General features: G+C 43.9%; 73 protein-coding genes and 1 tRNA gene (1 of these 74 cut by a window edge). 58 read left to right on the forward strand and 16 right to left on the reverse strand.

From position 1 onward, the window contains the following. Positions 1 to 127: 127 nt before the first annotated feature. From J2Z28_RS18235 to J2Z28_RS18430, 40 genes are all read left to right on the forward strand, one after another. Positions 128 to 201 (forward strand) — tRNA-Ile (locus tag J2Z28_RS18235). Positions 202 to 229: 28 nt separating this feature from the next. Then, positions 230 to 631: a hypothetical protein gene (locus tag J2Z28_RS18240; RefSeq protein ID WP_076328349.1), complete on the forward strand. Its 402-nt coding sequence runs from the start codon at positions 230 to 232 to the stop codon at positions 629 to 631. Then, a complete protein-coding gene (locus J2Z28_RS18245; protein ID WP_211083553.1) occupies positions 632 to 1,627 on the forward strand; it encodes a glycoside hydrolase family protein in 996 nt (331 codons plus the stop codon). It abuts the gene before it with no gap. 3 nt (positions 1,628 to 1,630) lie between these two features. Next, positions 1,631 to 2,365, forward strand: a complete 735-nt coding sequence (locus J2Z28_RS18250) for a hypothetical protein (RefSeq protein ID WP_211083554.1) — start codon at positions 1,631 to 1,633, stop codon at positions 2,363 to 2,365. 90 nt (positions 2,366 to 2,455) lie between these two features. Further along, on the forward strand, positions 2,456 to 2,737 hold the full coding sequence (locus tag J2Z28_RS18255) for a BC1881 family protein (protein WP_211083555.1): 282 nt from the start codon (positions 2,456 to 2,458) through the stop codon (positions 2,735 to 2,737). A 14-nt stretch (positions 2,738 to 2,751) separates the two neighbouring features. Further along, positions 2,752 to 3,051 (forward strand): hypothetical protein, encoded by a 300-nt coding sequence (locus tag J2Z28_RS18260; RefSeq protein ID WP_211083556.1) that lies wholly within the window; start codon positions 2,752 to 2,754, stop codon positions 3,049 to 3,051. Positions 3,052 to 3,093: 42 nt separating this feature from the next. Next, positions 3,094 to 3,831, forward strand: a complete 738-nt coding sequence (gene terS, locus J2Z28_RS18265; RefSeq protein ID WP_211083557.1) for a phage terminase small subunit — start codon at positions 3,094 to 3,096, stop codon at positions 3,829 to 3,831. Next, positions 3,824 to 5,065: a PBSX family phage terminase large subunit gene (locus J2Z28_RS18270; protein WP_211083558.1), complete on the forward strand. Its 1,242-nt coding sequence runs from the start codon at positions 3,824 to 3,826 to the stop codon at positions 5,063 to 5,065. The genes terS and J2Z28_RS18270 overlap by 8 nt, the downstream gene beginning before the upstream one ends. 173 nt (positions 5,066 to 5,238) lie before the next feature. Further along, positions 5,239 to 6,705, forward strand: coding sequence for a phage portal protein (locus J2Z28_RS18275; protein WP_211083559.1), 1,467 nt, complete (start codon positions 5,239 to 5,241; stop codon positions 6,703 to 6,705). After that, positions 6,702 to 7,823: a minor capsid protein gene (locus J2Z28_RS18280; protein ID WP_211083560.1), complete on the forward strand. Its 1,122-nt coding sequence runs from the start codon at positions 6,702 to 6,704 to the stop codon at positions 7,821 to 7,823. Before J2Z28_RS18275 ends, J2Z28_RS18280 begins: the two co-directional genes overlap by 4 nt. A 12-nt stretch (positions 7,824 to 7,835) precedes the next feature. Next, positions 7,836 to 8,117 carry a hypothetical protein gene (locus tag J2Z28_RS18285; RefSeq protein ID WP_211083561.1) on the forward strand — a complete coding sequence of 94 codons (282 nt, stop codon included), beginning with the start codon at positions 7,836 to 7,838 and terminating at the stop codon, positions 8,115 to 8,117. Positions 8,118 to 8,242: 125 nt separating this feature from the next. After that, positions 8,243 to 8,866, forward strand: coding sequence for a phage scaffolding protein (locus J2Z28_RS18290; protein WP_342357516.1), 624 nt, complete (start codon positions 8,243 to 8,245; stop codon positions 8,864 to 8,866). Between the two features lie 15 nt (positions 8,867 to 8,881). Further along, positions 8,882 to 9,238: a hypothetical protein gene (locus J2Z28_RS18295; RefSeq protein ID WP_211083562.1), complete on the forward strand. Its 357-nt coding sequence runs from the start codon at positions 8,882 to 8,884 to the stop codon at positions 9,236 to 9,238. Between the two features lie 16 nt (positions 9,239 to 9,254). Next, complete coding sequence (locus J2Z28_RS18300; RefSeq protein WP_211083563.1) at positions 9,255 to 10,298, forward strand: major capsid protein; 1,044 nt, start codon at positions 9,255 to 9,257, stop codon at positions 10,296 to 10,298. Between the two features lie 38 nt (positions 10,299 to 10,336). Beyond that, the gene (locus J2Z28_RS18305; RefSeq protein ID WP_211083564.1) at positions 10,337 to 10,576 is read left to right on the forward strand and encodes a DUF7210 family protein; all 240 of its coding nucleotides are present in this window, start codon (positions 10,337 to 10,339) and stop codon (positions 10,574 to 10,576) included. After that, positions 10,533 to 10,955 carry a hypothetical protein gene (locus J2Z28_RS18310; protein ID WP_211083565.1) on the forward strand — a complete coding sequence of 141 codons (423 nt, stop codon included), beginning with the start codon at positions 10,533 to 10,535 and terminating at the stop codon, positions 10,953 to 10,955. Before J2Z28_RS18305 ends, J2Z28_RS18310 begins: the two co-directional genes overlap by 44 nt. Position 10,956: 1 nt before the next feature. Then, the gene (locus tag J2Z28_RS18315; RefSeq protein WP_342357517.1) at positions 10,957 to 11,322 is read left to right on the forward strand and encodes an ABC transporter ATP-binding protein; all 366 of its coding nucleotides are present in this window, start codon (positions 10,957 to 10,959) and stop codon (positions 11,320 to 11,322) included. Then, positions 11,322 to 11,741, forward strand: coding sequence for an HK97 gp10 family phage protein (locus J2Z28_RS18320; RefSeq protein WP_211083566.1), 420 nt, complete (start codon positions 11,322 to 11,324; stop codon positions 11,739 to 11,741). Before J2Z28_RS18315 ends, J2Z28_RS18320 begins: the two co-directional genes overlap by 1 nt. 4 nt (positions 11,742 to 11,745) lie before the next feature. Next, the gene (locus J2Z28_RS18325) at positions 11,746 to 12,177 is read left to right on the forward strand and encodes a phage tail terminator family protein (RefSeq protein WP_211083567.1); all 432 of its coding nucleotides are present in this window, start codon (positions 11,746 to 11,748) and stop codon (positions 12,175 to 12,177) included. Further along, positions 12,174 to 12,377, forward strand: coding sequence for a hypothetical protein (locus J2Z28_RS18330; protein WP_211083568.1), 204 nt, complete (start codon positions 12,174 to 12,176; stop codon positions 12,375 to 12,377). The genes J2Z28_RS18325 and J2Z28_RS18330 overlap by 4 nt, the downstream gene beginning before the upstream one ends. Then, entirely contained in the window at positions 12,378 to 13,703 is a 1,326-nt protein-coding gene (locus tag J2Z28_RS18335) for a phage tail sheath C-terminal domain-containing protein (protein ID WP_211083569.1), read from the forward strand. It abuts the gene before it with no gap. Positions 13,704 to 13,715: 12 nt separating this feature from the next. Further along, positions 13,716 to 14,177, forward strand: a complete 462-nt coding sequence (locus J2Z28_RS18340; protein WP_211083570.1) for a phage tail tube protein — start codon at positions 13,716 to 13,718, stop codon at positions 14,175 to 14,177. A gap of 23 nt (positions 14,178 to 14,200) precedes the next feature. Continuing rightward, entirely contained in the window at positions 14,201 to 14,608 is a 408-nt protein-coding gene (locus J2Z28_RS18345) for a phage tail assembly chaperone (protein ID WP_076328370.1), read from the forward strand. A 231-nt stretch (positions 14,609 to 14,839) separates the two neighbouring features. Next, the gene (locus tag J2Z28_RS18350) at positions 14,840 to 15,196 is read left to right on the forward strand and encodes a hypothetical protein (RefSeq protein WP_211083571.1); all 357 of its coding nucleotides are present in this window, start codon (positions 14,840 to 14,842) and stop codon (positions 15,194 to 15,196) included. A gap of 92 nt (positions 15,197 to 15,288) precedes the next feature. Then, positions 15,289 to 17,592, forward strand: a complete 2,304-nt coding sequence (locus J2Z28_RS18355; RefSeq protein ID WP_211083572.1) for a phage tail tape measure protein — start codon at positions 15,289 to 15,291, stop codon at positions 17,590 to 17,592. Next, positions 17,585 to 18,256: a LysM peptidoglycan-binding domain-containing protein gene (locus tag J2Z28_RS18360; protein WP_211083573.1), complete on the forward strand. Its 672-nt coding sequence runs from the start codon at positions 17,585 to 17,587 to the stop codon at positions 18,254 to 18,256. The genes J2Z28_RS18355 and J2Z28_RS18360 overlap by 8 nt, the downstream gene beginning before the upstream one ends. An 11-nt stretch (positions 18,257 to 18,267) precedes the next feature. Next, positions 18,268 to 19,233: an XkdQ/YqbQ family protein gene (locus J2Z28_RS18365; protein ID WP_211083574.1), complete on the forward strand. Its 966-nt coding sequence runs from the start codon at positions 18,268 to 18,270 to the stop codon at positions 19,231 to 19,233. Between the two features lie 5 nt (positions 19,234 to 19,238). Further along, positions 19,239 to 19,493 carry a DUF2577 domain-containing protein gene (locus J2Z28_RS18370; protein WP_211083575.1) on the forward strand — a complete coding sequence of 85 codons (255 nt, stop codon included), beginning with the start codon at positions 19,239 to 19,241 and terminating at the stop codon, positions 19,491 to 19,493. Further along, positions 19,490 to 19,891: a DUF2634 domain-containing protein gene (locus J2Z28_RS18375; RefSeq protein WP_211083576.1), complete on the forward strand. Its 402-nt coding sequence runs from the start codon at positions 19,490 to 19,492 to the stop codon at positions 19,889 to 19,891. Before J2Z28_RS18370 ends, J2Z28_RS18375 begins: the two co-directional genes overlap by 4 nt. Beyond that, positions 19,884 to 20,963: a baseplate J/gp47 family protein gene (locus tag J2Z28_RS18380; protein ID WP_211083577.1), complete on the forward strand. Its 1,080-nt coding sequence runs from the start codon at positions 19,884 to 19,886 to the stop codon at positions 20,961 to 20,963. Before J2Z28_RS18375 ends, J2Z28_RS18380 begins: the two co-directional genes overlap by 8 nt. Further along, positions 20,956 to 21,537: a putative phage tail protein gene (locus tag J2Z28_RS18385; RefSeq protein ID WP_211083578.1), complete on the forward strand. Its 582-nt coding sequence runs from the start codon at positions 20,956 to 20,958 to the stop codon at positions 21,535 to 21,537. The genes J2Z28_RS18380 and J2Z28_RS18385 overlap by 8 nt, the downstream gene beginning before the upstream one ends. Beyond that, positions 21,534 to 21,818: a ketopantoate hydroxymethyltransferase gene (locus tag J2Z28_RS18390; protein ID WP_211083579.1), complete on the forward strand. Its 285-nt coding sequence runs from the start codon at positions 21,534 to 21,536 to the stop codon at positions 21,816 to 21,818. Before J2Z28_RS18385 ends, J2Z28_RS18390 begins: the two co-directional genes overlap by 4 nt. Beyond that, a complete protein-coding gene (locus tag J2Z28_RS18395; protein ID WP_211083580.1) occupies positions 21,818 to 22,081 on the forward strand; it encodes a phage tail protein in 264 nt (87 codons plus the stop codon). Before J2Z28_RS18390 ends, J2Z28_RS18395 begins: the two co-directional genes overlap by 1 nt. After that, a complete protein-coding gene (locus J2Z28_RS18400; RefSeq protein WP_211083581.1) occupies positions 22,082 to 22,390 on the forward strand; it encodes a hypothetical protein in 309 nt (102 codons plus the stop codon). It abuts the gene before it with no gap. After that, a complete protein-coding gene (locus tag J2Z28_RS18405; protein WP_211083582.1) occupies positions 22,390 to 22,860 on the forward strand; it encodes a hypothetical protein in 471 nt (156 codons plus the stop codon). The genes J2Z28_RS18400 and J2Z28_RS18405 overlap by 1 nt, the downstream gene beginning before the upstream one ends. Before the next feature lie 28 nt (positions 22,861 to 22,888). After that, positions 22,889 to 23,155, forward strand: a complete 267-nt coding sequence (locus J2Z28_RS18410) for a hypothetical protein (protein WP_211083583.1) — start codon at positions 22,889 to 22,891, stop codon at positions 23,153 to 23,155. Between the two features lie 4 nt (positions 23,156 to 23,159). Continuing rightward, positions 23,160 to 23,372, forward strand: a complete 213-nt coding sequence (locus J2Z28_RS18415; protein ID WP_211083584.1) for a hypothetical protein — start codon at positions 23,160 to 23,162, stop codon at positions 23,370 to 23,372. Further along, a complete protein-coding gene (locus tag J2Z28_RS18420) occupies positions 23,359 to 23,757 on the forward strand; it encodes a hypothetical protein (RefSeq protein ID WP_211083585.1) in 399 nt (132 codons plus the stop codon). The genes J2Z28_RS18415 and J2Z28_RS18420 overlap by 14 nt, the downstream gene beginning before the upstream one ends. After that, positions 23,729 to 24,523: a M15 family metallopeptidase gene (locus tag J2Z28_RS18425; RefSeq protein WP_211083586.1), complete on the forward strand. Its 795-nt coding sequence runs from the start codon at positions 23,729 to 23,731 to the stop codon at positions 24,521 to 24,523. Before J2Z28_RS18420 ends, J2Z28_RS18425 begins: the two co-directional genes overlap by 29 nt. A 3-nt stretch (positions 24,524 to 24,526) precedes the next feature. Then, positions 24,527 to 24,970, forward strand: coding sequence for a phage holin, LLH family (locus J2Z28_RS18430; RefSeq protein WP_211083587.1), 444 nt, complete (start codon positions 24,527 to 24,529; stop codon positions 24,968 to 24,970). A 15-nt stretch (positions 24,971 to 24,985) separates the two neighbouring features. Here J2Z28_RS18430 and J2Z28_RS18435 read toward each other — a convergent pair whose 3' ends face one another. From J2Z28_RS18435 to J2Z28_RS18480, 10 genes are all read right to left on the reverse strand, one after another. Next, positions 24,986 to 25,189 (reverse strand): DUF1653 domain-containing protein, encoded by a 204-nt coding sequence (locus J2Z28_RS18435; RefSeq protein ID WP_211083588.1) that lies wholly within the window; start codon positions 25,187 to 25,189, stop codon positions 24,986 to 24,988. 12 nt (positions 25,190 to 25,201) lie between these two features. After that, positions 25,202 to 25,558: a hypothetical protein gene (locus J2Z28_RS18440; RefSeq protein ID WP_211083589.1), complete on the reverse strand. Its 357-nt coding sequence runs from the start codon at positions 25,556 to 25,558 to the stop codon at positions 25,202 to 25,204. Continuing rightward, positions 25,555 to 26,256, reverse strand: coding sequence for a dCTP deaminase (locus J2Z28_RS18445; protein WP_415841494.1), 702 nt, complete (start codon positions 26,254 to 26,256; stop codon positions 25,555 to 25,557). The genes J2Z28_RS18440 and J2Z28_RS18445 overlap by 4 nt, the downstream gene beginning before the upstream one ends. 142 nt (positions 26,257 to 26,398) lie before the next feature. After that, entirely contained in the window at positions 26,399 to 27,070 is a 672-nt protein-coding gene (locus J2Z28_RS18450) for an SOS response-associated peptidase (RefSeq protein ID WP_211083591.1), read from the reverse strand. 36 nt (positions 27,071 to 27,106) lie between these two features. Beyond that, entirely contained in the window at positions 27,107 to 27,964 is an 858-nt protein-coding gene (locus J2Z28_RS18455) for an ATP-dependent DNA ligase (RefSeq protein ID WP_211083592.1), read from the reverse strand. An 81-nt stretch (positions 27,965 to 28,045) separates the two neighbouring features. Continuing rightward, positions 28,046 to 28,249 carry a hypothetical protein gene (locus tag J2Z28_RS18460; protein ID WP_076328388.1) on the reverse strand — a complete coding sequence of 68 codons (204 nt, stop codon included), beginning with the start codon at positions 28,247 to 28,249 and terminating at the stop codon, positions 28,046 to 28,048. 15 nt (positions 28,250 to 28,264) lie between these two features. Then, on the reverse strand, positions 28,265 to 28,711 hold the full coding sequence (locus tag J2Z28_RS18465) for a NucA/NucB deoxyribonuclease domain-containing protein (RefSeq protein ID WP_211083593.1): 447 nt from the start codon (positions 28,709 to 28,711) through the stop codon (positions 28,265 to 28,267). Next, positions 28,712 to 28,984, reverse strand: a complete 273-nt coding sequence (locus J2Z28_RS18470) for a hypothetical protein (protein WP_211083594.1) — start codon at positions 28,982 to 28,984, stop codon at positions 28,712 to 28,714. It abuts the gene before it with no gap. Between the two features lie 19 nt (positions 28,985 to 29,003). Beyond that, positions 29,004 to 29,291 (reverse strand): hypothetical protein, encoded by a 288-nt coding sequence (locus J2Z28_RS18475; protein ID WP_211083595.1) that lies wholly within the window; start codon positions 29,289 to 29,291, stop codon positions 29,004 to 29,006. Beyond that, entirely contained in the window at positions 29,288 to 29,539 is a 252-nt protein-coding gene (locus J2Z28_RS18480; RefSeq protein WP_211083596.1) for a DUF7667 family protein, read from the reverse strand. Before J2Z28_RS18480 ends, J2Z28_RS18475 begins: the two co-directional genes overlap by 4 nt. 124 nt (positions 29,540 to 29,663) lie before the next feature. On the opposite strand from J2Z28_RS18480, the gene J2Z28_RS18485 reads away from it, so the two are divergent. After that, the gene (locus J2Z28_RS18485; protein ID WP_211083597.1) at positions 29,664 to 29,876 is read left to right on the forward strand and encodes a helix-turn-helix domain-containing protein; all 213 of its coding nucleotides are present in this window, start codon (positions 29,664 to 29,666) and stop codon (positions 29,874 to 29,876) included. A 164-nt stretch (positions 29,877 to 30,040) separates the two neighbouring features. On the opposite strand, the gene J2Z28_RS18490 is transcribed toward J2Z28_RS18485, so the two are convergent. Beyond that, the gene (locus J2Z28_RS18490; protein WP_211083598.1) at positions 30,041 to 30,655 is read right to left on the reverse strand and encodes a bZIP transcription factor; all 615 of its coding nucleotides are present in this window, start codon (positions 30,653 to 30,655) and stop codon (positions 30,041 to 30,043) included. 264 nt (positions 30,656 to 30,919) lie between these two features. Here J2Z28_RS18490 and J2Z28_RS18495 point away from each other — a divergent pair, with 264 nt between their 5' ends. The 6 genes from J2Z28_RS18495 to J2Z28_RS18515 all read left to right on the forward strand — a co-directional run bounded on the left by J2Z28_RS18495 (position 30,920) and on the right by J2Z28_RS18515 (position 33,139). Continuing rightward, positions 30,920 to 31,084: a hypothetical protein gene (locus J2Z28_RS18495; protein ID WP_211083599.1), complete on the forward strand. Its 165-nt coding sequence runs from the start codon at positions 30,920 to 30,922 to the stop codon at positions 31,082 to 31,084. Between the two features lie 12 nt (positions 31,085 to 31,096). After that, positions 31,097 to 31,429, forward strand: a complete 333-nt coding sequence (locus tag J2Z28_RS18500) for a YolD-like family protein (RefSeq protein WP_211083600.1) — start codon at positions 31,097 to 31,099, stop codon at positions 31,427 to 31,429. A gap of 65 nt (positions 31,430 to 31,494) precedes the next feature. Then, entirely contained in the window at positions 31,495 to 32,157 is a 663-nt protein-coding gene (locus J2Z28_RS18505) for a hypothetical protein (RefSeq protein WP_211083601.1), read from the forward strand. Next, positions 32,150 to 32,620, forward strand: coding sequence for an accessory gene regulator B family protein (locus J2Z28_RS18510; protein ID WP_211083602.1), 471 nt, complete (start codon positions 32,150 to 32,152; stop codon positions 32,618 to 32,620). The genes J2Z28_RS18505 and J2Z28_RS18510 overlap by 8 nt, the downstream gene beginning before the upstream one ends. Positions 32,621 to 32,635: 15 nt before the next feature. Then, on the forward strand, positions 32,636 to 32,764 hold the full coding sequence (locus tag J2Z28_RS31505) for a hypothetical protein (protein WP_280530838.1): 129 nt from the start codon (positions 32,636 to 32,638) through the stop codon (positions 32,762 to 32,764). Between the two features lie 9 nt (positions 32,765 to 32,773). Continuing rightward, positions 32,774 to 33,139 carry a hypothetical protein gene (locus J2Z28_RS18515; protein WP_211083603.1) on the forward strand — a complete coding sequence of 122 codons (366 nt, stop codon included), beginning with the start codon at positions 32,774 to 32,776 and terminating at the stop codon, positions 33,137 to 33,139. A 256-nt stretch (positions 33,140 to 33,395) separates the two neighbouring features. On the opposite strand, the gene J2Z28_RS18520 is transcribed toward J2Z28_RS18515, so the two are convergent. Continuing rightward, entirely contained in the window at positions 33,396 to 33,611 is a 216-nt protein-coding gene (locus tag J2Z28_RS18520) for a helix-turn-helix domain-containing protein (protein ID WP_211083604.1), read from the reverse strand. Positions 33,612 to 33,725: 114 nt separating this feature from the next. Between J2Z28_RS18520 and J2Z28_RS18525 the strand changes: the two genes are divergently transcribed. The 10 genes from J2Z28_RS18525 (at position 33,726) to J2Z28_RS18570 (ending at position 49,880) form a co-directional block, all read left to right on the forward strand. Next, the gene (locus J2Z28_RS18525; RefSeq protein ID WP_211083605.1) at positions 33,726 to 33,971 is read left to right on the forward strand and encodes an oxidoreductase; all 246 of its coding nucleotides are present in this window, start codon (positions 33,726 to 33,728) and stop codon (positions 33,969 to 33,971) included. A 592-nt stretch (positions 33,972 to 34,563) separates the two neighbouring features. Further along, on the forward strand, positions 34,564 to 35,664 hold the full coding sequence (locus J2Z28_RS18530) for an ATP-binding protein (RefSeq protein ID WP_211083606.1): 1,101 nt from the start codon (positions 34,564 to 34,566) through the stop codon (positions 35,662 to 35,664). Continuing rightward, the gene (locus J2Z28_RS18535) at positions 35,652 to 38,120 is read left to right on the forward strand and encodes a DUF5682 family protein (protein WP_211083607.1); all 2,469 of its coding nucleotides are present in this window, start codon (positions 35,652 to 35,654) and stop codon (positions 38,118 to 38,120) included. The genes J2Z28_RS18530 and J2Z28_RS18535 overlap by 13 nt, the downstream gene beginning before the upstream one ends. Next, positions 38,105 to 39,328 (forward strand): VWA domain-containing protein, encoded by a 1,224-nt coding sequence (locus J2Z28_RS18540; RefSeq protein ID WP_244988385.1) that lies wholly within the window; start codon positions 38,105 to 38,107, stop codon positions 39,326 to 39,328. Before J2Z28_RS18535 ends, J2Z28_RS18540 begins: the two co-directional genes overlap by 16 nt. 19 nt (positions 39,329 to 39,347) lie before the next feature. Continuing rightward, a complete protein-coding gene (locus J2Z28_RS18545) occupies positions 39,348 to 42,905 on the forward strand; it encodes a DUF4132 domain-containing protein (protein ID WP_211083608.1) in 3,558 nt (1,185 codons plus the stop codon). A 4-nt stretch (positions 42,906 to 42,909) separates the two neighbouring features. Then, a complete protein-coding gene (locus tag J2Z28_RS18550) occupies positions 42,910 to 44,742 on the forward strand; it encodes a hypothetical protein (RefSeq protein WP_211083609.1) in 1,833 nt (610 codons plus the stop codon). Continuing rightward, on the forward strand, positions 44,729 to 45,007 hold the full coding sequence (locus J2Z28_RS18555; protein ID WP_211083610.1) for a hypothetical protein: 279 nt from the start codon (positions 44,729 to 44,731) through the stop codon (positions 45,005 to 45,007). The genes J2Z28_RS18550 and J2Z28_RS18555 overlap by 14 nt, the downstream gene beginning before the upstream one ends. Before the next feature lie 222 nt (positions 45,008 to 45,229). Further along, complete coding sequence (locus tag J2Z28_RS18560; RefSeq protein ID WP_211083611.1) at positions 45,230 to 45,772, forward strand: sigma-70 family RNA polymerase sigma factor; 543 nt, start codon at positions 45,230 to 45,232, stop codon at positions 45,770 to 45,772. Between the two features lie 13 nt (positions 45,773 to 45,785). Beyond that, positions 45,786 to 47,201: a DUF4179 domain-containing protein gene (locus J2Z28_RS18565; protein ID WP_211083612.1), complete on the forward strand. Its 1,416-nt coding sequence runs from the start codon at positions 45,786 to 45,788 to the stop codon at positions 47,199 to 47,201. Between the two features lie 171 nt (positions 47,202 to 47,372). Further along, positions 47,373 to 49,880, forward strand: a complete 2,508-nt coding sequence (locus tag J2Z28_RS18570; RefSeq protein WP_211083613.1) for a WG repeat-containing protein — start codon at positions 47,373 to 47,375, stop codon at positions 49,878 to 49,880. 153 nt (positions 49,881 to 50,033) lie between these two features. On the opposite strand, the gene J2Z28_RS18575 is transcribed toward J2Z28_RS18570, so the two are convergent. Further along, positions 50,034 to 50,465 (reverse strand): YbaK/EbsC family protein, encoded by a 432-nt coding sequence (locus tag J2Z28_RS18575; protein ID WP_211083614.1) that lies wholly within the window; start codon positions 50,463 to 50,465, stop codon positions 50,034 to 50,036. 39 nt (positions 50,466 to 50,504) lie between these two features. Next, entirely contained in the window at positions 50,505 to 51,062 is a 558-nt protein-coding gene (locus tag J2Z28_RS18580) for a helix-turn-helix domain-containing protein (RefSeq protein WP_211083615.1), read from the reverse strand. Positions 51,063 to 52,701: 1,639 nt separating this feature from the next. On the opposite strand from J2Z28_RS18580, the gene J2Z28_RS18585 reads away from it, so the two are divergent. Continuing rightward, a complete protein-coding gene (locus J2Z28_RS18585) occupies positions 52,702 to 52,959 on the forward strand; it encodes an RDD family protein (RefSeq protein ID WP_244988386.1) in 258 nt (85 codons plus the stop codon). A gap of 380 nt (positions 52,960 to 53,339) precedes the next feature. Here the strand turns inward: J2Z28_RS18585 and ilvD are convergent, their stop codons facing one another. Beyond that, positions 53,340 to 55,031, reverse strand: coding sequence for a dihydroxy-acid dehydratase (gene ilvD / locus J2Z28_RS18590; RefSeq protein ID WP_211083616.1), 1,692 nt, complete (start codon positions 55,029 to 55,031; stop codon positions 53,340 to 53,342). 15 nt (positions 55,032 to 55,046) lie between these two features. Then, positions 55,047 to 55,174: the end of a GntR family transcriptional regulator gene (locus J2Z28_RS18595; RefSeq protein WP_211083617.1), read on the reverse strand. Its footprint extends 538 nt past the window's final position; the window shows 128 of its 666 coding nt (coding positions 539-666); its start codon lies off the right edge, out of view — the gene reads right to left on this strand; its stop codon occupies positions 55,047 to 55,049.

Raw genomic sequence — 55,174 nt, forward strand, 5'->3', positions numbered from 1 at the left:
CGCTGGCATAGCAAAAATCCCCTCCGGTTTTCAGTGTTGAGTTCATTTTAACATGATCTCTTTTTTTCACTGTCTACCTTGAGGGGATAATACCAAGTCGCCAAGATTAGGCGGCTTTTTTATTTGAGCTCACTTAACTCAGATGGTAAGAGTACGGTTCTTATACAGCCGTGGTCGCTGGTTCGAGTCCAGCAGTGAGTATTAAACCGAATTGAAAGGTGGCAGTAATATGTTGTCAAGGTTTTGGAATTCAAAAACTAACCGTGACGTTACTGTCTCAGACGAGAAAAGGCTACCAGTTGCGACAACAACGCCTGAAGGCATAGTGTTAGCGGATAAAGTATCAACCGCAGGATCTGCAGAGTACATTGCTAAGACAAGTAAGACGTTGACACTGGAATTTTCAGGTTCAACAGATGCGGTGACATCGACGTTGTCTTTTCAATTAAAAGGTCCGAGCGGAAAGGGCGTTACAAAAGAAGGTATAAGACTAACGGCACCAACTGACATCATTACATCGGGAAAACTCGGTGAAGTGGTGTCTTTTTCTGTTCCAGCTGGATTCACACTTGTCATTAACTACACCAAACCAAGTACAGGGACATTGTCCATTAAAGGGATGGTGGAGTAGATGCCTGATGATTTATCAGTAGTTGCTCTATCGAGAGCGAACAAGGCTAGGGAAGGTGTAGCGCCTTATGGATTTTCAGACACCAAAGGTAGAGAACAATACATCCCTCAGTTCAAAAAGCTTGAAGGCGATCCGATCTACACAGCGGCAAAGGCGCAGACTGGGAGTATGTATTGGTTTAGACCTATTGAGGTGGGTCACTTAATTCCGAACGCTAAAGGCCGTTTTTATGCAACGTACTCCACGAACCATAATGCCCGTGGCGGCATTGGATTGGCTTATGCCAACGACCCTAAAGGCCCATGGATCCGACATGGTGAGGTATATGTTGATACGGTTGAAGGTAATTCAACAGAAACACCTTTTGTTATGTGGAACGAGACGGAAAAACTGTTCTTCATGTACTATCAACAAAGTGGACTCGGCATAAACCAATCTACAGCACTTGCGACATCTACGGACATGCTTACATGGACAAGAGTCGGACTTTTGCTTGATAAGCCGCCTAACTTCCCTGGAGATGGACACACAGGGTATTTCGCAGTGTTCCGCACAGCAGAAAAATGGTACGGGTTTTCTGTAATGGGTGGCGGAGACTTTGGGCGTAAAGCGATGTGGATATCTCACAACGGTAGACAGTGGTTGTGTGATCCGCGTCCGATGCTTGGCGGCAATGACGCAACCCTTAATAGTACCGAAAACTTCTCGCGATCCAATGCGGGGTTATTTGTCTACCGTGGTCAAACCTGGTGGTTAGGCATGCTTTCCGCATATGCTTCTGGTGGAGTCGCGACCGTAGCACGTCCAGCCATCGCGCTAATATCGGATGACTGGCGAACGCTCAAGGACAAGCCGAAACTTATCATGGACATTCCGACACTGCCTTGGGAAACAACCAACATGCAGTCTATGACCGTTGCGGTGTTCGATGGGACAATCTATGTGTATTACAATACGGACAACAATGTGGGCCTTGCCTACTCAGTGGAGGTGTAGGGCATGCACATTACCGGACCTGATGGTAAGTTGATCCCATACGGCAAGGTGTACAAGTCTTTGGTAGCTGATTTCACAGATGGAACGATTCCGGCCTGGCTTGAAACTGCAACTAAACTCGCGGCAGATGCTACAGAGGTTGTAGGAGCTGGTACGACATTTGAGCCACTACCAGGCAGAGGTGAAATAACTGTAACAGCACCAAGGACGAATAATTCATACGCCGATATCCGCACCAAGGTTAAATTCGACCCAACCAAGTTCACAGCTATCAAATTCACCCTTGAATCATTGCAATTCACCGGAAATACATGGCAGACCGCGCAAATAGGCATAAAGACATCCGATAGCACCGCAGGCGTTACGATGTTGCAATCCAACACATCGGGAGCTGGTGCGGTGATCAGGGTTTATCGTTCGGCAGGAGCAGGTGGAAACGTTGACAGACCTATCAAGATGGCCCTGCATACGGTCGGACTTGCGGGTGACGAAGGCCAGAACAGGAAGAATATTTCCTTGGTTTTGCTCACTGGTAAGCAGTACAACGCGGCACAAGAAAGGCAATTCGTGCTTGTTATGAATGACGACCAAGTGGGAGCATATGAAGAAATCACTGGGTTGCTTACACCTGGAGAATACATTTGCACAGGTCGCCTGAGTCCATTAGGACTGCCAGCAGAACAACCAGAACGATACATCAAGACATCTAAAGTAAAAGTTGAATTATGGAGTAACTAACCCGTAATCTAAACCCCAAAAGCTGCAGAGGTGACGGCGAACTAAGGTGCACGGGTATGTTCGTGAGCCAACATAAGGGAGGTAATTACTTTGAAACTCAGACCAGATGGAACAATCGAAGGTACACCGCAGGAAATATCGGATTATAAGAATATAAACATGCCTAAGGTTAAATGCTCAGTTCCTTCTGATTCAAACAATGGATCTTCATTGGTAGGTTATAGCACTAGAGAGCTCCAAGATGAACTGTCACGAAGAGAAGGGATAAACACATTCCTTGTTCCTCCTGATGAAAGAGCTGTCATTAGTTGGCCAAATGGAAGCAAAACTGAAATTGATGGACATGCACTCATCTCAGTCAATCGCGATTAAGGGAGGTACAAGCCATGGATGCTGTAACTAACTTTAATGCACACGTTAAGGTTAAACTAACTCAGACCGGTTGGGATGTAATAAATAAGCAATACGCCTTAATGAATGAACGTCTCAGGGCACGTGGAGTTGAAGAAGAGTTCACGTTTGATAATGTTGACGAAGAGGGGTATTCTCGTTTTCAGATATGGGATCTGATGGGTAGATTCGGTGAATACATGAACCTAGGTATAAACCCACCCTTCCATAATGAAATGATCTTTATAGATTGCGAGGTTCAAGAGCCAGTTGGCAAACCTCCAGATAAAATATAGCAAAACCAACATAAACAGCGCCGGAGGTGGTGATATGCAGTCATGGATTGGACGGCAATAAGAGAAGAATACGAATCTACCGATATCTCACTACAAGATTTAGCGAATAAATACGATGTGAAGTATCCGACAATCAAAAGCCGCAAACAGAGGCAAAGTTGGAGCAAGGATGCATCCGATGCAACCAAAGACGCATCCGCAAAGACGCAGGGTGCATTGAGCAAGGCTATGAAGGGTAATCGTAATGCTGCTGGACACGGAGCGCCCAAGGGTAATAAGAACGCCAAAGGAAACAAAGGCGGCAATGGTGGTCCTTATGGTAACGAGAAGGCAGTAACACACGGATTCTTCCGCAAATACTTTCCTGCTGACACGATTGAAATAATGGAGCAGATTGAGAAACGATCACCGCTGGATATGTTGTGGGATCAAATCATGATTCAGTATACGGCTATTATCCGGGCGCAACAGATTATGTATGTTGAGGATAAGGATGATCTAACTAAGGTTCTGAAGAAAGAGAAGCCAGGTATGTTTGGTGATGAGAAGGAGTGGGAGTTCCAGTTTGCTTGGGATAGGCAAGCAACATTCCTTAACGCACAGAGCCGGGCTATGTCCACGTTACAGAGCCTTATCAAGCAATATGAGGATATGTGTCGTCAGGGAACGGCAGATGAAGAACAACAGCTACGCATCAGCAAGTTGAAGGCAGAGGTTAGCGCCTTGGACAAAGAAAGAATGGCTGAAACAGTAGTGTTTAAGGATGATTTACATGAGTAAAGAGGTAAGTCTGCAGCAGTTGATTGGTAAAGGGTACGCTGATTTTTGGAGATTCAAAGGTCGTTACAGAGTAGTTAAAGGTGGGCGTGGTTCCAAAAAGAGTGTCACATCTGCTTACTGGATTCCATACAACATGATGAAAATGCCATTAGCCAATACTCTTGTACTCCGGAAGACGTTTAATACGCATAAGGATTCAACCTGGGCACAGCTTAAATGGGCTGTGAATCGTATGGGTGTTGCCCACTTATGGCAATTCAAGAAAAGCCCGTTGGAAGCCATCTATAAACCCACAGGGCAAAAGATACTTTTCCGTGGTCTTGATGATCCGATGTCCATTACATCTATAACAGTGGATACGGGTTATTTGTGCTGGGCTTGGTTTGAAGAAGCCTACCAGATTATGAATGAAGATGATTTCGATAAAGTGGATATGTCCATTCGTGGTGAGTTGCCAGAAGGATACTTCAAACAATTAACGCTATCGTTTAACCCGTGGAATGAGAAGCACTGGTTGAAGAGGCGTTTTTTTGATGTGCCAGATCCGAATGTATTGGCGATCACAACCAATTACCGATGCAATGAGTTTCTTGGTGATGATGACCGGGCATTGTTTGCCTGGATGAAGGAGCATAAGCCTAAACGACATCGTGTTGAAGGTGATGGTGACTGGGGCATTGCCGAAGGTGCTGTATACGAGGATTGGCGTGAAGAGGACTTCAACTATCATGACATAGCTAAACTAAAAGGATACAAAGCTGTATTCGGTCTGGACTTTGGTTATACGAATGACCCAAGTGCCTTGGTTTGTGCATTGGTCAACAAGGATGAGAAGAAGATATACATCTTTGATGAGCATTATGAACACGGGATGCTGAACAATGACATAGCCAGAGTCATCAAGGAGAAGGGTTATTCGAAAGAACGCATTATAGCGGACTCTTCAGAGCCTAAATCTATTGATGAGATCAGAGGATATGGTATAGGCAGGATTAAAGGTGCTGATAAAGGACGGGACAGCGTAGATGTCGGCATCCAATTTATTAAACAGTTTGAAATCATCGTTCACAAATTTAAATGTCCAAACGTTAGCATTGAGCTATCCAGTTATGTATGGGATCAGAACAAATCAGGCAAGTTTCTGAATCGTCCAGTTGATGATTTTAACCACACAATGGATGCTTTGAGGTATGCGATGGAACAGATTCGCAAGCCTTCAACATTCGAATTCTAGCTGTTTTTGTGTAGGATAATGCAAACATGCTAGTCTCTTAAATTACCTCTTTAACGAAAACCCTTGATACATAAGGGTTTGTTTGTGGTGTAAAGGTCTAGTAGATGACTACAAAATGCTGATTTTGTGAACATGTTGATACTGTGCAGTGATAAAGTTGAAAGGAGGTACATATGAGTACACTGAGTGAGATACTACGCAACTTGGATGAAAACTCGCCTATGACCAATCGAGAGATTGCAGTACAAGAGGTTAGCGAATTCAAATCTTCCGAAAAACGAAAGTGGATGATATTAGGGCAGCTATATTACCGCAACAAAACAAGAATCCTTGATCATAAGCGATGGATCATAGGCGAAGGCGGCGCAAAGGTAGAAGCACAGAACCTTGCTAACAATAAATTGGTACATGGACACCTTAGAAAACTTACTGACCAGAAGACTGGTTATCTGCTATCCAAGCCGTTTAGCATTCAAACTGATGGGCCTGATGAGTATCTTGATTTGCTGAATGATTATTTCGGCAAGGAATATAAGCGGCAATTGAAAGATATCGGAGAGAATGCAATCACTAACGGGATTGGCTGGAAGCAGGTTTACTACGATGAAAACGGAAAGTTGTGCACCAAGATCATTCCCCCTCATGAGTGCGTTCCGCTTTGGAAGGACAATGCTCATACTGAGTTGGATGCGTTTATTCGTTTCTATGATCAAATTGTATATGAAGCCAAAACCAAGAAGACTATTTCTATCATAGAATTTTGGGATCTGAACGGGATGCTTTCATTCTCACAAGACAAGCTTAGTTCTGATGGATATGTAACTGCAGGTGAGCTTCGAGGCCATTTTGTGATTGAAGACGCAAATGGAGTAGAGCAACAAATGAACTGGGAGAAAGTTCCCTTCATTCCCTACAAGTACAATAAAGAAGAAATGCCGCTTGTGGAGATATTGGATACGTTAGTTGATGACTACGACCAAAAGGTTTCTTCTAACTCTAACAACCTGGATGACTTACCTAATAGCATCATGGTATTGAAAAACTATGATGGCGCTGATTTGGGTGAAGCGAGACACAACCTCGCTCAGTACAGAATGGTTAAGGTGTCAGGAGAAGGTGGACTTGATACGGTCTCACTGGATATAGATACTGAGGCTTACGCTGACCATGTGGAGAGGTTAAGGAAATCTATCTACGAGTTCGGACGTGGTGTTGATACTCAATCAAAAGAGTTTGGTAACAGCCCTACTGGTGTTGCTCTCAGGTTCATGTATTCCGACTTGGATATGGACGCAAATACGATCGATACCGAATTCCAAGCTAGCCTTGAGCGTGAGTTATGGTTTGTGGATCAGGACATCTACAACAAATTGGAAAAAGACTTCTCTGAATATGATGTGACATTCTTGTTCAACCGGGATATCCCGATCAACGAGACTGAGGCCATAAATAATGTTAAGAATAGCGTTGGTATTCTGTCTGATGAGACCAGCATTTCTAATCATCCTTGGACAACCGATCCTAAGGAAGAAATGGAACGCAAAAAGAATGAGGATAAATCAGCCATGGAGGAAGACGCTTCAAGGCAATTCGCGTTTGATCAAAAACCAACAGCACCAGGCGGTGGTGAGGATGAATGAAGCCACAGAAGTATTGGCAGAAACGATCTGAACAGGCTGCACAGCACCAATACGATAAAACAGACGGTTACATCAATGCTGTAAGCCGTGAATATGAACTGGCTATACGTTCTATGACCAAGGATCTGAACGAATGGTACTATCGGTTCGCCAAGAACAACGAATTATCGTTTGCCGATGGTAAGTTGCTTCTTACGAAGGGTGAGCTGAAAGAATTCAGGATGACGCTTGAAGAGTTCACAGCTATGGCAAAGGGTAACCTTGATGGCGCTTGGACAAAGGAACTGAACAACGTTTACTTTAAGACCCGTATAGACCGCCTGAGCGCCTTGCTGATCCAGTTACAACAGCAGATTGAGGTATTAGCAGCCAATCAACAAACAGGCGCTAGTGTCTTGATGCAGGGTGTGTACACAGACACCTATTATCGGACGATTTACGAGGTACACAAGGGTTTGGGTATCGGCGTATCGTTCGCTGCTGTGGATACGGTTGCTGTGGCGAAGGTGGTGGCTCAACCGTGGCTTGGGAAGAACTACAGCACTCGAATATGGGATGACCGGGATAAGCTTGCCAGAGAAGTGCGCAACACAGTATCACAAGGTTTGATTCGCGGTGATGGCATTGAGCAAATGACCCGCGCTCTATCAGCACGCATGGAAGTAGCCAAGCATAGCGCCGAAAGGGTGATACGCACAGAGAGTGCCCATATCATCCAAGAAGCAACGTTCGATGGGTACAAGTCTAGCGGGTTGGTTGGGCAGTATCAGGTGTTAGCCACATTGGATAAGCGTACATCGAAGATATGCCAGGGAATGGATCTGAAGATATTCAAACTAAGCGAGAAGGAAACAGGCGTTACAGCTCCACCTTTCCATCCAAACTGTCGGACAACCACTACTGTATATTTCGAGGATGACGATGATCCAGGTATACGGATTGCTCGGGATGCCAGCGGCAAAAACATCGAGGTACCGGGCAGCATGACTTATGCCGAATGGAAGAAGGAATATGGCGTAGAGATACCGGAGATTAAAGCCGTTGCCAAGCAGAGCAAAGGTAAAGCATCACAGTCGGGCCGTCAATTGGAGTTTACCGAATATGACATCATAGATTAAGGAGTGGTTTGAATGGCAGCAGAACTTTATGAAAAACGTGTGCAAGTAAGAGCACTTAAGTTCCAAGGGTATCCACCATCAGATCCGAATCACATGAACGACGTCATGGCTTTTGTACAGGTTCCCATTTCTTTGGATTTTAGGCCGGTTGGGATTATACTGCGCGTAATTATTAATTCATTACTTGTTTTAGAGGTGCCTGTTGGTGATTATGTTGTTAAGGACGTAGCTGGTAAGCTTACGCATATGACTAAAGAGGCGTTTGAAGCGGAGTACACTAAAGTAATCGAATAACCGGGCTGTGACTAAACGTCATGGCCTTTTATTATGCCGTCCTTTTGGTATTGCGGACGTTAAAGAACAAGACATCACCGGACGCGACCGGGTTAACAAGCGAAGATGAAATGGAGGATAACAACGTGAATAAAGAACAATTTATTGCACTCGGATTGAGTGAGGAACTGGCAGATAAAGCCGCTACAGCTTCAGCAGATGAATTGAAGGGATTTGTGCCTAAGGCTCGGTTCGATGAGGTGAACGAGGCAAAGAAACAGGCTGAGGGTGGTATTGCAGAGAGAGATAAGCAGATTGCAGATCTTGGTAAAACAGCAGGATTGAGTGAAGAGTTTAAAAAGCAGATCGAAACGCTTCAAGGTGAGAACAAAACCGCTAAGGAGCAATACGAGGCTGATATGAAGGCCTTAAGGTTGGATACGGCGCTTAAGCTTGCTATTGGTTCGCAAGTCCATGATGCGGATTACGCTATCAACCAGTTGGACAAGACGAAAATTGAATTGAACGAAGATGGATCTATCAAGGGTGGACTTGACGACCAAGTAACGAGCCTGCGTGAAAGCAAGGCTTTTTTGTTTGTCCCAAAAGAGGAAGGTAAGCCAGCTTTCAAAGGTGCAAAGCCAGCTGAGGGGACGCCACCAGGTCAAGGCGAAGATAAAACGCCAAGCTACGGTAAACAAGCAGCTCAGGCAAAAACGGTTGATACGAAATCGCTCAGCGAAGCAAGGGATTCTTATTTCAAACAATAATGGAGGTTGGGTTAAATGAAATACACACAAACGGATTACGGCAACACAAAGCAAATCACGAAGTTCCTGGATCACTATGTCAATCTCGCTATCACAGTTGATGACACAGGGGTTGTAGCAAACGCAGAGGGTAAGAAGATTGTTCCTGCAGGTACGATCATGGGTGGCGGAGTGCTGACAAGTGAAACTGTTAAGGCTACCGCAGTAAATGGAGCAGGATCAGAAGGTGTCCTATTTTACGATGTTGATGTTACTTATGGGCCAGCTCCTGGAACTCTGTTGATTCATGGTTTTGTTGACTTGGAAAAACTGCCTGTTGCACCAGCGGCGGCGGCAATTACAGCACTCAAACAAATCACATTTTTGAAATAAGAGAGGATGAACATAAATGCCAACTATTTTTGATCTTGTCACATCGAAGGAAATCGCAACATACTACTCGGAAGTTAACTCTAACCGCATCCCTTACCTGGGCGAAACGCTTTTCCCAGCACGTAAGCAACAAGGATTGGACCTGAGCTGGATTAAAGGCGCGGGCGGTTTGCCTGTATCCCTGATGCCATCGGCGTTTGATGCGAAAGCTACGTTGCGTGATCGCATCGGATTCAGCAAAGTGGAAACTGAAATGCCGTTCTTCCGTGAAGGTATGAGCATTGGAGAGAAAGAGCGTCAAGAACTGCTGAAGGTATTGAGTTCTGCTAACGCTTCTTATTACCAACCGCTGATTGATCGCATTTATGATGACCGTGCAACATTGGTGAGCGGTGCACAGGTTGTTCCGGAGCGTATGCGTATGCAACTGTTGTCTACTGGTACGATCTCCATTGTGGCCAACCGTCAGAACTATGTTTATGACTACAAATTCAATCCGAACCACAAGGAAACATTGCTTACAGATGATCGTTGGAGTCAACCGGATTCAACACCTGTTCAAGATATTCAACGTTGGTTGGACTTGATCGAGGACGAAACTGGTACACGCCCAACAAGTGCAATTATGACGCGTAAGACATTCAACTATCTATTGGGTAACGCAAGCATCCGTTTGGACCTGAACCCAATCGGTGGGTCGAACATCATTATGACGGATTCCATGTTACGTCAGTATCTGCAAGCCAAACTGGGCGTGAACGTTGCTGTTTACAACAAGCAGTACAAGGATGAAACTGGTGCTTCTCGTCTGTTCTTCCCAGATGACGTTGTTACCTTCATTCCAGAAGGAAACTTGGGTAACACATGGTACGGTACGACTCCAGAGGAAGCGGATCTGATGAACGGTGGTACCGATGCACAAGTGAGTATCGTTGAAACTGGTGTAGCCATCACAACGGTTAAAGAGCCGCATCCGGTCAATGTTCAAACGATCGTATCTGAAATCGTGCTGCCGTCCTTCGAAAACATGGACAACATTTTCATCGCAACAGTTAACTAAGCGGAGGGGTTGGCCTCTCCCTCTAAGGAGGAACATACATGGAAGTAACATTGCTGAAAGGTATCAAGTACAAGAAAAAGCCATATAAAGTCGGTGAATCCATCGAAGTAAACTCGAAAGATATCGCTGAGATGATCGCTAAAGGTGTAATTGCAGCAGATGTTGATGTTGAGGACTTCGAAGTGCATGAGGTTAGTGGTAATGACGTCCCAACACGAAGAGGACGTAAAAAAGATGCGGAGGCTGAGGGCGATGCAGATCCAACGCCTGAAGGCTGAGCGTGAACTGATCATCACTGAAGTTAAACGCCGCTTGAAATTGGATGTGAACGATACCGAACATGACGACCTCATTGGAACCTACGTTGATGAGGTCGGTTTGCGTATCATGAACTACTGCAACATCCCGGTTATCCCGGACGAACTCTCTTATGTATGGGTGGCTATGGTAGCCAGTGCATTAAGCACGGAGCAAATAAACGTCCTGCGCCCTCCAGTTGAGCCAATAGAGGCTTTCGAACTTAAGATAGGTGATACGTCAATCAAGCCAACAAAGGCTACTACAGCCGCACCGGCAACGCCTACCGTTACTGTTATTGATGAGGTGCTGAGAGATTACCAAGGTGAACTTAATGCCTTCCGTAGATTGAGGTGGTAACGTGGCGATTGATTACGCCAAGTATCGGCAACAGTTGGAAACGATGTATGAGGACTTGGTGACGGTTCGGCGTTATGGTGACATTGAGATACCGGAATCAGGCGAAACTGTCCCGGGTGAATATCCGGTCCATACGGCGGTCCCTTGTCGGATATCCCAAAAGGCGCTCGGTACCAATGGTCAGACTGAATCAGTGAACAACATAGCATACGAAACCAAAATGTTTATTTCTCCACTTGTGGAGATTAGGCAGGGTGACAAATGCGTCGTTACTCGTGATGGCTTAACTCGTGAATACACAGCAGGTGAACCATTCCTTTATCCCACCCATCAGGAGATAAGCCTACAACGCGAGGATAAAGCGTAATGGCCCGGCTAGGTAGGTTTGATTACTCAGAACTGGAACAACTGTCACAGAGCGTTCAAACGGCTCTGAACAGTAATGTGATTGATCAGTTCATACGTGACTTCTTGTTGGAGATGGCTTACCGCGCTGATCGTAAGATTAAAATGCGGACTCCGGTGGATACAGGCGATCTTAGGCGTCGGTGGGTAGTTGGTGAAGTCAAGAAGGTAGGCGATACCTACATGATTGAGATATCCAACAATCTGGACTATGCCAGTTACGTGGAGAATGGTCACCGGACAGGCAAGGATCTAACCGGCTGGGTGGAAGGTAGATTCATGGCTAAGATCTCGATGAAGGAAATCGAACGTCAATTACCTGCATACCTGCAACGCAAACAAGCCGAACTAATCGAAAAAATATTTAGCGGATGGAGCTGAGGCCGTGAAGGTAGTCACAATCAACATTATCCGGGACGGCGTTATCTCAGCGCTATCCCAAAAGTTTCCCAATATCAAGCGATATGGCGAAGATATCAAGCAGGGCTTCACGGAGCCTTGTTTTTTTGTGAAGTTATTGCCTGTGGAGCATACAAGGGAGTTAGGACGGAGGTTCAGACGTTATCACACGTTTGATATCCACTACTTCCCTGATGGTGATCGCAAAGTTAACGCGGCACATGACATGGCTGAGAAGCTGTACGACTTGTTCCGGTTTATCACAATCAACCAGGACCAGTACATGATTACTGGCACGAACCATGAAGTTACAGATGGTGTGCTTCATTTCTTTTTTGATATCAACTTCATGGTATGGGAAGAAGCGCCAGACGATCCGAAAATGAGAACTTTAGCACAGGAGGGATGGCTCAAATGAGCAAAGCGGAAGAAACGAAACCTATTACAAAAACGGAAGCTACCATTTCGCGGTATTCAAAGCAACAGTTGATTACAGCTAATCGATTCGTGGCAGCTGATAAGGATATCCTTGCGGTGACACTTGATAACGATTTGACATACACGCTAGACGAAGCAGAGCGGGCCGTACAGGCTTTTAAAGCGAAGGAGGTTAAATAGATGGCTGGAGGAACATGGACGACACAGAACAAAGTCAGACCGGGTGTATACACCAATACAGTAAGTCAGTCCCGGCCCATCGGTTCTATCGGTGAGCGCGGTATCGTAGCATTCCCAGCGGCTCTCCCATGGGGTCCAACAGGGATCATCAAAATCACATCGGATGAATTCCAAGGCAAGGCGCTACCATTGCTTGGTTACCGGGCTACGGACGCAAGTATTCGTCATATTGCGGCGGCAATGGCGCATGCAAACACATTACTGTTGTATGGGTTGGGCCGACAGGGTGCAGTTAAAGCTACGGCGACCGTGGGTGATCTTACGGCAACGGCTAAATACGGCGGCTTGCGTGGTAACGATTTGAAGGTTGTTATCCAACAAAGCTTGGATGTGTCCGGGTCATTTGATGTATACACCCTTTTGGAAAATGAAGAGTTGGACCGTCAGACGGTTGCGGGCATCGCGAATCTGGTAGCCAATGACTACATCGATTGGAGCGGTACTGGCACATTGACTGCCACAGCGGGGGCTAACCTCACTGGCGGTACTGCTGGAACATCCACAGGTAATGAATATTCGGATGCGCTCACAGCGTTTGAGGCAGAGGACTTTAATGTGCTTGGTATCCCAACCGAGGAACAAAGCATTAAACAGCTTGCAGTGGCGTATACGGAGCGGTTGCGTAATGACGGCAAGAAGTTCACAACAATGGTAATTGGCTACCCGCAAGCGGATACAGAAGGTGTAACAAGCCTTAAGAACGGTATCATCACAGACGATGGCCTGACAGTACCAGCAACGTCTCTGATTTGGGAAGTAGCAGCTATGGCAGCAGCGGCCCGTGTCAATCAGTCTCTGACCAATACGGATATCCCGAATGCAATTGACGCATATCCGAAATACACCAATGCAGAAATCATCCAAGCGCTGAAAGATGGCGAGTTGGTGATCTCTTTGAACAAAGGCCGCGTAGTGGTGGAACAGGATATAAACACCTTGACCTCGTTCACGTTGGAGAAGCGTAATGAGTTCCGTAAGAACCGGGTACTTCGGGTTCTTGATGGCATCGATAACGATCTGCAACGGATCTTCGGTGAGTTCTACCTTGGCAAAGTGAGCAACAACGCCAATGGACGTAACCTCTTCAAGAAAGAGGCTATCAACTACCTTACTAACTTGCAGAATATCGAAGCCATTCAAAACTTCGATTCCCAAACGGATATTATCGTCGCTCCAGGCATTGACTCAGATGCAATCACCATTGACCTGTACATTCAGCCGGTGGACAGCATCGAAAAAATCTATATGACGGTTACCGTCCGATAAGGAGGATTATATATGGCATTTTTTAAAGCAGAAGATGCGATCTCAGGCAAGATGGCTGTTGCCTATGCAACAATAAATGGTCGTGTTGAAGAGTTGTTTTATGCTAAGGCGATTGAAGCAACCATTGAAAAAAACAAAGTGGATGTACCAATTCTAGGTAAAACAAACGTGCCTCAACGTTCGGCAGGGTGGAGTGGTACAGGTACATTGACTGTGTATTATGTAACATCTATGTTCCGTCAGATGATGCGGGATTATGTTAAAACGGGCAAGGATACATTCTTTGATCTTCAAATCACAAATGAGCAGCCCGGATCATCCACAGGCAAACAAACTGCTGCGCTGATTGATTGCAATATTGATAGCGTCATTGCGGCAAGCTTCGATGCAAACAGTGACGACATGCTTGAGGAAGAAATTCCATTCACGTTCGGTGATTACGATCTGCTTGACGAATTCAATCAATTAACTTAATTATCCTGAGGAGGAACATATAAATGAGCTTACAAGACTTTCTGAATAATAACTTTGTAGACGGACTTACTGAAGAGGTGGCAGTTTCAAACCGATTTAAAGACAAAGACGGGCAACTGATGCTGTTTAAAATCAAAGCGATGGACCAGGCTGGATACAATAACCTACAGGAAAAATGCACAACGGTAAAATCCCGTGGTAAAACACACTTCGACAACCGTAAGTTCTCCACATCAATGGTAATTGAAAACACGGTGTATCCTGACTTTAAAGATGCTGCATCCTTGAAAGCCGCTAGTGTACAAACGCCAGAACAGTATCTTGCCAAGGTTATGCTTCCTGGTGAAGTTACTAAACTGGTTGAGGAAATCACCAAACTGTCTGGTTTCGATGTGGGCATGGACGACCTGGTTGAAGAGGCAAAAAACTAATTGAGGAGGGCGATACTGACGCGAATATAGCGTACTATGCCCTCCACGAATTAAAAATCCTACCGGGGCAATATATAAATCTGCCTCGGGAGGAAAAAGCCTATATTATTGCAGCAATTCAAATCAGAGTCGAAAAAGAGAAAAAATCAATGGCTAAAGCGAAACGCTAGTACCATAATCTCCGTACGATATGGTAAGATAGGGAAAATTACCTAGACGGAGGTTTTTTTATTGAAAAAAATGTTGATTATTAGTCTGATACTTACACTTTCAATTGTCTTTGTGGGTTGCTCTTCAGGATCATCTCCTGATGATAGTTTAACGATGGAAAATATCACGAAAGCTTATACTGATGCAGGTGCTGAATTAAAGGAAGACAAACCGATATTCAGTATGATTGAGGCTAAGGACGGCGTTATGGTTTACTTGAATAATTCACCAGTAAAATTATACGAGTATGCATCAGCATCAGAAATAGAGAGCGCTAAGAAAGAGAACGAACTAATTAAAGACTGGCCATCCAGAGGTAAGTTCCTTTTGGAAACATCAAAACAAGAGGCTATTGACATATTCAATAAAGTTGAATAGTTCGGAATGACACCCTTCATAATGAGGGTGTTTTTTTATTTGAACGGAAAGGAGGATTTTATCTGGCTACAGTAAGCACAGGCATTCAGTTGATGGATCGGTTCACACAACCACTCAATACGGTTAATACAGCTTTGCAGAACACCGTTCGAAACAGTCAACGATTGCAGGCTGCATTATCCCATAGCATGAGTATAAATATAGATGCAACTACGGCTTTGCAGAGAATCGAACAGATTCGTACACGCATAAGAAATATGGGTCCCGGTGCAGTGGTTAATATCCTTATTAACTCAGCTGACGTTATGAATAAGATACGGGCAATTCAGCAGCAAGTTCGTCACATGTTCACATCATCCGTGGTTAACATCTCGTTTAACGCCACTAGTGTATTGTCTCAGGCTAGATACCTACGTCGAGAAATAGATAGGCAGTTGCGTAACATAAGAGCGAACATAACCCTTGAACTGCCCGTGCATCTAACGGCCATGTTCGGAAATTTACAAATGCTAGTGCTGCGTCTAATTCGAGTCGTAAGGCAGTTAAGGATAACCAGCGGAGAGAACGGCGCACAACTGCAGAATGCTTTGCAGCGTATAGCGGCACTAGAGGCCCGAATACTACAACTACAAAACCAAGTCAATAGCAGTATGCGGAATGGTGGTAATGCGTCTAGTGGACTTCTAGGTAATCTCCAAGGGGTACTTGCGACTCTGCTCTCGATAGCCGGTTTGCATAAGTTGTTTTCTGCGACTGTTGGTGGAGCGATGGAACAAAAGAAAATGGAAGATATGTTCATTGCTCGGACGGGTGATGCGGAAGTCGGTACAGCGATGTTCGAAAAGTTCAAAGCAGATGCCTTGGCTGCTGGTCAAGATGTTAATAAATCGTTGCAGAGTTCTTTGTCTTTCTTCTCCACGACTCAAAACGTGGACCAGCTCACAAAACTGAACAACCTGGCACAACGTCTAAACGCATTCGATAGCGCTGGCAACGGAATTGAAGGTGCAGCTTTCGCCTTGAAAGAGGCTATGTCCGGCGATATCGTTTCTCTGGCTGAACGTTTTAATATGTCCAAAACAGACATTCGGGCATTTGGAATAGATGAGATGGGGAAGGCCGGGGATATGGATGGGTTTATCAAAGCCTTTGACCTACTCCTCGAAAAACAAAAGATGGGCCAGAAAGCATTCGAAACTATGATGGCAAGCCCGGCGAAGCAATTGGAGATCCTAGGCAACAACACGAAATCCATGTTTGCTGACGCTGGTGTTGCTGCAATGGAATCACTGCTCCCGCTCATCACAATGCTTAACACGGCATTCCAGGCCGGGACATTCGATCAATTCTTTGCGATGCTGAGTGCGGGCCTGAATTGGGTAGTGCAGAACGCTATGTACTTGCTCAGTGTAATAACGAACATATACAACTTCTTCGCTGAAAACTGGGGTTGGATAGGGCCAATGCTCATTTCCCTTGGTGAGGCTATACTCATGGTATGGGGAGCTATCAAGCTCGTAGCCATCGCACAGGCGGTGTGGAATGCGGTCATGGCTGCGAACCCGGTCGTATTGTTCATTACTGTAATCGTTGCCCTTATCATGTGGTTTTACAACCTATGGCGCACAAACGATGCCTTTGCTGCTGGTTTCCTTCGCACATGGAATGCAATCCTTGGCTTCTTTGACAAGATTCCGATTTTCTTCATGAAGGTTGGTTACGGCATTGCCAATGCATTTGATTGGGCCAAGGTTACGTCACTACAAATTCTGCAAGATCTGGCAAATGGGGCAATCGATATAATCAACTCGTTGATTGACAAACTAAATAAAATACCAGGCGTGAGTATAGACGGCATCAACCAGGTTACATTTGCAGCAGCAGCGGCGGCAGAAGCTGAGGCGAACAGACAATCCAGAGACGCAAACATTGCCGGAATGGAATCTGAAGCGGCTGCGAAGGCAGTAGAACGAGAGAACAAAGTCCTCGAAATGCTGGACAACCGCGAAGCAGCTCGCCAAGCTGAAGCAGCTAAAAAGGCACAGACTGCAGCAGGAGCCGGGAAACCTTACGACTTTACCGAGTGGAACAAAGCAGCAGATGCGGCCCGTACTCCTGCGGCGGCTGATGATGGTAAAAAGAAAAACATCGGTAAGGTGGATAAGGTCGGCAAGATCGAGAAGGAAGTCGATATCTCCAGTGAGGATCTGAAAACAATGCGTGAGTTGGCGGAAATGAAGAATATCCAAAACTACGTGACGCTCACACCGACCATCCAAGTTAAAACGGGTGACATCAACAACGGTATGGACATCGATACGATTGTAAGTCGAATCGAAGATGTAATGACCGGAGAGATATCAACCCACGCATCGGGGGTGTATGGTAATGGCTGATAAATACGGCATATACCTTTCGTACAACAACCAACAGGAAGGATTCGAGATACCGATCCTTCCTGGTGAGATTGAGATATCAAATGGAGGGAATAGCAGTAAATACGATGTGTCGGCGCTGGGAGAGATTAATGTAATCAAAAGCCCGCAACTTGCGGAGTATAGTTTCTCAAGTATCTTTCCAGCCTTTGATTATCCATTTGCTGCAGATATCGTATTTGATCCAGGTTACTACAAAGACCTCATACTGAAATGGATGGAGACCAAGCGTCCCATCCGTTTTGTTTTTACAGGGTCCACATTCGATATTAATGTTGCGGCTAGTATTGAGTCGTTTGATTGGAAAGAGGTTGCGGGATCTCCCGGCACAATTGAGTACACGTTGTCTCTTAAAGAGTACGTGTTTTACAGACCACAGAAGATCGTGGTCAAGAAGAAGACCACAACGAAGAAGAAAACAACAACCAGCAAGAAGAAAACCCGGGCGAATGACAAACAAAAGCCTAAAACGTACAAACTGGTATCCGGTGATACTCTGGCTAAAGTGGCCAAGAAGACACTGGGTGATAGTGGACGTTGGAAAGAAATCCAGAAGCTGAACGGTATCAAGGATTCGGATCTTAAAAGTTTAAAAATCGGTCGGGTGCTTAAAATACCGTCGTAAAGGAGGCACCGATGGAAATCACGTTGGACAATAAAAACGGCAAGCTCTGGGATATATCGCCTGTGGCCGCAGGGATAAGTTGGAAGACGGTCAGGATCGGTGCCGGAGCGACATTCGAATTTACATTGGTCGCAGGTGGGATATATCAGGACAAAGGGTTTGTTATAAACAATGGCGATATTATTCGGGTGACTGAGGGTAAGGAGCAAGTGTTTTATGGCTACGTATTTGAGATCAGCGAAGGTATGGACGAAGCGGTCAAGGTGAAGGCCTATGACCAGATACGATACTTACAGGCAAATGACACATACGTTTTCAAGAACACCACAGCCGATCAGGTCATCAAGAAGATTGCGAATGACTTCAAACTCAAGGTAGGCACTCTTCCGGCTGCCGGTTATACGATACCTTCAATGGTTGAGGATAATAAGAAGCTGCTTGATACCATATACAAGGCTTTGGATCTGACGCTCATTCACTCCGGGCGGAACTTTGTATTTTATGATGACTTTGGCAAACTGACAATCAGGAACGTGGTGGACTGGAAACTTGATTTTGTAGTGGGTGATGACAGCCTAATGACGGACTACGACTACAAACGGAGCATAGACGGTGAGACTTACAACAAAGTGAAGATTGTTCAAAACAATAAGAAAAAAGGTAATCGGAAAGTCTTCATTGCTCAGGATAGTGCCAATATAGCCAAATGGGGATTGCTTCAGTTGTACCAAGTTGCTGACGAGAAGCTGAATGAAGCACAGATCAATCAGAGCCTTACGCAGCTTGCTAAACTCCATAACCGGGAGATGCGTAGCCTGTCAGTTGAGGCTATTGGTGATATCCGGGTGAGGGCTGGTTGTTCCATCCCGATATTCATTGAACGCTTGAAGCTGAACGTTTATTTCCTTGTGGATGAGGTTTCACACAGTTGGAACGGTTCTGATCACAAAATGAAGTTGAAGTTGGTGGTGTTTTAATGGCAATGATAGACGTAATTAAACGTGTGTCAATAGCGGCTGTAGATTCTACTAATCCAGTTACCATTGCATACGGAACTGTCACATCAACTAGCCCATTTGAAGTACTTGTGGACCAAAGATTCACATTGCCTGAAGAGGTACTTGTCATACCGGAATATGCATCTAAATTGAATCTAGCTAACGGAGATAAAATACTGATGCTCCGGGTACAAGGTGGGCAAAATTTTGTAGTGATGGATAGGTTGGTGAATCCATGATACCAGTTACCGAAATAGTGGCTGATGAGGAGATTGAAGAGGTACAGGAACCAGGTCTAACTTATTACATTGATCCGGTGAAGAAAAGAATAGTGGGTACAGCAGACGGTCTGGAAGCAGTAAAGCAGGCCGTTTTTTTGATCCTACAATCGGAGCGATTCGAGTTCTTAATATACAGTACTGACTATGGTACAGAGTCGGTAAGGTTGGTTGGTGCATCGGCATCGATCATCAAATCCGAACTATCACGTAGTATTCGTGATGCACTGACGCAAGATGACCGGATATCTGATGTGATCAACTTTCAAATCGATTTTCGAGGTGACACAGCAGATATCAGATTCACAGTAGTGACGATATACGGGAATTTTGAACAGGAGGTAACCCGGGATGTATGAGGATCAAACGTTTGAAAATATTCTGGAACGCATGCTGGACCGGGTGCCGGATTACCTGGATAAGCGAGAGGGCAGTGTTATTTATAACGCATTAGCTCCGGCAGCGTGGGAATTCGCGGAGTTGTATATTCAAATCGATATAAATAATCGTTTAGTTGATGCTGAGACTTCAACTGGAGAGCGATTGACACAAATTGCATCCGGTTTTGGAGTGAATCGGTATCCGGCGACAGCGGCGCAAAGGAAGGGCTTCTTCTATGGACCAAATGATGTTCTGATTGATATTCCGATAGGCAGTAGATATTCATTGAACGATACCACATATACAGCTACATCAAGGATTGGTCTTGGAGAATACGTATTAACTGCTGAAACTTTGGGATCAATCGGTAACCAAGACTTTGGCAATCTGCTTCCTGTTGATTTCGTAGATGGATTGGTTTTGGGAGTATTGGGTGGGATCTTAGTCCCAGGTGATGACGAAGAGTTGGATGAAGAGCTAAGAACGCGGTTTTTCGAAGAAGTAAATGAACAAGCATTCGGCGGTAATGTGGCTGATTATAGGCAAATGATAAAGGAATTAGACGGTGTCTCTTCTGTTAAAATCCAACCTGTATGGCAAGGTGGCGGCACTGTGAAGGCAACCATTATGGCTTCTGGGTATGCACCGCCTTCATCTACATTGATTGCCCAGATACAAGAAATCGTTGATCCTGTTCCTTTTGCAGGTCAAGGTATCGGTCTAGCGCCTATAGGTCATACGGTTACAATTGTAGGTGTGAATTGGATGGCGATTAACATCAGCACTACGTTAACATTGACTGCTGAAACGACGATTGGTCAAGTGCAACAGGACATTGAAGATGTTATCAAATCATATTTTATGGTACTGCGTCAAACTTGGGAAAACGAAGCTCCTTTAACAATCAGGGTAGCGCAAATAGAGTCTCGTATTTTAAGTGTATCTGGTGTAGTTGATGTAATGAATACACTGCTAAACGGTTCGGCAAACAATTTGTCCCTGACCATAGATCAAGTGCCACAATTAGGGACGGTGACGCTAGATGAATAGACTTCTTGAGTATCTGCCGGAAGTGTTGCGTGAGATAGACGATTTCAAGGCACTGACAGATGCCGAAATACCTGAGATGGACAATTTATCTGCTGCGATCCAAAAATATATTGATGATCAGTTTGTGATGACGGCATCCGTAGACGGGATTAGGCGGCGTGAAAAGATGCTACGTATCCAGGCGGACCCTGCAAATGAACCATTGGACTTTCGGCGTAAACGGATCATCAACCGGCAGTCAACCAAACCGCCGTTTACTATTCGATGGCTCCAAGAACAACTTGATAGATTGATTGGCCCGGGTATGGCTGTTGTATCTCAAGATGTGGATCAATTTATCCTATATGTGACCACGAACATCGAAAACGCAAACCTATTTAAAGAGGTACAGCATACGGTTAAAACGGTGAAACCTGCTAACATGGTCTATCAACAAAATACATCTCTCAATCATAGAATCGGCATAAAACATACAACAAAACGCAGAACAGTAGCTTGGAATTACAAATTGAATGACTCATGGAAACTTGGAGAGAAGCCATTTGCCACGCTTGGACCGGAGGTGACGCTGTGATTGATCAAGAAGCACTGAACGATGTGGCTATACACCTTAATTCCAGAATCACGAAGGTTGTTCTTAATGGAGTGTACGAGATTACCGACTTCATAGTAAAAGAAGTCACCGATTCAACGGTTGCACTCAATTTCCTTATTCCTGCATCAGACATTTCATTAGTAACGCTAATCGAGGTTAAAGGGACAAACATCAGAATAAGCTCGAAACCAGTTAATGTCCCAATTACATCGGACAATCTAATGCTTGAAACATTTGAAATATTGGAGGTTACAACCTAATGGCAAAAGATAATTGGACTTTAGGAGAGACCGTAAGACCAGTAGACATGAACCAGATCGGATCTGAGATTAACCAGTTACGTACAGACGTGGACAATATCGAAATACCAGACGGGACTACAACACAAAAAGGTATCGTACAGTCTTCGAACAGCACAACAGGAACATCTCAAACGCTCGTAGCAACAGAAAAGGCAGTGGGGGACGCTCTAATTCAAGCTAAAGCTTATGTAGATCAAGAAAACCTATGGGGGGCGCTATAAATGGCGGTAACATCAAAAAGATTTGCGAAAGGGCAGGCAACAACAACCCTTACTACTGTGTATACCGTTCCGGCGAGTACCACTTCTTTCCTCAAAGCCCTTACCATTTGTAACACAGCAGCAAGTGGTGAAGTAGACTTTACAATGACTTTAGGAGGGACGAAGATCATAAATAGTCACAAGCTAAAGGCTTTTGACACGATTACTATTCCTTTTTTGGATCAAATCATATTAGCGGGTGAAACTATCCAAGTTCAATCAGCTGGTAACGCAGCTTCATTTTTTATTAGCGGCAAAGAGGTGACATAATGCCAGGGATAGATAGCTACTCAATGGATAATTATGGGTTGGATGGGTTTGATAGATCAGAATCAAAACCTTTCATTACAGGTGTTGCTATCTCCTCTAGTCAGTTTACTATGGATATAGTTGATAGGGGTGGGAATACAATAACGAGTAAGAGGAGTTTTATACAAATTACTGGACTTCCGTTCAGACCAAAGAAAGTTATTTTAAGAAACCCTTCTTCACAAGGTATCTTGCTAACATATGATGCAAACTCTAGGAACGCTGTTCCAAATGCATCCGGCACTAATTTTAACCTTGTTTACGATTTGAATGACAGTTCCACTTCATCAACAGGCGTGTGGAGAGTGTTTGAATATTCCAATGACACAGTAATTACCACATCTCCAAATATAACAGAGCATGGGTTTTGTTTGCCTACAAATGGAGCAGTGAGTACAAGCTGGGTTTGGGAGGCTTACGGGGAGTATTGAGAATATATAGAGATAGGGGAGCGAGGGGATGAACTGGTTGGATAGCCTAAAGGAAGTTCTTCCGCTGGCTGAAAAATACGGTTTGGCCTTGGTATTGATGTTCGTGCTGTTAGGCGTGTGCATCTATTTGGTGAGGTCGGCTATAAATGATGCCAGAAGAGAAAGAGACGAGGCACAAGAACAACTTCACAAACTAACTGAGAAAATGAATGCGGAGCGTGAAAAGTTTATGGAGCCGTTGTTGAATATGGTTAATAACTTAAAAAAGGATTCTGGCGAGGATCGAGGAGGCTAACATTGTGACACTGAAATGGATCAAGCGTTTACTCCCGACTGGTCAAGATAGAGAGAAAGAGAGGGAGCAGCTCCAAGCAGTAAAGCATAAAGCATCATTAGCGATGCAGCGTTACAGCGAATGCTCTACAGAGATCAAGTCGAAGATCGAGCAAAATCACTTTGCGCGGTACCTGGTCTATGAAAAAGGGGGAAACGGGGAGCATGCACACAATTGATATGATCTTACTTACGTTGTATTTTATCGGAGCCATTTGCGGAGTGTATAACCTTATAAAACATGCTCCATATTTCAAAGAACGTTTTAAATCGGGTGTTGTCAGTGCATTTATGCTGGCGATGCTCTTTTTTTTGGGCGCATACACATTCAAGATGGTTATTGCAATTTGGATTAGGCTCAGCACGTCTCTAACGGGTCGTGGTGCTGTTTTGGAAGCAATCCAAAGTTACGCATGGACCATTGCCATGTTCGGTACCACAGCAGGTCTTGTGATTCTGTCTATCCTAACTTATACGAAGCGATATGACTTGTTTGTGTACTTGAGAAAGATTGATAAAAAGGGGGAACCAGACAATGTTGACTCTGGAACAAGTGAAAGCTAAATCCCAAACCCGATTGGCCGGGGTTAACCCGGTCATTAGGCAACTGGGAGAAGCGCTTATTGAGCGTTGTTACAACAAAGGTATCTGGGTCCTGATCACACAGGGCCTGAGAACATATGCGGAACAAGATGCTTTATATGCTCAAGGCAGGACCAAACCGGGAAGTATCGTTACAAAGGTCAAAGGTGGATATTCCATTCACAATTTTGGTTTTGCGATTGATTACGCATTGCTGCTCAAAGACGGCAAGACTGCTTCATGGGATACAAAGCGTGACGATAACCAAGATCATAAAGCAGACTTCCTGCAAGTGGCTGAAGAAGCTAAGGCATTAGGATTCGAATGGGGCGGTGATTGGAAGACATTTGTAGACATGCCACATCTTCAAATGGTCTTTGGACTGACGACTGCACAATTTCGTGCAGGAGTAAGACCGACTCAAGCACAACTCAACGCAGCTTTATCAATAATCAAGCCAGTTGCACCATCAAAGGAGGGCGAACCTATGACAGCGGAGGAAAAGAAAGAATTTGAACAACTCAAGGCAGACGTGAAGGCACTCCAGAAGCGAGTTAACATCAACGGTGACCAAACACCGCCAGAAGCTTATCACGAGGCTCTACAGGCGGCCAAGTCAGTCGGAGCTATCACTACAACGAATGATAAGGATCAATCTTATTTAAAAGTGATCCAAACTTTGTTCAACGCTGGATTCTTGGAACCGCGATTCATCGAGATGGTTAGATCATACAAAGGGCAGGTGTAAACGATGAACGAAATTATTCAATCTACTGTGACAAATATCCTTATCTCTGTTGCATGCTTACTGGCTGTTATGTTATTCGTATTCTTGGTTAAAGAGTGGCGGCAACTTGGAGCGTGGATTGCGGCACGCAAAGCGGCTGCTGAAGCTAAGTCTGCTGAATCCATTCAAAACGCGTTGTGGAGTGTAGCTCAAGAAGCGTACGCTAAGGCTGAGGCAGCACTGGGTGAGTTGGCTGGTCCCGATAAGATGGACATTGCACTTAACTATGCTTTGAAGCGTCTGAGGGCTTTGGGGATTACAGTTAATGCAGATGAGATCCGGGCGAAGATTCAGGAGGCGTGGGTGAAGTTGGACAAGATTCCGAAGCAACAGGCCGTTTCTGTGGCTAGTAAAGAAGTAGTTGCCGAGGTTATTAAAGAGGAAATTGATAAAGCGGTTCAACAATAAAAATAGAGGCTTCGGTTATTCACATACCGAAGCCTCTATTTTCTTAAATCTTGGCACTTCAATTCCATTTACATATACACTACCAAAGAACATCTCATAGGGGCGAGCATATATTTTACCATCTTCGTTCCTGTAGATAACCAAAATTTCATGAGTTTCCGAATGTTCTGCTGTTTGAAGGAATTCGTAAATGCCTCCCTTAAAATGTCTGTACATCATATTGAACATCTCCTAATTCTCAGAAATCAAATAAATTTGAAACACTAACAGCGGAATAGAAAATATTGCAACCATAACCCAATTTTCTATATTAACTGAATAACCGATGCCTACTGTCAACACAGCTGTTAGAATGGCATTCACAATAGCAAGGTTACGCTGCTTTTTCCTTACCGTAGACCCTTTCCATGCTTCATTTGTAAATGCATTAAGAATATCATCAGTTTCCTTGTCTATCATAGTAGAAACGTGATCCAGCAACCTTTGCTTCTCTTCTGGAGGTGTAGTTTCATATTTTTCAGCATAATATTTACGCATGCTTGCTTCTTCTTGGTTTTTTCTTACAACCTGCCTAAGACTAATACTCATTTTGGGTCACCAAACTTTTTCTTCAGTTCTTCAACTATTCTATCAGCAGAATTATCAATCATTTTCATAAGATGTTTTCCCAATTCTCCTGCTGTTTCATCTGAAACTGAACTAACGCCTCTCGATACAAGGAATCCTTGTATCTCCCTGTCTAAATGTAACTTAGATATGCTCACGTCTCTCGCTCCTAAATATCTAGCATCTTGTTTGTTATATGGCGTGTCAGCTGGGTAATCCAATGGCGATAAAGCCAATTGGCAGAAGGATACACCAGCTATAAGTCTAATCTTCCTGGATGAATTGTTAACCACAATGAAACTAAGCGTTCCTTGGTATCCGGGGTTCATATAACTAGCAGGACTTACAGAAAGTCCTGTTAATTTTATGCTGTATCTTTCAAAAATTAACCCGACCATGTTGGAAGGAATATTAAAATATTCCACTGCTTTAACTATGACTGATTCTTTAGGCTTCAAAGAAAATGAGGTTTCGTTGATGTCAATTACTTCATAATCTGATTCTTTCTCTTCATTACCCAAAGTAATCGGGGTTTTACTTATACACTTTTTGATTTTAGAATCAAGTGTGAGGTTTATTGTGGCGCCTTCACAGTTTTCGTAACGGAAAGGTGTCACTATGTTATGTTCTTCTGCCAATACCCTTAAACTTCTGTCACTAAGTAACATATGTATCACCATCCAATGGTTTATCTTTAGATTATGTGTTAAAACGACATATAAATCAATGAATTTATCTTGTTAATAAATGAATACGATGAGTGTATATAATAGTAAAGAAAGCAGGATGGAGAACCAACCTGCCTCACTGCTCTTTCTACATTCAACCTACTTCTTTAATCAAACCCTCAGTGTTGTTCCGCACATTGCCAACTTCCTTCGGCACCTCATATGCTCGCATCTCAGAAGCCTGATATGGCTTGAGCAAGGCAAGCAGTGACTGAACATCATCATTATCTCTTCCAAGCCATTCAGCTTCATCCTCAGGTCGCAGGATTACAGGCATACGGTTGTGGATGTCTTCCATAATGCTATTTGGCTCCGTTGTAATAATTGTGCACGTGCTCAGCTTGTTTCCGTCCGGATCTGTCCGGGTATCGTACAGGCCAGCAAGAGAAAACAAGCGGTCATCCTTCATCAAGATACGCATTGGCTGCTTTGCCGTTCCTTCTTTCTTCCACTCATAGAATCCGTTTGTCGGAATAATACAGCGCTTGGAGCTGATCAGACGTTTAAATGCTGGCTTTTCTGCCAGTGTCTCGGCCCGGGCATTAATCATCTTATTCCCGATCTTGTCATCTTTTGCCCAAACGGGTACGAGTCCCCATCGGAGCGAACCTAATCTGTTACCATTCTTGCTGCCGATAATTGTGGGAATGTATTGCATGGGTGCTGCATTGTAATTTGGTTTGTACTCAAAGCCATCAGCTATAGATGCATAGTACCTGTCCATTATCGCGTCTAAGGGGTCAGTGATCGTAAATCTACCACACATACAAAGCACCTCCTGTATTGTCTTTACAATATATAATCACACGATAAATTGATCAAACACAGGGATACGAAGCAAGCCGGATTTGGTCCAGTTTCGCATTCTAACTCTGACCTGAATTCGGGGATCAAGGTAAACGTGATTCTTGTCCTCTCCAGTTACGAGCTGCTGACACACTCCACGAAAAGCCTGTTTATGTTTTGGACTGGCGCCATGCTCAATAATTCCCACTGGGCGCATCCTTCCATTTGGATCAGGAACAGCAGCAAGCCATCCAAACTCAGACTTTTTGTATCCGGTAATGAACACATCGGCATAGGACCAGTTAATAACCTTCATCCAGTCCTTGGACCGTCTGCTTACGTACTGGCTGTCTTTGCGCTTGCCAACTACACCTTCCATACCCATAGTCTCTATATGAGCGTACAACTCTTCTCCGGCGCCTTCTATGTGCGGTACGATGCCAAAGGAGGGAGAGGGCAAGGCAATGCTGTGTAGAATAGCTTTACGCTCTAGGAGAGGGAGCTTGCGTAAGTCCTTACCCTTGTAATGCAGGATATCAAATATCGCAAATGTGGCTGGGATCGTACGACTGAGCTGTTGTATCTTACTATCCTGTTTAGTGCTGAAGCGGCTCATGACTGCTTCGAAATCGTTCAAACCCGTTGTTGGATCGGCGCAAGCTACTTCACCATCCAATATGATATCTGAGCCAAACGGCAGCAGCAATTCAGGGTACTGACGTGTGCAGTCATTATTGTGACGAGTATATAACCGGACGGATCCGGACTGTTGCGAATATATTAACCGGTGTCCATCAACCTTAGGTTCGAAAATGAAATCCGAATGCGAGAAGGGACCCGGTGCTGTTTCAAGTAACATAGGACTTATAAACATAAAAACACCTCAACCCAATTATAGCGTGTTGCTACAAAGGATTGAGGCGGTAAGTTATGGGTTATTACTTTTTGGGATTGGTTACTTAAAAAGCTTTTTGATCACCTTGAAAATATCGAATGTCGTCTTGTTGTACACTTTGTTGTACGCTGCTCGTTTCGGATTGCGTAACCATCCATATCCGCGAGGCATCTTCAATCCGGCACGATGTACGATCTGACGTTTAATACTGGTTCTAGCAGCTATACGTTTCTTCAGGCTTGGTTTTCGAAATCCGAATTTCATCACTATTCCTCCATTTCACTCAAATATAAATTCTACTAATGAACCGTCTGGATATTCCTCTAATTGATTTCCTACCCAGCTACCTGCACCGCGATTGTCTGATGGACTTATGTATTCGATATCTGCACCTTCTCCGCCTTCAGCACACATTGCCATAGGCCATTCATCACGATCGTAACCTTTCTTTGTTTCTACGCCTCTCAGGGATAGTTTGCGGTTTTCATCAGCACCATCCCTATCAATGGTGCATGTAGCTGCATGACCGCTGTCTATGGCGTCCTGGATGTGCTTTGCAGTCTCTGGATAGCGATCAGCAGGGAAGATCAGTTCTACAACTTGCCCAGTTGCTACCGGTGTGTTTTCTTCGACAGGCTTCTTTCGATAATCTTCAGGTTCTTGATTGAAATAGATTACAGCGAACATAATCCCAAATACGATAATAGCTAAAAATAACTTTTTCATTTAACATCTTCCCTCTTGTTGTTTCATCAATTCCGAAATCAAACTGTCTACATCCTCTTGATTATTACTTAGTGCAGACTTCAGATGATACAAAAATGTAATCATACCTTTTTGGGAAGACTCCCTGTATTCCACGTTTGCAGTATCTGTTTCCACGATAAGGTATACACCACTTCCTTTAATCTCAATGTCAAATCTCAGAAGAAACTCACAATTGTTTATAACATTACTTAGCTCAGAAACTGTTACATTTCTTTTTTGGTTAACTTTCATATCCAATCACGCTCCTGAATTATTTATTCTTCAATACCGTGAAATACTCCTTCACATGACGCTCTAAAATGGTGTATTCACGCTTAATACGCCAGTTCCTTACAATGTATCGCATCTCCTGTGTGACCACAGCAGGGGTGGTTACCCATCCTGTACAGCGGTCACCTGGATTGAAGCCATACTTATCAAACGCCTTTATACATATTAATCGGACTGACTCAGGGTTCTGCTTACCTGTACCAGCACATTGGTAGCATACATAACCTGAGGAGTAGCGGCCGGAGCCGCCACAGCGTTCACAGTTCATCGTGCATCACCATATGTAACTTTCCCAGTGATCTGTAGTTCCTCCAGCCGAGCGCACGTCTCATGCTGCCACTCAACATCATCCGTCATGGATGCCAATAAGGATTCGTTCTGAAGCCGGGCTAATTGCCAACAATGCTTGGCGTTGAGGGACATACATTGATCCAACTCAATAAGTTCGGCATCGGTTAACGAACGCTTCTTATTGAGAGACCACAACTCAGCCATTCTTGCGAGATAAGGGAACATCTCATCGCCTCCTGATAAACTTAGTTCGTCAATAAGGCAATGTTACCATGACTAATTAAGTTCGTCAATAACAAATTGATAAATTTAGTTCGTCATGATATTATGATATTAAGGGGGCCTGTCCGTGATTAAATCCAATTTGAAAAACATACTCGACTCAAGAGGTAATAACATTTCCATTAGGGAATTAGCCCGGGAACTGGATTGTCAGTTCGAAACGATCCGACGGTTCTATAATGACTCAATGGAGCGGTACCCGAGAGATGTTATAGACAAGCTCTGCAAGTATCTCGGAGTTACACCAGGGGAGTTAATTGTTTACGTGGAAGAAGAATAAATTCACTCACAGTGGGAATGATGTTACTACTCTCTCTCCTATGAGTGCTACTATAAATGTACCTAGTCTGTGTGACTGGGTATTTTTGTTGTCGCTAAAAGAACGTATGTTCTAATTAACGCGTCAAAAAGGCCCTGCCAACAATTGTGTGGGAGGGCCTTTGATTATCTAATTGTATATTCAAATGTATTGTCTTTCGCCTTAATCACAGCCTTTAACGGTTTATCACTTTCCGCGACCTCGTTCGGGATCTCGGCTATATAATAAAGTGTCGCTGTTTTGAGTGGGCTAATACTTACGATATTACTGTAAGTGAAATCCTGGCCACCTTTGTCTTCTACAGTGCTGAAGGTTGGGTAATCGTACTGGTTATCAAATGTAAAGGTGACATTCGCTAATTCGTCTGCCACAGTGCCACTTGTATTTAGATTTTTTACTTTGAGTACAATCGCTAAATAGGTAGAATCATCTTCTTTAGATTCGTAATATGTATAGTAACTACCTGGTGTGGATGGTTCTATCTTTTTGGAAATTTTGTCACTACTCACTGAAACCTCCGCATATCCATCGATTGTCGCTTTATCGTTTTTGTTGATGGATGTAACCTTATCTTCCTGAACTTCAGGTGCAGTAGTGGTTTCTACCGTAGGTTCTTTAACTTGAGTAACAGGTTCGCTTGTAATGGAGACTTCTTCTTTCTTATCAGCAGTGGTTGGAGAAGAACACGCAGCCAGTGTTATGAAAGCCACTGTCATTATGATGCTTGGAACAATTTTCATCTTCTTATTTATCCCCCTAATTTTTTTCTTAGGTGTAGTCTAACAGACCTAGGAAAATGTTTCTATATGTAATTCCATATATCCCTGAATTTACTGTTGCTTAAAGAACGTACGTTCGCATATAATATGACCAGAGGTGATTACATGTTAACGGATTATCAAAGGAAGGTTCTTCGGATCTTGTACAACTACAAAGGTGGTCGACGTCGGTTTCCCACAATTCACGAGCTAACGGTTAAAACAGGGAAGCACAAGCCCGATGTCATGGCTGCTTTGGACGCCCTCATTGCCGCTGAGTACATACATTGGGATGATATATCGGATACGGCCAACATCGTCATCCTCGAAGGCTGGGAGCGTGAAGGTGAACGGCCTAAGGTTGACCGCACGCCGCCGTCGGGAAACATTGACTATTGGACTGAATATTAAGGAGGAGCTTGTATGCGTAGCAGACTTGAGGGAAACGGATTGTACGAATCATCCAGAATGATCATACCTGAACACAGAGAGGCTTGGTTAGCTCAATGTGAGCAGCAGGAGAGACGGGGAAAGCCAGTTTTAGATGAACAAGAGTATCAGCGAATTGGGGAAGTGCTGACTGACTCTTATAATAGAAGTAGTACGATTGATTTGGTATTATTTAACCCTTTCTATGACGAACCGTTGTCGGGTGTGGTTGTAGGTTTAAATACCTCTCGGCGTGAAGTTAAGTTGATGTTAGATGAAGAATATCGATGGATCAAGTTAGTTGAAATTATATCAGCAACTGTATGATTTTGGCTATGTAATTGCCACTCCATACATTATAATTGAGTCATTCTTATAGTGGAGGGTCCTACGTGGCGGTAATTGCTTATGTGTTGATTGGTGCTTTTGATGTATTTGCGGTCCTGGCTTTGATGTTAAGGCTATATCGCGTGCCAGTAATGGATAGGTTGTGGTCGAAGATTTTTTTTGCAGTTTTAGCAGCTGGTATTTCATATATCATTAGGATTTTAATCGTCGTACCAATTATTGATACGGCAGTTTTAATGTTACTGATTATATTATTCATGCGTTATGTTCTTGAAATTAAAATGTTTTACGCTGCTCTTATGTCCAGTGCTGGTATGAGCGCTTACGTCACCGTCCAATTGTTTTTGACGTTGGGGTATATAGCGATTGGAGGTAACGCCCAAGCTGTGATACTGGAGACGCATGGGTACAAAGTGCAATTGTTACAAATTACAGCGATAAGCATTGCGTACTTTATTTCTGCTTGTCTGACACTTTTTCGTTGGGGCTTTTCGTTCATCCCTTTACCTCCGCATGATTTCAATATTGCAGTCAATTATGAGAAAAACAAAGGGCTTTTAATCACTACAATTGGCGTGCTAATCTTCGTTTCATTTGCCATGGTGCTATTGCTTAACTACATGATCGTTTTGTTGGTTCCGGCAGCATTATTGAGTTTCGGTATTTCATATTACTTCTCAAACCGGAGGGATTTGCAAATTGATTGAAACAATCTCTCGTAAGTATGCAATGTCCATAAAGAGAGCTTATCCACCAGCAGATGCGGAAGTTATTGCCTATGAAGTGGGCCGGAAACTAAATTTTCGTTTAACTATCATATTAACTCTGATTTCATCCTGGTTCACTGGACATTTAATAGGTTCGATTATTGCTATGAGTACATTTGCATTTGCTCGGAAAATTACTGGCGGTCTGCATCTTAATTTGACAATGTGTACTGTTGTATCTGTGGCTTTATTTTCCACGGCTCCTGTAATTCCCATGAGTACATTTACTGTGGTAATATTAAGCATACTCTTATCCATTTTTTACATGATGATCAATACCGATCTATCACGTTGGTCAATAGTTATCGTCTGTCTTGCTAACACAAGCATCCTATCAGTTGAAGTTGTATTTGTTTTGTCCGCGCAAATATTACTGGTATGGATACAACGAGTCAAAGAATGAAAGGGGGTGCAAAGCATGAATGAAAAAAAAGCCAAAATGCTTTCTCTAAAAATTGAGAAGCAAGCTGCCGATAATGTAGACAGTAAGAAAGTGTTCATCGGCTCACAACCAATGCCGGAGGCGCTTAAAAAGTTGAAAAAGTAGTGTGAATCTATGGATGAATTAAAATACCGCATTGCTGGATCGAGAACACTGAATGACAAAGAGATAGGGGAATATGATTTCTACAGTTTGACTGATCTCTGTTATATTGACATGTTCAGTCCGGTTAAGAATTATTTGGTTCCGCATTATCATACGAGCAAAACATCTTTTACAGATGCTCGAAAATATGAGGCTGCTAAACAATTATTCCCCAATCTTGTACAGTTAGACAGCGGGCTGCTTGTAAACATGGATCAAGTAGAATCAATTGAAAAGACGAGGTTTGGCCTCATGGCTCATTTTCGAGGTGGGCTTCAGCGGGAAATAGCAAAAAACAAAATCCACATGGAGATTGTCCGAGATAAAATGAGATAAGCCCGATATCCAATGGATAATCGGGCTTTCTTATATCACAATGTAATTGTAATTGTCAAGAAATTTCGATCCTAGTATAGGTTTATTGGATACGATTGGTAAATAGCGACACACTTCGACAAATTCCACATTTTTCATATGATATGATTTATTTGGAAATGAGGGAGGGGGTACACAGGAGGGGTGTTACATGAATTTCTAAGTTTTTTGTATAGGAAGGGCTATACTTTATCCCGAGGCGACGCCTGTTAAGGCGCTAGGATAGATGCCATTCATAAAAGTCCTCAGCATGGCAGTTGAGGACAAATGCGCACAAGACGGTTGCTTCGTAAGACATTTTCTCACGATTATGCACCCAGTTCGAAATTTGTTGTTGAGAATATCCGGTTCTCCTAGACAACTGAGCTTGGGTCGTCTTCGCTTCAGCAATCCTAACTTTTAACAGACATCGGCCCCGGGAGATTTTAGTCACTTCAAATACTCCTTAGTCGGGGAAAAGCAATTTAGTTTCGAGGCACATTATATCATCTAAAACTCGATAGGTAAACGATGATTAAGGACACATTCATACTACAGGAGAAATCTTATGAAAAATCAGAGGGACGGTAGCAATCAAATAAGTTCAATTTTGGAGTATTGCGAAAAGAAAGAGGATTTGTTGCATAGAAGATTATCCGTAATTATTAATGAGCTTTGGGATGTGCCTGGCGTGAGGACGGAGTTATTAACGGAAATAGAGGATTTATATATAAGCAAAGGCGCAATATACTGTTCTGTCGCCTACGAACACGGTATCAAGGAAGGCGCGAGAAATTCAAAAAAGTCTTGTTAACATGTTAACAAATTGATAACCAAATGTCGTTTTCTATATTACACCAGAGTTAAAGATGTTACACCAGAAGTTGTTGTCCGCCTGTTAAATCAACCTTCTGGTGTAACTTAGTTAAACATATTACAACAAAATGTTAAATGAGCTGTATTCAGCTTCGTGTGGGCGTAGAATGTAAGTAGAGACTTCTGAGAGATTGGTTGTTTCCATCAAAATTCATAGATGTTGGGTGAAATTTGACATATAAGAAGACACAGGCTGCTGATGGCCTGTGTCTTCTTTGTAATAATGGGCTTCATTTGGTTGAAACACATGATCGAAAGTGTAATGATTCCTAAGGTCATATGGCCTACAATGCTTTAAATGGGTATAAGCATGCTGATTCTGATCCGAAACCAGTGTGTTGGCACGGCTGTAAGGATATTTCACCTTCATATTTGCGCTAGAGGCTATGTCCATGGACTTAGAAGAAGTGCTGATAAGAAGGACGTTTCAACCATTTTTATCGTTTTACCGGGTAGTTGCTGGAGTGCTGTGATAAAATGATAGGAATAAGAACATACGATCTGTTTACGTGAGAGGAGACACCTTGACGATGGAGATGCTTAAACCACCCGCCGAGACATTATACGAGGTTGAATTACGCGCGCTGCGAGAGGAAGATCAGGGCAAACGTCCCCCGAACTGGCTGTTATCTCCCGCCTATGTGCGCGATTTTATTATAGGCAGGGATAAGCCTGCATTATTGAATGGAGAAGAGATCCCGATTACCCGCAAATTCTATGGCAATGACGTGTTAATTGAACGTGCAGTGGTTACTCTGGCAGGCAATCGAGGATTAATGCTCGTGGGAGAACCCGGGACAGCCAAGACCATGCTTAGCGAACTGCTGACCGCAGCGATCTCCGGTACCAGTCTAAACACGATTCAAGGTACAGCAGGCACAACAGAGGATATGATCAAGTATTCCTGGAATTACGCCATGCTGCTTGATAAAGGCCCTTCGGAAGCGGCACTTGTGCCATCACCGTTATATAACGGCATGAAGAAAGGTATTCTTACGCGTTTTGAAGAGATTACACGTTGTCCGGCTGAAGCGCAGGATAGTCTGATCAGTATTCTCAGTGACAAGGTCATGAGCATTCCTGAACTGGATGGCGGTGTACTGTTTGCCCAACCTGGATTTAACGTCATTGCTACAGCCAATATTCGGGATAAAGGTGTAAACGAAATGAGTGGTGCATTGAAACGTCGGTTCAATTTTGAAACGATCAAGCCCATTCATAACGTAAAGATGGAAGCCAAAATTATTGAATCCCAGGCACGAAGCCTGTTATTACATAGTGGAATTGATATTGACATTAACCCGGATGTGGTTGAATTGCTGGCTACAACATTCATGGAACTGCGCACCGGCATGACACGGGAAGGCTACAAGCTGGACACCCCTCAAGCATCCATGAGTACGGCGGAAGCGGTGTCTGTCTATGTCCAGAGTGCGATGACTTCCTATTATTACGAAGATAAGGCTATTGGGCTGGATCGGTTGGTACAGAACATGCTAGGGACCATTGCAAAGGAAAACGATAAGGATCTGTCCATTCTCAAAACCTACTTCTCCAAGGTCGTAAAAGAACGTTCCAGGGAAGAGGGAATGTGGAAGGACTATTATGAGGAGAGAAAATGGATCGGTTAACAGCAGTTCTGGACCCTGATGTTGAGCAGTTACAATCCTTGTTCGAGTCACAGGTATATAACCTGAGTAATCATACGGTTTATTATCCAATACGACACCATAGCCCTGCATGTTCGTATCACTTGTTACGATTAATTGAGGAGTACAAGCCGGATATTATTCTGATCGAAGGACCGGAGAGTGGTAATCCATTAATTTCGGTGCTGAGTGATGAGGCAACGATTCCTCCTGTCAGTCTGTACTATACCTACGAGAGTGAATTGGAGAGAGAAGCCTGCTATTATCCGATGCTTCGTTATTCGCCTGAATATGTAGCTTTGAAAGAAGCAAAACGGCTGGATATTCCGGCGAAGTTTATTGACCTGGACTATCAACACTTCTCCACTCGTGCATCCAAATCCGACCAGACAGAACAAAAGGAGATCTCTATTCAGGACGAAACCTTGCTTGCGGGGTCTGATTTCATTAACCGATTATGCCAAAAAACAAACTGCCGCAGTTTTGATGAATTGTGGGAAAAGGTGTTTGAGATTGGCGGCCTGGAAAAATCCACTCAGGCATTCGTGCAGGATGTATTCACGTATTGTACGTTATCCCGAATGTGTTATTCCACGGAACGATTACAGTCTTCAGGTGATCTGGCAAGAGAAGCACATATGAGACAACGTATTAATCAAGCGGTGCAGGAACATGACCGTGTGCTTGTCATTACCGGTGGATTTCATACGTATGGACTGATGATGTCAGAGAAACATGAATCGGAATTGGAACAGCCAGAATTGGATAAACAGCATACAGACCAACGTTTGGATGGACAAGGTAAACCAGGAACGTCTCAACAAAGTGCGGTTAATCCAGATACGGTTCACCAACAAATGTACCCGATGGTCTATACCTTTGCTGAAGCGGATCGGCTCAATGGATATGCGAGCGGCATGCCTTATGTAAATTATTACGATCAGATCTGGAACCAGCTGCTTCGCAAAAAGAGTACACCGTATAATCTAACGGCTCTGGACTTGTTATCCCGGCTGATGCGCCAATTACGGGACGGACACGAGCATGTATCAACCAGTGATGCGATTGAGGCGTACAGCATGATTCAAGGTCTTGCCGGGCTTCGGGGTAAAAGGGAAGGCGGCGTCTATGAGTTAATGGATGCAGCACTCTCTTCCTTTGTGAAGGGGGAGCTTACCTTGGCGACCGATAAACCGCTTCAAGAGCTGCAACGGTTATTGACAGGAGACGTCATTGGAAGCGTGGCTCCCAATTCATTCAGTATTCCCATCGTGGAAGACTTCAAGGCGCGTTGTACAGAGTACAAACTGCAGATTCGCACAACAGGTCAACACAAGAAAGTGCTGGATCTGTATGCAAAACCGGAGCATCGTCAGATAAGCCAATTGATTCAATGCATCACCTATCTGGTTCCGGAATTCGCGAAACGGCAATCGGGGCCGGACTGGATCGCAGAGCGTGATATGAATCTTGTGCGCGAAACCTGGGTTTATATGTACTCATCTCGCATTGAAGCCAGATTGATAGAGAACTCCCTCTATGGCGGAACACTTGCCGGAGCGGCTACACGCAAAATGGAAGAACAGATGCAGGAAGTACCGGATCATCATAGCGGTGAACTTGCCCGACTCATGCTTCAAGCGTTGCTCATGGGGCTTCAAGACACAGCGATGAAACTCTATGAACAGGTCCGCTCAGCGCTTAGAATGGACGGGAATTTTATATCCTTATGTAATAGTCTGCATGTCTTGAACCGAATTCATCAACACCGCAGGTTGCTGGGATTATCTGACGAGCAACATCTTCCTGATCTGGTATCCGAAGCCTATAGGAACGCCGTGGACAAGTTGTTACAGCTCTCCAGAGCCAATCCGGATGAACATGAAGCCATTATTCAGGGATTGAAGCTGCTAGCCATGCTCGCGGAGTCATCAGAGGGGTATTTTCAGGATGAGACATTCCGAATACATCTGAATGAGCTTCTGTCGGATCACCAGCTTCCGGCTCAGCTGGAGGGTGTATGTGTGGCTATTTCCTCAGGGCTCGGTGACAGGCCCAGGGATGAGATTGTTGATCGTGCTCGCGGGTATATCCATGGTACACCGGATCAGACCCGTCAAACGGCACTTTTTTTACAGGGAGTATTCACTGTAGCACGTGACGCTTTTTTATATGAAGATCAGCTGTTGTCTGAGTTGAATTATCTGATTGAACAGCTGTCATACGACGATTTCATCAGTATGGTACCGGAATTGCGGTTGGCATTCACCTACTTTACACCAATGGAGACGGGCTTGATTGCCGAGCGGGTGGCGGGTCTGCATCAGGTTGAGCCAGAGGAAATGTTGAGGCCTGCGGTTGATGAGCAGATGCTGATTCAGTCCAAGACGTGGGACGAAGCGCTTCGAAAGGAGTTTGGCGCATGGAAGCTAATATGAATGAAGCGAATCGGACAACGGAAGGAACCGGAGAAATCAATGAAAGTTCCAATCCGGATGGAAGCAAACAAGGGGATCAACATTCTGCTGAAACCTTAAATCGATGGCGTCTGATTCTCGGTGAATCGGCGGAAGAAGGGTTGTGTAATACAGACCAATACACTTCTGCTGAATTTCAATATACGGAAATCGATGAGATTCTGGGGTATCTCTATAACCGTGAATACGGTGAAGAACAAGGTTACCGAAAAGAGGGAGGACGCGGTGCGTCTAACCTGACTGTACCAAAATGGCTGCACAAGGTCAGGGATCTATTCCCCAAACCAACGGTCGAAATATTGGAAAAACAGGCGCTTGATCGTTATGGGCTGACAGAATTGTTAACGGACAAAAAGTTGCTTGAATCCCTTGAACCCAACATGAATCTGCTCAAGAACATTATGCAGTTCAAAGGACGGATGAAAGGTGAGGTGTTAAAGAGCGCCAAGGATATCGTGCGAACCGTGGTTGAAGAGCTGCGTAGTAAGCTGGAATCTCAGACCCGAGCGAGTATCATGGGCAAGCGCAGTCGCTATACCTCGAGTTCAGTACGATCTTTGCGCAATCTGAATTTCAAGCGAACTATCACCAAGAATTTGAAGAATTACGATAAAAACAAGCGCAGGTTTGTGATTGATCGTCTGTATTTCGACGGGAATATCCAGCCCCATAACAAGTGGAACATCATCATTGGTGTGGACGAGAGTGGCAGTATGCTGGATTCAGTCATCTACAGTTCGGTGATGGCCAGCATCTTCTATCGATTGAATGCGCTGCGCACGAAATTATTCATCTTTGATACGCAGGTTGTTGATCTGAGCGACAGGCTGGAAGACCCCGTAGACGTGCTCATGAATGTACAGCTCGGCGGGGGCACACATATTACGAAAGCGTTGCGTTATGGCGAGACGTTAATCGATAATCCAGGCAAAACCATCTTTATTCTGGTCAGTGATCTGGAGGAAGGGTACCCGATCGCGCAAATGTATAAAGCCTGTAAAGATATTATCGATGCAGGATGCAAGCTACTGGTTCTCACCGCGCTCGATTTTAACGGGGATTCAGTCTATAACAAACATGCCGCACAGACATTAACCAATATGGGGGCACATGTAGCAGCAATTACGCCTAACGAACTCGCGGATTGGATTGGCGAGATCATCACTTAAATTCAAGGAGGAATGTGTAATGCTTACCGCAGACCGCGCAGTTGAAACTTTGGTGGAGAAATTCGCAGTAACTTGTTCAAACGAGTATTCATTAAAAACAGATCGAAGCTCCGAAATTATTGATTACGTCTTGGGAACGACAGACAAGTTCCCGGATATGTTGGGAAATTCGAGTCATTATGTGTATCAAACGATTGATCTGCTCATGAAGCTTGCCAAAAAAGACGACGGAGATATCTTTTACCGTGCCGGGGCTATTGTGATATATCTGGAATCTAATTATTCCAAAAGAAATTCATGGAGAACGGATGCCTTTACTGTCTGTATGGGAAATGACTCCGAAGCTTACGGATTAAGCGGGAAGAGCAAAAGTGCTGATCGTATGGATGGATTGTTGTCCCGGTTGGAGAAGATCAAACAGTTTGCAGGCGAGAACGAAATTTTGACTGAATTAAAGAGTAAATTAAAGCGTGCCCAGTGGCTTTTTGATTCCAAAAAAGCGGACAGTCAAGGGGATTACCGGGATGTAATTAATGCATTAATGCTGCTGCAATTATATTCAAGACTCAGTGACACGGCTTCTCATCTTGCAGAGGTTCAATCTTCTGTTCAATCGTTACCAGTGTTGTTTCAACATGTAATGGCTAATGATGCAGATAAGTTGCGGGACGAGCTACATACGTTGATTGAACCTGTAGTGGTCAGTAATATTCAAGGAAAGCATAACGGATCTTCCCAAGAATTGAAGGATGAATTCCTCAAGGAGAAGCGTAGTCAGCTCATAGCTGAACTGTATCCCAATACGTCTTTCTCTTCAAAAGAGCAATGTTCAAACACAGTATTCCATCAAACTATGGTACTTGTGAGTGGTGCCTTGTTGTACCTGATTAACATTAGTGGAGGTAAACAACGGTTCCTTGATACAAATAGTGAGATTGGGCATGTTTTGCTTCACACAGTACATCAATTACATGAGATTTATCCACTTGAAGTTCGCCGTTACTTGCTGAGTATGGACCCTAGAGCCAAGAGTCCAAATGATCTGCTTGCTGGACTTGTGCCTCTGGATGAACCTTATCAGTTGGTTGAAATGTTGCGGGACGAGCTTAATTCGTACACGGTATCTTGGAACATGTTACAATCCGCGATCGCGAATCGTCCTGAACAAGCGATTCGAGCATACGAGATTATGAAACCGCCATTCCTCAAACTCTGCATTCAGAAATTCATGGAGGATCAAGGATTGACATTGCCTAATGCGGAGGGGTCACTGGAGCAAGTGGTATTCAACGCTCTTCGGCATCCTTTGGACGGGGGACGTCAAGGGCTTGCGATTGCAAGATACTTAAGTGGGGAAAACACCCTGGAGGAATATTGGGAGGACCCGAATAGTCGCGGGTTGTTTAATCAACTGAATCGGGATAAGAAGCGTGTTCACAACCTCATTAGTATTAGTTTTCTGCCCTTGGACTCGGAGGCGATGCGCAGGTTCGCAATCCTGACCACTCATCCAGATTGGACACTGGATATTATCTCGGACATGTACAATTCATATGCGTTTAGTGGAGAGCAGCTGCTTCAACGTTATGGGCAAGATCCTGAGGTGCAACGTGAGAAATTGCTAACCAGCCTGATCTCACTCAATGGCATGACCGACTACAGATACAAATCGATGCCGCATGACGAATACCGCCGAATCATTCAGCAGAATCTGGACTATGCACTGACACAGTACAAGAAACTGCCAACAGATACACGCATTTTAATTCTGGAGATTACCTTTGAACAGCGTGATGAGTTATCGAAGAAAATATTGGCCGAAGCGATTCGTGCCGGACTGCAGGATTCTTCCAAAAAGGCCAACGGCGTGGCGTTAGCGGAATTCAACCGAATTCCTGATCAGGACTTGTATACGCTCGTATACCTCTCGGAGAAAAAAGTGGCGATCAAAGAAATGGCTCTGACTGCAATCCGCAGTCTGGAAAACAGCAAGGAACTGTACGGTGAACTTTTGAAGAAAGAGAAGTCCGACGATTGGAAGAGCTTGATCCAAATTCTGCTGGATACCGCAGATCTAAGTCCAGAGTATGCCCATGCTGCACTCGCTGATCAGGCGGATGCCAAAAAGTTGTCGAGACTGAGTTGGTTGTCCTTGAAAGATCTCCCTTCACTGATACGTATTGAAGACAATCAGCCTTTAGATGACCGGATTAAACAGTATGCTTTGGTCCAATCATTGGATCATACATCCGGTCCTAATGAAAGATTAAATGAATTACGGGATTACGTGAGTGAGGCATCGCTCGCTCGTTTTGCAAGTGAATTGCTTCAGGTCTGGATTCAAGAAGGTGCCCCCGCGAAAGAAAAGTGGGTGATGTATGTTTCAGCACTCTTTGGCGATATTCACATTGTGAATATTTTGGCTCCGCAAATTAAGGAATGGACAGAAAACAGTCGTGGCGCGATTGCAGCAGATGCTGTAAAAGTGCTCGCTTATCTGAAAGAACCATCCGCTCTTATGGCGATTGATAAAATCAAACGTGGTGTGAAGAACCGTCAGGTGAAAGGTGCAGCAGAAGAAGCATTGCAACTTGCAGCGGATAATATGGGACTTACCTCGGAACAACTGGAGGATCGGCTGGTCACTACACTTGGTTTTGATGAAAAAGGAACGATGCAGCTGAGTTACGGAGAGCGTTCCTTCCTGGTTAAGGTCAATGGAGACTTACAAGTCGTTGTCTTAAATGAAGAAACGGGCAAATCCGTGAAGAGTCTGCCTGCTCCTGCACAGAAAGATGACCCTGAATTGGCAGCGCAGTCCAAGGCACGTTTCACACAGCTGAAAAAAGATCTCAAATCCATGGTTAACATTCAGGCGCAGCGTCTGGAAGAGTCATTGTCCAAACAACGTCTGTGGTCTGCCGATGAGTGGAAAGCATTGTTTGTACAAAATGTAATCATGCAGAAATTTGCTGTTGGTCTGATCTGGGGAACGTATGAGGATGGCGCTCTGATTAGCACGTTCCGTTATATGGAGGATGGCACCTTCAATTCTGTGGATGAAGATGAGGTTAATCTGCCTTCAGGTGCGCAGGTGGGACTTATACACCCGCTGGAACTGGATCAGGCGACGCTTGAAGGTTGGACAACGCAGTTGGAGGATTACGAGATCAAGCAGCCATTCGAGCAATTGAATCGTGAGATTCACCAGCCAGAGGATGAGGATAAAACGAAGAATGAATACGATCATCTGCCCGAGTCTGATTTTTCACCAACGGCTTTCCCCAAAGCACTGGAGAAATACGGTTGGATCAAAGGACCGGCACAGGACGGCGGCTGGTTTCATGAATTTTATAAAGAGTACGGAGATCTTGTTGCGGAATTGCAATTCAGTGGTACGAGCATCACGTATTACGAGGGTTTGGATGACATTACCCTGGAATCCCTACATTTCTTCAAACCGAATAACAAGCAATATTATTACTACGGTGACAACAAACCCATTGCTCTAGGCAACGTTCCAGGTCGCGTGTTCAGTGAAACGATCTACGATATTCTAAGAGCAACGGGGCGTTGATGACGTGAGTGGATTCAAGGAGAAATTCCGGATTTTTTCGAAGCTGTGTACAGAGGATTATCTGATTCGTTATGCCAACAAGGGGTTGTACAAAAGGTCTTTGAAAGAGTTGGACAATGGTGTAAGTGTAACGTACACATGGAATGCATCATCTGTGAGTTGTCAGCTCAGTGACGGGACACAATGTACGCTTGAAAATACGCTGGATCATTGGGAATGCTCCTGCCCGGCCGATCATATCTGCAAGCATGTGCTGATTGCAATTCTGTATGAACAACGGGAATATATGGCAGAGGATTCAATGAATGAAGACGATATGCATGCGCTGGATAAGGACTCAGGGATATCGGATAATGATCCGTTGGACGTACCAAAAAACGTATCAGTAACAGAATCAGCATCAAACTTAGTATCAAATGTGGACGATCCAAGCGAAATTCCGCATACGGTGTCACGTGAGATCGAGTCTCGCTTCCGCTGGATGACGGAGTCTGACCTTCCCGTGTTAATTAAATCGTATAGTTCTTCCATGATTGAGGAAGTTGTTTTCCGACTGAGATACCCAGAGGAAATTAAGATCTTTGAAGATTCACTTCTTACGGTTCATCTGACCACCCAGAATATCGAGGTGTCTTTTAGTGAGGAAGCGAACCTTGCAAAAGCACTATGTAAGGTGCAGCAGACAGCCGGGAAAATGGCCAAGCTTGAAGCTTTGTTACGGTATCGGAACCTAAAAGGTCTGGATGATACGGATGCATTAAGTGGACGGGTGTACGAGGCCAAGTTCTCTCTTCAGACAGTGCAGGAATGTCGGGTTATGCTGGCAGGATTGTTGAAGACGGGACTGGCCCGCCTTCCTCAGTCCTATATGGCACAACTGGAGACTCTGGCAATTGCAGCTCATAGTGGCAACCTGCCTGACATAGAACGCAGTTTACGAGGGATTCAAGGAGAACTACAGTTGTTTTTCAACAGACATATACGTTTCTCCATGCAATCCATGTTGGATCGGGTAAGCAAGCTGTATCTTGCACTCCAGGTTCTTGAAGAAGAAAAGGTGTCTGCCATTCAGCAGAGTCAGCTCATTGGCAGTTTTCGAAGTAAATACTATACGGTGCCTTCACTTCATCTGTATGGACTGGGAGCTGACGCGTGGGAGACACGATCCGGTTTCCGTGGAATCACCTATTATTTCTATTGTTTCGATGATGAGGAAATCTACACATATAGCGATGTACGTGCTGTATATTATGATGATCAGCAGTTTTCATATACAGAGCATTATGGTGCATTCACACCATGGCTGCCTAATCTGACCTTACGCCAGTTTGTGGGTGAAGAAGTTCAATTCCATTCAGTGAAAGTGAATGAAGAACGCCGGATCTCTTCCGGGGAAGGTGCCAAACTTGCTATTTTGCCACGAACGAGTGTGGAAACGTTGAATCTGGGCAAAACCATGCAAGACGTAACGTCTGTACTTCAAGAGGAATCGCGATCGTTCGACTTATTTGCTGCTCCCAAAGAACGATTGGCTATGATCAAAGTTGCTCGAATCGTGGACCATAACTTTGTCAAACAAACGCAGGATCTTGTCCTGACGGTTGAGAGTGCCGTAGGAGAACGATTGGCACTCACTCTCCCGTATTCAACTGATTGGCAGACGATGATCCAAAGACTGGAGTCAGGATATGGTTCCCAATCGCTTGAACACTTCTATGCCTTTGTGCGTGTGGAACCAAAACGAGTTAGCCCGATTAGTTTCCTGAAGGGTCAAACGGTGCTCAGTCTGAAACTGGATATCGGTAATGGGAGGATGGGCAGACTTGGAAGAATATAATCAGTTTATGCAGAGAATTAACGGCTGGTCAGAAGAGTTGCTGCTGCGCGGGTTATCCCAGTTTACGATCCGGGATATTGAGGTACTTGAACAGCTCGCAGCGGAATCCTCGCGGCTACAGATGAGTTTCCTGCATGAGTTGTTGAATCACCTCATCAAGGAAGGGCGCAGCGTGGCTCTTGGACAAGGTAGTGAAGAGTTGCTGTTATTTCAGTATTGTCGTCTCACCCAATATGTACAATTGAGTGTGCAAGAAGAGGCGTAATATTGGTTAGTATTCCAAGCGATGGCCATGAAGCGATATGATGTAGTAAATAAGATGTATTATAGAAGATGAGAAGATTTGCAGAAGGCTACAAGGCCACTGCAAATCTTTTTTTATCGTGGAGTAAGTAAAAGTCATTTGCCAAACGAATATAGGTAGGAAGCACGGATCAACACGAGCACTCGTGATCATATGAGCATGGAAGGGAGGGGACATCTAATCGTGGAAGAAGAACAGATACGGAAGGCAGTAGCGAATCGTGATCCTGAAGCCATGGAATGGGTGATGAACCACTACGCAGGTTTGTTATGGAAGATTGCTCATTCCATCCTACATCATGCTTCGACAGAAGAGATTGAAGAATGCGTAGCAGATACATTTTTTGCTTTTTGGCAGAATCCGGATGCATTCCAGTCTGGGCGAAGCAGCCTGAAAAATTACCTTGCAACAATCACAAAACATAAAGCGATTGATCGCTACCGGAAACTCAATCGAAGAACTGAGCTTACATATGAAGAGGAGATTCATTCGGTGCAAACGGATGATTTGTTGGTTCAGATGATCAGTAAAGAGACATATACGGAACTTAATCAAATGATTGAATCTTTTCCAGAACCGGAACGGGAGATTATGAAACGTCGGTTTTACGAAGGACAGAGACCCCATGAGATATCGGAAGCATTGTCCCTACACGTTAGGCAAGTCCATAACAAGCTTTATCGCTCAAGGCAACGATTGAGGACATGGTGGATGAACAGGAAATAAAGGAGGCGATCAAATGCGAAAATCCGAAAAAGAATTCACTGAGCAGAACCTCTTTAATATTAAAAAGTTGTTCTATGATAAATTGGCGATGAATGAACCACCAACCGTTACGAGATCAGATTCATCATTTTATCCACCTATATTATATCCATCCGCTCCATCCGCACAGACAAAGAAGTCCATGAATAAAAGAAAAAGGTATCGCAAAGCCATCTATATTCCTGTAACCGCTGCATTATCGTTATGTCTTGTTACAGGTGCAGCTGCATCGGTGGGCATCATTGACCTGCCTTCTATTCTTCATTTTCTAGGTGCAGATCGGATTGGCATTCTTCAGCCTGTTCACCAGGTGAGTGAAGATCAAGGTATTCGAATGGAGGTTATAGGTGCTGTCAGGGACGGAGATACAACGGAAATCTATGTTTCATTATCGGATCTGACGGGTCATCGCATTGACGATACACTGGATGTATATGATTACAGAGTAACCGGAGGTAATGCAAACAACGCTCAGATTATTCATTATGATGATGCGAATAAAACGGCTATTGTCCGATTCCTCATTCAAGGAAAAGTCAGCAAAAATCGAATTACAGTTCAGGTCAATACGCTGATGTCAGGTACATCTCGACAAGATGGTTACAACGTACAAGTGGACTGGGAGCAGTTGTTACAAGAAAAGAAAAACAATAACTATGATATCGTGGATCAAGATCGTATAAGTGGCTTGGGAGGTAAAACCGATTTTAAATTGGAAAATGATCCAATTCCGGTACTGCATCAGGATGTAACGAATGTCCCCGTTTCCGGCATTGATTGGATGCATATTTCCAATATAGGTTTTGTGGAGGGCAAGTTACACATTCAGATTAATCCGAATAATGAGATAGGCGAGTATAATCATGGATATTTCTACTTCACGGATGAGCAAGGTCAAAAACTCGATATACCTGAATATTCCATTAGCTATGGACATTATATGAAAGATGGGGTCGGGTACGGAGGAGATTATGAGGAGTTTGTGTATGATCTGTCTGCTGTTGACGATTTAGATAAGCTGAGAATTCAAGGCAGCTTTACGAGCATAAGTGAAGTTGTGCAGGGAAATTGGAAAACGACCTTTAACTTGAGTCAAAATGCTTTGAGTAAAACAGGAAACATTCAGCTTGATACAAATGGAGGCTTACAGGCAAATGTTACTCTTTCCCCGGTTGGTGTCACACTTACAGGTGAGGCACTGAGTATGATTCGGATGGAGGATCTGAGTATTGAAGTGCACCTGAAGGATGGTACAAAGTTGACTGGCGAATCCGGTTTCCTCCAGCTGGATCAGGATCTCATTAAGTGGATATCCCCTAAGACCATTCCGGTGAATGATGTGAGCTACCTGCTAATCAATGGAGAAAAAGTAACTTTGCAAGAAGAATAATTAAAAGGTGAATCAAAAATATGGGGATAACAGCGATCGGAAGGTGTTCTGTCATCGGAGTGGTAAGTGTGAATATTCTTTAGTTCAACTTATATAAAATGAATTACATGTCATATCCCGATTTATGACGCATACCATTAGGCGAATGCGGTCATAAGGGAGGAAACTGAGATGTCCATGAGCGAACCGCTGTTAACGCAAATTGTGAATCAACATATTCCGGCTGGTGCAACGGTCGTCACTATTGATAAACCTGTTCAACATCCAGCGATCTATGCGGCAGATCTTACCGGTGACGGCATGCCGGAGATTGCTGCAGTCTATCAGTTGAATGGTGAGCTGTATTTGCTCATTCTGAAATTTGTTCAAGGACATTGGATCAAGATGGCACTAATTAAGGGATTGGGGTATGGGGTGACTTTAATGACTGCAGCCCCTGTAACTTCAACGGCAAGGAACAATCTCATTATCGGTTGGCGGATTGGTTCTATTTGGTCTAAGCTTGCCGTATATGAGTGGACGGAATCAGGGCTCAAAGATTTGGCGCCTGACGATCTATACTATAGCTATGCAGAGATTATAGATATGCCTGGTCCGCATGGCCGAGATGGGAAAGTGGAGATTGCACTCTGGATACATGACACAGGTGAAGCCTATCGTGTGGATATTATCCGATGGCAGAATGGGAAATGGGTTCCTGCACCGGACGTATATGCAACCTCTTATCCCAAAGTGGTGCAATATTACGAGCAGCTAACCCAGCAATATCCTGATTATATCTTTTACTGGTATTACCTTGCGGATGCTCAGTACCATGCGGGCCAGTATCCCGCAGCACTCGCTTCCGTTCAAAAAGCACTCAGCTTCCCGGAAGCGTACCCTTCCAGAGCGGCGCTGCTGGAGCTAGAAAAGAAAATTAAGCAGGCAATGGTCCCTATAAGTCATGCCCGGGTAGCGACATGGTTATATCCAGTCTCCGTTCGAACCACGAGTGGGACGCGTTGGGGGTACATGGATGCCCAAGGCCACATTCGGCTTGAGCCGGTTCTGGATGACGCGCAAGAGTTCCAACCCAATGGATTGGCTGTGGTTGTGAAGGGTAGTCGTGCCGGCGTAATTAACCTTCAGGGGCAGTATGTCGTTCAACCTGTATACGATTCCATCAATTCCTTTTCCGAAGAACGGGCGATAACAATTGATTCTCAAGGATTTAAGATGATTAATGAACAAGGTACAGTCCTGACCAGACGGGCGTACCCGTATATCTCAAATATGAACGACGGTCGAGCGTTATTTTACGATTCTAATCTTGGGCAGGCAGATGGATCGGTGAGTCGGTATGGTTATTTGGATGCGTCGGGCAATGAGGTGATACCTGCACAGTTCGCTTCTGCGAATGATTTTCAAGATGGTAAAGCGATTGTGCAGATTAAGGACAATGAATATGCACTCATTAATCGCAATGGACATCGGCTCGCAACGTATCCATATGCCTATGTGGGACCACTAGGGGATGGACTGCTTGCTTTTCAAAAAGAGGCCTCGGGCAAATATGGGTACATCGACGAACGGGGTAATATTCGTATTCAGCCCAAATTTTCATCGGCATTTCCTTTTAACAACGGGCAAGCGATCGTTAATACAGCAGAGGACTACAAATCGATCTACGGTGTTATTAATACGGAGGGATCGTTTATCATTCAACCCGCCTATAATGACATCCGCGAACTAGGCGAGCATCGTTATGCGCTAGGGCAAGCAATTCATCCGGAGCAGCCGTATATTGGCTCTGTATACGCGATTGCAGATACCAATGGCAGAAGACTTACGGAGTTCCTATATCGCGAAGTGGGTAATTACAAAAACGGCCTTGCTTCCGCATCGGATGGCAGACAAACCTATCTGCTGGATCTGAGTGGAAGACCTGCCGCTGGGTATCCACATGTAGAAGGTTCGGGTACGCTGGAGGTCGTGGCACCAGATCTGATTAAGGCCTATGTAGACCAGCGCTTATCGTATGTGAACCGGGCCGGACAGATCATCTGGCGGCAAAATACAATCGTTCCACTTCATCCGCCGTACCGTGTACGCGAAGAGAAATATAAGCCGAACAGGGACTATCTCGTATATTATCCGCAGGTGGAGGGATTAACGAACCAAGCGGAGCAAATTGCGCTGAATGCCAAGTTGAAGCAACTCTCCCAAGTTAAACCGATCCCTGCCGATCAGCAGCTGGATTATACGTATACAGGTGATTTTGATATAACGTTTTATCAGCAGCAATTGCTACAACTGCAACTCACAGGTTATAACTACCCGGCGGGTGCAGCGCATGGTATGCCTACGATGATCTATGCGATCATTAATCTGACAAATGGTCAGTTGTATGAGTTGAAGGATTTATTTAAACCAAATAGTGACTATGTAAAAGTGTTGAGCCAGATTGTGGGGGATCAGATCAAAAATGATCCTCAATACTCGTATGTGTTTCCGGACACCTATACGGGGATTAGTGCGGATCAGCCGTTTTTTGTCACAGCGGATGCTCTTCATCTCTACTTCAATCCATATGATATTGGTCCCTATGCGGCAGGTTTTCCAACGTTTACGATTCCTTTCGCCCAGATCAAGGATATCATTAATACAGAAGGTTCGTTCTGGAAAGCTTTTCATAGTTGATTGAGGGTACAGCCAACATTTTAACGAAAATATACGCTAAGGACGTTAAGGAGCAAAGACAGCGAATTTTTCCTGCTTTAAGCAAATGTCCGCTAATATTTAGCGTATAAAACAGTCAAAATGTTGGCGCTCCCCCATTAGAACTACTATAAATCAATCATTCCATCCTTTACATACATCAATCCACTCTGAATAACTAGAGTATTTTTCTAATTGTTTTATTGTAAGTTCAATAGCACTATTACTACTCCCGCAAGCTGGATAGATTGTCTCAAAACGTTTTAGAGATATGTCTAGATAAACAGAAACATCATTTTTGATAGCAAATGGACAAACCCCTCCAATGGCATGACCAACCATATCAATGGCTTCATCAGGAGAAAGCATTTTTGCTTTTGTTTTGAAATACTCTTTGAATTTTTTGTTATCCACTTTTGCATCCCCGGCGGCAACTACTAAAACAGCTTGTCCATTCACCATAAAAGAAAGTGTTTTTGCGATTCTCTCTGGCTCACAACCTAATGCAGATGCTGCCAAATCCACGGTTGCACTAGATACTTCAAATTCGATAATTTCAGAATCCATACCATATTGTTTGAAAAAATCTTTTACTTTTTCAATTGCCTAGGTTCTTGGGTAAAAAATCATGTTGTAAATGACACATGGTTCTTGATAGGGATTATTGTAGGAATGAAAAACATTAGCACGAAAGCGGAGTGCTTGAGTTTCTTTTAGAACAATTTTTTTTGTGTTGACTACCATTTCTAACATACCTTGTACCACAAAAACATATTCTTCCACACCATCAAGGTGCCTTTCAGATGGATGGTGACATCCAGGGTCAAATTCGATATAGAATATTTCAACGTTACGGGTAGGGTCAAAAGGAAAAACAGGAAATGCTCTCATTTTTCCATCATCTTCAATGATAGCGTCTTTGGACCGTGTATCAACCACACTGCACTCATCTTCTAGCTCTTCCAATAATAAAGATAAAGGAACTTTTAAGCCCACTGCGATTTTCCAAAGAGTTGTAATCGTTGGTGAAGACTGTCCTCTTTCAATCTGTCCAAGCATAGGCTTACTTACATCAGTAAGTTTAGAAACATCTTCAAGTGTAAGATTTCTAGTTGCTCGTATTCCTTTTAACCGTTCTCCAATTGTTAATGCTGGCGATTGCATTTCATCACTCCTTTTATATGTTATAGAATCTTAAAATATAATATAACATACTAAGAGTTGGATTCAATAGGCGACAGTAGTACCGCTTATTAACGACATTACATTTATCGAATGAAACCCTGTCGCCATCATCGATGGTGGCATTTTTCTGCTTAACCACTTCACATATTTATCCATACTAAATGGAAAATATTACGGGAGTTACAGATCAAAGAAGTCATATTTATCTATACAAGTAAAAACAATTTCTCCAACAACATTTCTTTTGCTTGGCGAGAATGTAAATACTTCACCAGTCAATCTCAAGTTAAGCGACGAGGTCATATGTCCAATAGGGCTTATTAATGAGCTGGTCGCAGACAAGACTGTTATTTTGATTGCACACCGATTAAACACTATTCAGAACGCCGATCAGATTATTGTATTGGGCCAAGGCCAGCTCGTAGAGCAGGGGACACATGCACAAGTGTTAGATTATTCAGGTATCTACGCTCGTTTGTGGCAATTACAACAGAATGCTTGAGGCTCTGGCTTCGGTCAATCCGGATCGTTTGCTGCTGATGGAGAATAGTGAGAACAAGATGGTCGATAGTAAGGTGTGAAATAACATGAACACAGTGAAGAATGAAAAGATCTATAAAATCTCCAGTGTCACGATAATTACAATTATTCGTACACAGCGATGGGGAGAATGGAGCTTATGGACCGCCTGGGTACGATGATTCTGGAAGGTCAGAAGTAGTCGTTGGATTAGAGCAATTCATGATGGATTAACTTTAACAGAACCTAATGGGGAACTAGTGTAATGACGTAATTTGTTTGAAATCATGTAACTTGAGAGGTTCTGGCTGCGTTTAGACATTGGGGTGATCTGATGTTGGTGAACGCTGTTCAACGTTACATGGTATTAGGACTAATATTTATCGGGATCTTCTTTACAGCACTCATCGTTCTTGAGAGGATTGAAGGGTACCATATTACAACGACAGAGTATTACGGCTTACGTAATCTAGGGGGCTTGATATATATTTTGTCCTTCATCCTGGGATTCGGTCACTATTTACTCGCTTTTTATATTGTTATTCTTATCCCGATTTCATGGTTGCTGCGGAAATATGTATGCTTTCCTATGATGAGAACTTTCATCTATATGATTGGGTTTGGATGGGGCGGGCTGTGGGTTTTTGATCTCATGTACCATCCATATTTCGTGAATGGATACCATCTGAATCGAATGACATCGATATGGATCTATGCCATCGCCGGTTTAGTGTATGCTATCATGGAGAATAAGATTTGGCGAAGAGGGCAGATACAGAACGAACAGAAGGCTACTTAACAAATGTTGAGTAGCCTTCTTGGTTTACATAATTATTATGGTATTTTCATTGGGGGCTCAGTTAGAAAGGATTATGTAAGAGTAAGTAGTGAACAGGAAACAGCGGTTAAGTTGATTCGATAGTTTGTTATAAAATTCACAAAAGATGCAAGTAAAATGAAATAGGAGTTTTAGCGTAAAAAGGTAAAATTTTCCGTTATACTATTTGAGTTGTGTACATAAAGTTAGATATTTTAATGAAGGGAGTTCATGAAGTAAATTAGCCGTTTAGTTTAAAATTATAGTTTGGAGGAAAGCATTTTGTATAAAGCAGGTTTTTGGATTAGATTAGGAGCAGGTGTATTGGATAGTCTTATTATTTCAATTCCGTTAGTGATTATTGCAGGTGTGCTGACGGGTAACTTTGATGCGGTTGAGCCGATTGCCAAACTACTTAGTGCGTTATACTCAATTTTATTACCAGTTTACTGGTATGGTCGAACCATAGGAAAACGTATATGTGGAATTCGAATACGCCTACTATTTCACAAAACTCGTATTTTGTACATATGTATATAAGCCTTTCTTATTAATTGGCCTAGCGACTTGCATTGGCAATCCTAATCCATATTTACTCATTCGAGATTTAGACCATCCAAACATTCCTGCATAGCCGGAACCTGCCTGCTATTCGTAGCGAACCCCCAATTAATGAAAGTCGAGAAACGGTACAAGCAAAAATACACCCCCTAGAATTTCATCGGCTAAACTCAGGGGTTTTTCCAATGTCTATTCTAGGGGGTGCACTTCATTCTCAAATGATGAAACTAAATTCTTCATCTTTTTCTTGCGACATTCTTGATCTCTAAAGCTGGCGTTTTTTTGTTTAGCGCGCTTCATGCATTCGTTGTAGTAGCTTCTCCCCTCCCATTTTATATATAGCATCAATGTTTAATTGTCTACTCCATCAAATCTGTTACTGCACCTCTTGAAGCAGAGGAAACTAATTTAGCATATTTGGCAAGTACACCGGATTTCACTTTCAGTGGCGGTTGTACCCAAGCTTGCGCTCGAGCGGCCAACTCTTCTTCTGGCACTTCAACCTTAATTTCCTGAATGTCGCTATCGATGGTGATAATGTCCCCATTTTTTAGTAAAGAGATCGGTCCACCTACTTGTGCCTCAGGTGATACATGGCCAACTACAAATCCATGCGAGCCACCCGAGAACCTACCATCTGTTATGAGAGCAACTTTCCCCCCGAGACCTTTCCCTACAATGAGTGCTGTAACGGAAAGCATCTCAGGCATACCTGGTCCACCCTTAGGACCACAATAGCGTATGACCAATACGTCCCCTTCTTGAATTTCATCATTCATGATCGCTTCTGTCGCTTCATCTTCGCTATCGTACACCTTTGTCGGTCCGGAAAACTGTTGTATCTTCATGCCTGACATTTTGGCAACAGCGCCTTCAGGAGCTAGGTTTCCTCGAAGCACAACCAGTGGTCCATTTGGTTTAAGCGGATTATTGAGTGGACGTATAATCTCTTGATCATTCTGTAGTGGAGCAGCTTCCGCTAAATTCTCCGCCAACGTTTTACCAGTTACGGTGAGGCAATCCCCATGAAGTAATCCCTCAGCGAGCAATAGCTTCATTACCCCGGAAACACCACCAATATCATTCAAATCCTGCATGACATACTGACCACTTGGCTTCAGATCTGCCAAATGAGGAACACGCAAGCGAATTCGTTCAAAATCATCCAAGGTTAAATCCATTTCTACGGAGTGCGCAATAGCTAGCAGATGGAGAAATGCGTTGGTTGATCCCCCTAGAGCCATAACAACGGTGATTGCATTCTCAAATGCTTTCTTCGTCATAATGTCTCTTGGGTAGATTTCCTGTTCAAGAAGTGAGATGACCTGCTTACCGGCTGCTTCGCATTCCAATGCTTTATCCGCTGAGATAGCTGATGTCGAAGAAGAACCAGGCAAACACATACCCATTGCTTCTGCAGCTGCGGCCATCGTATTAGCGGTATACATCCCCCCACAAGCCCCTGGACCTGGACAAACACTGCATTCGACCTTATGCAATTGTTCGTCTGTTATTTTTCCATCTTGATATTGCCCAACGGCTTCAAAAGCTGAAACGATATCCACTTTTTTACCGTCGAGATTACCAGGTTGAATGGTTCCTCCATATACATAAACAGAAGGAATATTCATCCGTCCAATAGCCATCAAACATGCAGGCGTATTCTTGTCACACCCACCGATTGCAACAACGCCGTCAAAACGCTCGGCTCCGGTCACAATTTCAATCGAATCAGCTATAGCTTCCCGACTTGGTAGCGAGAACAACATCCCGCCATGCCCCATCGAGATCCCATCAGAAACGGTAATCGTATTAAAAATTAGTGGAGCACCGCCGTTATTACGTGCGCCCCGCTTAGCTTGCACCGCTAAATCATTGATGTGCATATTACACGGTGTTACTTCACTCCACGTACTTGCTATTCCGATCATTGGCTTTTTAAAATCCTCATCTTGAAATCCAACTGCACGCAGCATCGCTCTGTTCGGTACCCGGTTAGCACCTTCACTGATTACCTTGCTTCGAATGCGAAGATCTTTTTTATTTTCCATGTTTCTTCCCTCATTTCAAAGTATTTCGTTCAGTTCCTGCATCGGTCGAATAAAATTTTGTTTCATTAAATTATGGGCATCGTTGATATTTTTGCCTTCAAAAGCTTTAATAATCTGATCATGTTCTTCAACTGAAGCTAGTG

It is taken from the genome of Paenibacillus xylanexedens (genome assembly GCF_017874615.1).
Lineage (GTDB): Bacteria > Bacillota > Bacilli > Paenibacillales > Paenibacillaceae > Paenibacillus > Paenibacillus xylanexedens.

Excerpts from the sequence above, each read along its gene's own strand:
- J2Z28_RS18400 (WP_211083581.1), top strand. The coding sequence starts at position 22,082 with ATGGCGGTAACATCAAAAAGATTTGCGAAAGGGCAGGCAACAACAACC.
- J2Z28_RS18375 (WP_211083576.1), top strand. The coding sequence starts at position 19,490 with ATGATACCAGTTACCGAAATAGTGGCTGATGAGGAGATTGAAGAGGTA.
- J2Z28_RS18385 (WP_211083578.1), top strand. The coding sequence starts at position 20,956 with ATGAATAGACTTCTTGAGTATCTGCCGGAAGTGTTGCGTGAGATAGAC.
- J2Z28_RS18335 (WP_211083569.1), top strand. The coding sequence starts at position 12,378 with ATGGCTGGAGGAACATGGACGACACAGAACAAAGTCAGACCGGGTGTA.
- J2Z28_RS18250 (WP_211083554.1), top strand. The coding sequence starts at position 1,631 with ATGCACATTACCGGACCTGATGGTAAGTTGATCCCATACGGCAAGGTG.
- J2Z28_RS18245 (WP_211083553.1), top strand. The coding sequence starts at position 632 with ATGCCTGATGATTTATCAGTAGTTGCTCTATCGAGAGCGAACAAGGCT.
- J2Z28_RS18580 (WP_211083615.1), bottom strand. The coding sequence starts at position 51,062 with ATGCAATCGCCAGCATTAACAATTGGAGAACGGTTAAAAGGAATACGA.
- J2Z28_RS18500 (WP_211083600.1), top strand. The coding sequence starts at position 31,097 with ATGCGTAGCAGACTTGAGGGAAACGGATTGTACGAATCATCCAGAATG.
- J2Z28_RS18535 (WP_211083607.1), top strand. The coding sequence starts at position 35,652 with ATGGATCGGTTAACAGCAGTTCTGGACCCTGATGTTGAGCAGTTACAA.
- J2Z28_RS18425 (WP_211083586.1), top strand. The coding sequence starts at position 23,729 with ATGTTGACTCTGGAACAAGTGAAAGCTAAATCCCAAACCCGATTGGCC.
- J2Z28_RS18240 (WP_076328349.1), top strand. The coding sequence starts at position 230 with ATGTTGTCAAGGTTTTGGAATTCAAAAACTAACCGTGACGTTACTGTC.
- J2Z28_RS18395 (WP_211083580.1), top strand. The coding sequence starts at position 21,818 with ATGGCAAAAGATAATTGGACTTTAGGAGAGACCGTAAGACCAGTAGAC.
- J2Z28_RS18565 (WP_211083612.1), top strand. The coding sequence starts at position 45,786 with ATGCGAAAATCCGAAAAAGAATTCACTGAGCAGAACCTCTTTAATATT.
- J2Z28_RS18345 (WP_076328370.1), top strand. The coding sequence starts at position 14,201 with ATGAGCTTACAAGACTTTCTGAATAATAACTTTGTAGACGGACTTACT.
- J2Z28_RS18420 (WP_211083585.1), top strand. The coding sequence starts at position 23,359 with ATGCACACAATTGATATGATCTTACTTACGTTGTATTTTATCGGAGCC.
- J2Z28_RS18275 (WP_211083559.1), top strand. The coding sequence starts at position 5,239 with ATGAGTACACTGAGTGAGATACTACGCAACTTGGATGAAAACTCGCCT.
- J2Z28_RS18530 (WP_211083606.1), top strand. The coding sequence starts at position 34,564 with ATGGAGATGCTTAAACCACCCGCCGAGACATTATACGAGGTTGAATTA.
- J2Z28_RS18360 (WP_211083573.1), top strand. The coding sequence starts at position 17,585 with ATGGCTGATAAATACGGCATATACCTTTCGTACAACAACCAACAGGAA.
- J2Z28_RS18280 (WP_211083560.1), top strand. The coding sequence starts at position 6,702 with ATGAAGCCACAGAAGTATTGGCAGAAACGATCTGAACAGGCTGCACAG.
- J2Z28_RS18285 (WP_211083561.1), top strand. The coding sequence starts at position 7,836 with ATGGCAGCAGAACTTTATGAAAAACGTGTGCAAGTAAGAGCACTTAAG.
- J2Z28_RS18305 (WP_211083564.1), top strand. The coding sequence starts at position 10,337 with ATGGAAGTAACATTGCTGAAAGGTATCAAGTACAAGAAAAAGCCATAT.
- J2Z28_RS18370 (WP_211083575.1), top strand. The coding sequence starts at position 19,239 with ATGATAGACGTAATTAAACGTGTGTCAATAGCGGCTGTAGATTCTACT.
- J2Z28_RS18440 (WP_211083589.1), bottom strand. The coding sequence starts at position 25,558 with ATGAGTATTAGTCTTAGGCAGGTTGTAAGAAAAAACCAAGAAGAAGCA.
- J2Z28_RS18495 (WP_211083599.1), top strand. The coding sequence starts at position 30,920 with ATGGCTGCTTTGGACGCCCTCATTGCCGCTGAGTACATACATTGGGAT.
- J2Z28_RS18295 (WP_211083562.1), top strand. The coding sequence starts at position 8,882 with ATGAAATACACACAAACGGATTACGGCAACACAAAGCAAATCACGAAG.
- J2Z28_RS18410 (WP_211083583.1), top strand. The coding sequence starts at position 22,889 with ATGAACTGGTTGGATAGCCTAAAGGAAGTTCTTCCGCTGGCTGAAAAA.
- J2Z28_RS18340 (WP_211083570.1), top strand. The coding sequence starts at position 13,716 with ATGGCATTTTTTAAAGCAGAAGATGCGATCTCAGGCAAGATGGCTGTT.
- J2Z28_RS18480 (WP_211083596.1), bottom strand. The coding sequence starts at position 29,539 with ATGTTCCCTTATCTCGCAAGAATGGCTGAGTTGTGGTCTCTCAATAAG.
- J2Z28_RS18380 (WP_211083577.1), top strand. The coding sequence starts at position 19,884 with ATGTATGAGGATCAAACGTTTGAAAATATTCTGGAACGCATGCTGGAC.
- J2Z28_RS18545 (WP_211083608.1), top strand. The coding sequence starts at position 39,348 with ATGCTTACCGCAGACCGCGCAGTTGAAACTTTGGTGGAGAAATTCGCA.
- J2Z28_RS18455 (WP_211083592.1), bottom strand. The coding sequence starts at position 27,964 with ATGTTTATAAGTCCTATGTTACTTGAAACAGCACCGGGTCCCTTCTCG.
- J2Z28_RS18490 (WP_211083598.1), bottom strand. The coding sequence starts at position 30,655 with ATGAAAATTGTTCCAAGCATCATAATGACAGTGGCTTTCATAACACTG.
- J2Z28_RS18525 (WP_211083605.1), top strand. The coding sequence starts at position 33,726 with ATGAAAAATCAGAGGGACGGTAGCAATCAAATAAGTTCAATTTTGGAG.
- J2Z28_RS18470 (WP_211083594.1), bottom strand. The coding sequence starts at position 28,984 with ATGAAAGTTAACCAAAAAAGAAATGTAACAGTTTCTGAGCTAAGTAAT.
- J2Z28_RS18330 (WP_211083568.1), top strand. The coding sequence starts at position 12,174 with ATGAGCAAAGCGGAAGAAACGAAACCTATTACAAAAACGGAAGCTACC.
- J2Z28_RS18570 (WP_211083613.1), top strand. The coding sequence starts at position 47,373 with ATGTCCATGAGCGAACCGCTGTTAACGCAAATTGTGAATCAACATATT.
- J2Z28_RS18575 (WP_211083614.1), bottom strand. The coding sequence starts at position 50,465 with ATGGATTCTGAAATTATCGAATTTGAAGTATCTAGTGCAACCGTGGAT.
- ilvD (WP_211083616.1), bottom strand. The coding sequence starts at position 55,031 with ATGGAAAATAAAAAAGATCTTCGCATTCGAAGCAAGGTAATCAGTGAA.
- J2Z28_RS18540 (WP_244988385.1), top strand. The coding sequence starts at position 38,105 with ATGGAAGCTAATATGAATGAAGCGAATCGGACAACGGAAGGAACCGGA.
- J2Z28_RS18430 (WP_211083587.1), top strand. The coding sequence starts at position 24,527 with ATGAACGAAATTATTCAATCTACTGTGACAAATATCCTTATCTCTGTT.
- terS (WP_211083557.1), top strand. The coding sequence starts at position 3,094 with ATGGATTGGACGGCAATAAGAGAAGAATACGAATCTACCGATATCTCA.
- J2Z28_RS18465 (WP_211083593.1), bottom strand. The coding sequence starts at position 28,711 with ATGAAAAAGTTATTTTTAGCTATTATCGTATTTGGGATTATGTTCGCT.
- J2Z28_RS18310 (WP_211083565.1), top strand. The coding sequence starts at position 10,533 with ATGCGGAGGCTGAGGGCGATGCAGATCCAACGCCTGAAGGCTGAGCGT.
- J2Z28_RS18445 (WP_415841494.1), bottom strand. The coding sequence starts at position 26,256 with ATGGTGATACATATGTTACTTAGTGACAGAAGTTTAAGGGTATTGGCA.
- J2Z28_RS18270 (WP_211083558.1), top strand. The coding sequence starts at position 3,824 with ATGAGTAAAGAGGTAAGTCTGCAGCAGTTGATTGGTAAAGGGTACGCT.
- J2Z28_RS18515 (WP_211083603.1), top strand. The coding sequence starts at position 32,774 with ATGGATGAATTAAAATACCGCATTGCTGGATCGAGAACACTGAATGAC.
- J2Z28_RS18300 (WP_211083563.1), top strand. The coding sequence starts at position 9,255 with ATGCCAACTATTTTTGATCTTGTCACATCGAAGGAAATCGCAACATAC.
- J2Z28_RS18405 (WP_211083582.1), top strand. The coding sequence starts at position 22,390 with ATGCCAGGGATAGATAGCTACTCAATGGATAATTATGGGTTGGATGGG.
- J2Z28_RS18450 (WP_211083591.1), bottom strand. The coding sequence starts at position 27,070 with ATGTGTGGTAGATTTACGATCACTGACCCCTTAGACGCGATAATGGAC.
- J2Z28_RS18365 (WP_211083574.1), top strand. The coding sequence starts at position 18,268 with ATGGAAATCACGTTGGACAATAAAAACGGCAAGCTCTGGGATATATCG.
- J2Z28_RS18355 (WP_211083572.1), top strand. The coding sequence starts at position 15,289 with ATGGATCGGTTCACACAACCACTCAATACGGTTAATACAGCTTTGCAG.
- J2Z28_RS18475 (WP_211083595.1), bottom strand. The coding sequence starts at position 29,291 with ATGAACTGTGAACGCTGTGGCGGCTCCGGCCGCTACTCCTCAGGTTAT.
- J2Z28_RS18260 (WP_211083556.1), top strand. The coding sequence starts at position 2,752 with ATGGATGCTGTAACTAACTTTAATGCACACGTTAAGGTTAAACTAACT.
- J2Z28_RS18460 (WP_076328388.1), bottom strand. The coding sequence starts at position 28,249 with ATGAAATTCGGATTTCGAAAACCAAGCCTGAAGAAACGTATAGCTGCT.
- J2Z28_RS18320 (WP_211083566.1), top strand. The coding sequence starts at position 11,322 with ATGGCCCGGCTAGGTAGGTTTGATTACTCAGAACTGGAACAACTGTCA.
- J2Z28_RS18435 (WP_211083588.1), bottom strand. The coding sequence starts at position 25,189 with ATGATGTACAGACATTTTAAGGGAGGCATTTACGAATTCCTTCAAACA.
- J2Z28_RS31505 (WP_280530838.1), top strand. The coding sequence starts at position 32,636 with ATGAATGAAAAAAAAGCCAAAATGCTTTCTCTAAAAATTGAGAAGCAA.